The 57,097-nt window shown below is 66.0% G+C and carries 51 protein-coding genes and 3 pseudogenes (2 of these 54 cut by a window edge); 19 read left to right on the top strand and 35 right to left on the bottom strand.

Annotation, left to right across the window (positions count from 1 at the left end; all coding sequences use genetic code 11):
- The 5 genes in view from E2F46_RS07005 to E2F46_RS06985 are tightly spaced (at most 18 nt apart) and all read left to right on the top strand, a layout consistent with a single transcriptional unit that may run on beyond the window.
- Positions 1–866: the end of a TonB-dependent receptor gene (locus E2F46_RS07005; RefSeq protein ID WP_165967377.1), read on the top strand. Its footprint begins 1,558 nt before the window's first position; 866 of the gene's 2,424 nt are visible here — the last part of the coding sequence; the start codon falls outside the window, past its left edge; the stop codon is at positions 864–866.
- 18 nt (positions 867–884) lie between these two features.
- On the top strand, positions 885–3,158 hold the full coding sequence (locus E2F46_RS07000; RefSeq protein WP_133321344.1) for a TonB-dependent receptor: 2,274 nt from the start codon (positions 885–887) through the stop codon (positions 3,156–3,158).
- Between the two features lies 1 nt (position 3,159).
- Positions 3,160–3,771 carry a DUF1214 domain-containing protein gene (locus E2F46_RS06995; RefSeq protein ID WP_165967376.1) on the top strand — a complete coding sequence of 204 codons (612 nt, stop codon included), beginning with the start codon at positions 3,160–3,162 and terminating at the stop codon, positions 3,769–3,771.
- Positions 3,768–4,280, top strand: a complete 513-nt coding sequence (locus E2F46_RS06990; RefSeq protein ID WP_133321342.1) for a DUF1254 domain-containing protein — start codon at positions 3,768–3,770, stop codon at positions 4,278–4,280. The genes E2F46_RS06995 and E2F46_RS06990 overlap by 4 nt, the downstream gene beginning before the upstream one ends.
- Complete coding sequence (locus tag E2F46_RS06985) at positions 4,277–5,785, top strand: carboxylesterase/lipase family protein (RefSeq protein ID WP_165967375.1); 1,509 nt, start codon at positions 4,277–4,279, stop codon at positions 5,783–5,785. Before E2F46_RS06990 ends, E2F46_RS06985 begins: the two co-directional genes overlap by 4 nt.
- A 22-nt stretch (positions 5,786–5,807) precedes the next feature.
- Here E2F46_RS06985 and E2F46_RS06980 read toward each other — a convergent pair whose 3' ends face one another.
- The 3 genes from E2F46_RS06980 to E2F46_RS06970 all read right to left on the bottom strand — a co-directional run bounded on the left by E2F46_RS06980 (position 5,808) and on the right by E2F46_RS06970 (position 9,167).
- A complete protein-coding gene (locus tag E2F46_RS06980; protein ID WP_133321340.1) occupies positions 5,808–6,989 on the bottom strand; it encodes an acetyl-CoA C-acyltransferase in 1,182 nt (393 codons plus the stop codon).
- A complete protein-coding gene (locus E2F46_RS06975) occupies positions 6,986–8,266 on the bottom strand; it encodes a CaiB/BaiF CoA transferase family protein (RefSeq protein ID WP_133321339.1) in 1,281 nt (426 codons plus the stop codon). The genes E2F46_RS06980 and E2F46_RS06975 overlap by 4 nt, the downstream gene beginning before the upstream one ends.
- A gap of 91 nt (positions 8,267–8,357) precedes the next feature.
- Positions 8,358–9,167 carry a GntR family transcriptional regulator gene (locus tag E2F46_RS06970; protein ID WP_165967374.1) on the bottom strand — a complete coding sequence of 270 codons (810 nt, stop codon included), beginning with the start codon at positions 9,165–9,167 and terminating at the stop codon, positions 8,358–8,360.
- 323 nt (positions 9,168–9,490) lie between these two features.
- Here E2F46_RS06970 and E2F46_RS06965 point away from each other — a divergent pair, with 323 nt between their 5' ends.
- From E2F46_RS06965 to E2F46_RS06930, 8 genes and pseudogenes are all read left to right on the top strand, one after another.
- Positions 9,491–11,287: an acyl-CoA dehydrogenase family protein gene (locus E2F46_RS06965; protein ID WP_133321337.1), complete on the top strand. Its 1,797-nt coding sequence runs from the start codon at positions 9,491–9,493 to the stop codon at positions 11,285–11,287.
- A complete protein-coding gene (locus E2F46_RS06960; RefSeq protein WP_133321336.1) occupies positions 11,284–13,356 on the top strand; it encodes a 3-hydroxyacyl-CoA dehydrogenase NAD-binding domain-containing protein in 2,073 nt (690 codons plus the stop codon). The genes E2F46_RS06965 and E2F46_RS06960 overlap by 4 nt, the downstream gene beginning before the upstream one ends.
- A gap of 240 nt (positions 13,357–13,596) precedes the next feature.
- Complete coding sequence (locus E2F46_RS06955) at positions 13,597–14,394, top strand: alpha/beta hydrolase (RefSeq protein WP_165967373.1); 798 nt, start codon at positions 13,597–13,599, stop codon at positions 14,392–14,394.
- Positions 14,391–14,756, top strand: a pseudogene (locus E2F46_RS06950) (electron transfer flavoprotein subunit beta/FixA family protein); the annotation flags it as partial. The gene E2F46_RS06955 and the pseudogene E2F46_RS06950, both read left to right, overlap by 4 nt.
- Before the next feature lie 64 nt (positions 14,757–14,820).
- The gene (locus tag E2F46_RS06945) at positions 14,821–15,108 is read left to right on the top strand and encodes a LapA family protein (RefSeq protein ID WP_133321334.1); all 288 of its coding nucleotides are present in this window, start codon (positions 14,821–14,823) and stop codon (positions 15,106–15,108) included.
- Between the two features lie 448 nt (positions 15,109–15,556).
- Entirely contained in the window at positions 15,557–15,868 is a 312-nt protein-coding gene (locus E2F46_RS06940) for a hypothetical protein (protein WP_133321333.1), read from the top strand.
- Positions 15,869–16,024: 156 nt separating this feature from the next.
- Positions 16,025–16,969 (top strand): tyrosine-type recombinase/integrase, encoded by a 945-nt coding sequence (locus E2F46_RS06935; protein WP_165967372.1) that lies wholly within the window; start codon positions 16,025–16,027, stop codon positions 16,967–16,969.
- Positions 16,970–17,888: 919 nt separating this feature from the next.
- On the top strand, positions 17,889–18,806 hold the full coding sequence (locus E2F46_RS06930; protein WP_133321331.1) for an integrase domain-containing protein: 918 nt from the start codon (positions 17,889–17,891) through the stop codon (positions 18,804–18,806).
- Positions 18,807–19,206: 400 nt separating this feature from the next.
- On the opposite strand, the gene E2F46_RS06925 is transcribed toward E2F46_RS06930, so the two are convergent.
- On the bottom strand, positions 19,207–19,509 hold the full coding sequence (locus E2F46_RS06925; RefSeq protein WP_133321330.1) for a helix-turn-helix domain-containing protein: 303 nt from the start codon (positions 19,507–19,509) through the stop codon (positions 19,207–19,209).
- A gap of 123 nt (positions 19,510–19,632) precedes the next feature.
- Here E2F46_RS06925 and E2F46_RS06920 point away from each other — a divergent pair, with 123 nt between their 5' ends.
- Positions 19,633–20,979 carry a hypothetical protein gene (locus E2F46_RS06920; protein WP_133321329.1) on the top strand — a complete coding sequence of 449 codons (1,347 nt, stop codon included), beginning with the start codon at positions 19,633–19,635 and terminating at the stop codon, positions 20,977–20,979.
- A gap of 520 nt (positions 20,980–21,499) precedes the next feature.
- On the opposite strand, the gene E2F46_RS06915 is transcribed toward E2F46_RS06920, so the two are convergent.
- Positions 21,500–21,922, bottom strand: a complete 423-nt coding sequence (locus E2F46_RS06915) for a MerR family transcriptional regulator (RefSeq protein ID WP_129135912.1) — start codon at positions 21,920–21,922, stop codon at positions 21,500–21,502.
- 41 nt (positions 21,923–21,963) lie between these two features.
- Here E2F46_RS06915 and E2F46_RS06910 point away from each other — a divergent pair, with 41 nt between their 5' ends.
- The 4 genes from E2F46_RS06910 to E2F46_RS06895 are packed head-to-tail and all read left to right on the top strand — an operon-like array spanning position 21,964 to position 24,112.
- On the top strand, positions 21,964–22,320 hold the full coding sequence (locus E2F46_RS06910; RefSeq protein WP_092410659.1) for a mercuric transporter MerT family protein: 357 nt from the start codon (positions 21,964–21,966) through the stop codon (positions 22,318–22,320).
- An 8-nt stretch (positions 22,321–22,328) separates the two neighbouring features.
- Complete coding sequence (locus E2F46_RS06905) at positions 22,329–22,616, top strand: heavy-metal-associated domain-containing protein (protein ID WP_092410657.1); 288 nt, start codon at positions 22,329–22,331, stop codon at positions 22,614–22,616.
- Positions 22,594–22,821 (top strand): GDCCVxC domain-containing (seleno)protein, encoded by a 228-nt coding sequence (locus E2F46_RS17670; RefSeq protein ID WP_425429642.1) that lies wholly within the window; start codon positions 22,594–22,596, stop codon positions 22,819–22,821. The genes E2F46_RS06905 and E2F46_RS17670 overlap by 23 nt, the downstream gene beginning before the upstream one ends.
- A 13-nt stretch (positions 22,822–22,834) precedes the next feature.
- Complete coding sequence (locus tag E2F46_RS06895; protein ID WP_243720337.1) at positions 22,835–24,112, top strand: hypothetical protein; 1,278 nt, start codon at positions 22,835–22,837, stop codon at positions 24,110–24,112.
- A gap of 36 nt (positions 24,113–24,148) precedes the next feature.
- Here E2F46_RS06895 and E2F46_RS06890 read toward each other — a convergent pair whose 3' ends face one another.
- The 29 genes and pseudogenes from E2F46_RS06890 to E2F46_RS06750 all read right to left on the bottom strand — a co-directional run bounded on the left by E2F46_RS06890 (position 24,149) and on the right by E2F46_RS06750 (position 56,125).
- A complete protein-coding gene (locus E2F46_RS06890) occupies positions 24,149–25,252 on the bottom strand; it encodes an acetate kinase (RefSeq protein ID WP_165967371.1) in 1,104 nt (367 codons plus the stop codon).
- Positions 25,253–25,271: 19 nt separating this feature from the next.
- On the bottom strand, positions 25,272–27,347 hold the full coding sequence (locus tag E2F46_RS06885) for a heavy metal translocating P-type ATPase (RefSeq protein WP_082316348.1): 2,076 nt from the start codon (positions 27,345–27,347) through the stop codon (positions 25,272–25,274).
- A gap of 63 nt (positions 27,348–27,410) precedes the next feature.
- The gene (locus E2F46_RS06880) at positions 27,411–29,003 is read right to left on the bottom strand and encodes an ABC1 kinase family protein (protein ID WP_133321327.1); all 1,593 of its coding nucleotides are present in this window, start codon (positions 29,001–29,003) and stop codon (positions 27,411–27,413) included.
- A gap of 25 nt (positions 29,004–29,028) precedes the next feature.
- On the bottom strand, positions 29,029–31,491 hold the full coding sequence (locus E2F46_RS06875) for a phosphoketolase family protein (RefSeq protein WP_243720336.1): 2,463 nt from the start codon (positions 31,489–31,491) through the stop codon (positions 29,029–29,031).
- Positions 31,488–32,366, bottom strand: a complete 879-nt coding sequence (locus E2F46_RS06870) for a ribose-phosphate diphosphokinase (RefSeq protein ID WP_243720342.1) — start codon at positions 32,364–32,366, stop codon at positions 31,488–31,490. The genes E2F46_RS06875 and E2F46_RS06870 overlap by 4 nt, the downstream gene beginning before the upstream one ends.
- Before the next feature lie 32 nt (positions 32,367–32,398).
- Positions 32,399–33,916: a thymidine phosphorylase family protein gene (locus tag E2F46_RS06865; RefSeq protein ID WP_133321325.1), complete on the bottom strand. Its 1,518-nt coding sequence runs from the start codon at positions 33,914–33,916 to the stop codon at positions 32,399–32,401.
- Positions 33,913–35,298: an MBL fold metallo-hydrolase RNA specificity domain-containing protein gene (locus tag E2F46_RS06860; protein ID WP_133321324.1), complete on the bottom strand. Its 1,386-nt coding sequence runs from the start codon at positions 35,296–35,298 to the stop codon at positions 33,913–33,915. Before E2F46_RS06860 ends, E2F46_RS06865 begins: the two co-directional genes overlap by 4 nt.
- Positions 35,299–35,380: 82 nt before the next feature.
- Positions 35,381–35,800 (bottom strand): hypothetical protein, encoded by a 420-nt coding sequence (locus tag E2F46_RS06855; RefSeq protein ID WP_092410649.1) that lies wholly within the window; start codon positions 35,798–35,800, stop codon positions 35,381–35,383.
- 127 nt (positions 35,801–35,927) lie between these two features.
- On the bottom strand, positions 35,928–36,590 hold the full coding sequence (locus tag E2F46_RS06850; protein WP_133321323.1) for a methyltransferase family protein: 663 nt from the start codon (positions 36,588–36,590) through the stop codon (positions 35,928–35,930).
- A 1-nt stretch (position 36,591) separates the two neighbouring features.
- Positions 36,592–36,897, bottom strand: coding sequence for a DUF2933 domain-containing protein (locus tag E2F46_RS06845; RefSeq protein WP_133321322.1), 306 nt, complete (start codon positions 36,895–36,897; stop codon positions 36,592–36,594).
- Positions 36,894–37,400, bottom strand: a complete 507-nt coding sequence (locus E2F46_RS06840; RefSeq protein ID WP_066922005.1) for a MerR family DNA-binding protein — start codon at positions 37,398–37,400, stop codon at positions 36,894–36,896. The genes E2F46_RS06845 and E2F46_RS06840 overlap by 4 nt, the downstream gene beginning before the upstream one ends.
- Positions 37,401–37,572: 172 nt before the next feature.
- Positions 37,573–40,725: an efflux RND transporter permease subunit gene (locus tag E2F46_RS06835; protein WP_133321321.1), complete on the bottom strand. Its 3,153-nt coding sequence runs from the start codon at positions 40,723–40,725 to the stop codon at positions 37,573–37,575.
- Between the two features lies 1 nt (position 40,726).
- Positions 40,727–42,220 carry an efflux RND transporter periplasmic adaptor subunit gene (locus E2F46_RS06830; protein WP_055765270.1) on the bottom strand — a complete coding sequence of 498 codons (1,494 nt, stop codon included), beginning with the start codon at positions 42,218–42,220 and terminating at the stop codon, positions 40,727–40,729.
- Positions 42,217–43,539, bottom strand: coding sequence for a TolC family protein (locus E2F46_RS06825; RefSeq protein WP_243720335.1), 1,323 nt, complete (start codon positions 43,537–43,539; stop codon positions 42,217–42,219). The genes E2F46_RS06830 and E2F46_RS06825 overlap by 4 nt, the downstream gene beginning before the upstream one ends.
- A 129-nt stretch (positions 43,540–43,668) precedes the next feature.
- Positions 43,669–44,091 carry a hypothetical protein gene (locus tag E2F46_RS06820; RefSeq protein ID WP_133321320.1) on the bottom strand — a complete coding sequence of 141 codons (423 nt, stop codon included), beginning with the start codon at positions 44,089–44,091 and terminating at the stop codon, positions 43,669–43,671.
- Between the two features lie 242 nt (positions 44,092–44,333).
- Complete coding sequence (locus E2F46_RS06815) at positions 44,334–44,534, bottom strand: heavy-metal-associated domain-containing protein (RefSeq protein WP_100322961.1); 201 nt, start codon at positions 44,532–44,534, stop codon at positions 44,334–44,336.
- 154 nt (positions 44,535–44,688) lie between these two features.
- Positions 44,689–45,168, bottom strand: a complete 480-nt coding sequence (cueR, locus tag E2F46_RS06810; RefSeq protein ID WP_133321319.1) for a Cu(I)-responsive transcriptional regulator — start codon at positions 45,166–45,168, stop codon at positions 44,689–44,691.
- Positions 45,169–45,276: 108 nt separating this feature from the next.
- Positions 45,277–47,856, bottom strand: coding sequence for a heavy metal translocating P-type ATPase (locus E2F46_RS06805; protein WP_243720334.1), 2,580 nt, complete (start codon positions 47,854–47,856; stop codon positions 45,277–45,279).
- Between the two features lie 122 nt (positions 47,857–47,978).
- Positions 47,979–48,182 (bottom strand): annotated as a pseudogene (gene tatB / locus E2F46_RS06800) (Sec-independent protein translocase protein TatB); the annotation flags it as partial.
- A 33-nt stretch (positions 48,183–48,215) separates the two neighbouring features.
- On the bottom strand, positions 48,216–48,449 hold the full coding sequence (gene tatA, locus E2F46_RS06795) for a Sec-independent protein translocase subunit TatA (RefSeq protein ID WP_096209561.1): 234 nt from the start codon (positions 48,447–48,449) through the stop codon (positions 48,216–48,218).
- A 104-nt stretch (positions 48,450–48,553) separates the two neighbouring features.
- Complete coding sequence (gene copD, locus E2F46_RS06790; protein WP_129135899.1) at positions 48,554–49,483, bottom strand: copper homeostasis membrane protein CopD; 930 nt, start codon at positions 49,481–49,483, stop codon at positions 48,554–48,556.
- A gap of 10 nt (positions 49,484–49,493) precedes the next feature.
- Complete coding sequence (gene copC / locus E2F46_RS06785; protein WP_100322964.1) at positions 49,494–49,877, bottom strand: copper homeostasis periplasmic binding protein CopC; 384 nt, start codon at positions 49,875–49,877, stop codon at positions 49,494–49,496.
- A gap of 102 nt (positions 49,878–49,979) precedes the next feature.
- Positions 49,980–50,348, bottom strand: a complete 369-nt coding sequence (locus E2F46_RS06780) for a four-helix bundle copper-binding protein (RefSeq protein ID WP_243720333.1) — start codon at positions 50,346–50,348, stop codon at positions 49,980–49,982.
- A gap of 52 nt (positions 50,349–50,400) precedes the next feature.
- Positions 50,401–50,925 carry a DUF411 domain-containing protein gene (locus tag E2F46_RS06775; RefSeq protein WP_223675297.1) on the bottom strand — a complete coding sequence of 175 codons (525 nt, stop codon included), beginning with the start codon at positions 50,923–50,925 and terminating at the stop codon, positions 50,401–50,403.
- A gap of 13 nt (positions 50,926–50,938) precedes the next feature.
- Positions 50,939–51,448 carry a YybH family protein gene (locus E2F46_RS06770; RefSeq protein ID WP_133321318.1) on the bottom strand — a complete coding sequence of 170 codons (510 nt, stop codon included), beginning with the start codon at positions 51,446–51,448 and terminating at the stop codon, positions 50,939–50,941.
- 84 nt (positions 51,449–51,532) lie between these two features.
- Positions 51,533–52,711 (bottom strand): copper resistance protein B, encoded by a 1,179-nt coding sequence (locus E2F46_RS06765; RefSeq protein WP_133321317.1) that lies wholly within the window; start codon positions 52,709–52,711, stop codon positions 51,533–51,535.
- Positions 52,712–52,716: 5 nt separating this feature from the next.
- Positions 52,717–54,570 carry a copper resistance system multicopper oxidase gene (locus E2F46_RS06760; RefSeq protein WP_133321316.1) on the bottom strand — a complete coding sequence of 618 codons (1,854 nt, stop codon included), beginning with the start codon at positions 54,568–54,570 and terminating at the stop codon, positions 52,717–52,719.
- A 103-nt stretch (positions 54,571–54,673) separates the two neighbouring features.
- Positions 54,674–55,090 carry a CopL family metal-binding regulatory protein gene (locus E2F46_RS06755; RefSeq protein WP_133321315.1) on the bottom strand — a complete coding sequence of 139 codons (417 nt, stop codon included), beginning with the start codon at positions 55,088–55,090 and terminating at the stop codon, positions 54,674–54,676.
- A gap of 115 nt (positions 55,091–55,205) precedes the next feature.
- Positions 55,206–56,125, bottom strand: a pseudogene (locus tag E2F46_RS06750) (cation diffusion facilitator family transporter).
- 597 nt (positions 56,126–56,722) lie between these two features.
- Between E2F46_RS06750 and E2F46_RS06745 the strand changes: the two are divergent.
- Positions 56,723–56,869, top strand: a complete 147-nt coding sequence (locus E2F46_RS06745) for an IS3 family transposase (RefSeq protein WP_425599806.1) — start codon at positions 56,723–56,725, stop codon at positions 56,867–56,869.
- A 71-nt stretch (positions 56,870–56,940) separates the two neighbouring features.
- Here E2F46_RS06745 and E2F46_RS06740 read toward each other — a convergent pair whose 3' ends face one another.
- Positions 56,941–57,097, bottom strand: the 3' end of a protein-coding gene (locus E2F46_RS06740; RefSeq protein WP_133321314.1) for a zinc-dependent alcohol dehydrogenase family protein. 833 nt of this gene lie beyond the right edge of the window; 157 of the gene's 990 nt are visible here — the last part of the coding sequence; its start codon lies beyond the right edge, outside the window; it ends in the stop codon at positions 56,941–56,943.

The raw sequence follows: 57,097 nt of genomic DNA, 5'->3' as shown, positions 1-57,097 counted from the left end.
CGGCATTCGACACCCGCACCATTTCTGGCTATCCGCAGTCCAACGACGAGGGAGACCTGTCGGGCACCGTGAGCGGGACGTGGAAGATCAGCGATGACGTCACTGGCTATGCGTCGTACTCCCGCGGCTACAAGTCCGGCGGCATCAACTTCGGCGCCAACGTCCCGGCGTCGAGTGAAACCATCGAGCCGGAGAACGCGAACAGCTACGAGCTGGGCCTCAAGAGCCGCCTGCTCGGCAACCGGATAATGCTCAACCTGTCGGCGTTCCGCACCGACGTGGAGAACTACCAGAGCTCGCGCGTGTTCACCAGCCCGGTCGGCGCGACCACGATCTACGTGGCCAACGTTCCCGAAATCCGCTCGCAGGGCGCCGAGATCGACGCCCTCTACCTCGCTGGCCGCGGGCTCACCCTCGGCGCTTCGGTGGCGTACACCGATGCCTACTACGTGTCCGCGCCGGTCAGCCAGTGCGCGGGCGTCAATCCGACCGGCCTCTGCGACCTGAGCGGGCGTGCGCTGACCAACGTCTCGCGCTGGGCGGGGCATGCCCGTGCCCACTACGAGTTCCAGCGCGGCTTCGGCAGCGGTGGGGTGCGTCCCTACGTCGGTGGCGACGTCTCGTACCGGTCCGGTTTCTACTCCGGCCCGTCCGAGCAAACCTGGGTGCCGTCGTTCTCGCTGTTCAACTTCCGCGCCGGTGTGCGCTTCGGCGAGCGGGGTACCGACGTGTCGCTATGGGTGAACAATGCGTTCGACAAGGAGTACTACCTCTATCGCAGCCCCTTGATCTTCGGCACAGGCGCGATTGTCGGGCGCCTGGGCAACCCACGGATGTACGGCATCACCTTCCGCCAGCAGTTCTGAGACAGGACCACGACCGGCATGAGCACAGCACACGAGGCCCTCCGCGTGCGCAGGTGCGGCGTGCTCGCGTTCGCGGTTTCGCTCGCGCTGGCCGCGTCGCCGGCCCTGTCGCAGGACGCGGCCGACGAGGGCGTGGCGGAAGAACGCGCGACCTCGCTCGACACCGTCACCGTGACCGCGACGCGGCGCGCGCTGGACATCGACCGCGTGCCAGTCGCGGTAACCGCCATTGGCGGCGACGACCTGGTCGCGGCCAACGTGCAGGACACCCAATCGCTGTCGATGCTGGCGCCATCGCTGGTGGTGACCACCTCGGGCAGTGAGGCGGGCGGCGCGGTGATCCGCATGCGCGGCATCGGTACCGCGGCCAGCAACCCGGGGCTGGAGGGCTCGGTTGGTGTGCTGGTGGATGGCATCTACCGGTCGCGTTCGGGCCTGGCGCTGACCGATCTGGTCGACATCGACCAGATCGAGGTGCTGCGCGGCCCGCAGAGCACCCTGTTCGGCAAGAACACCTCGTCCGGCGTGATCAACATCCAGACCAAGAAGCCGACCTTCGTGAACGAAGGATTCGTCGCGGCGTCGCTCGGCAACTTCGACAGCACCGTGTTCTCCGGCGCCTGGAGCGGGCCTGTGGTCGACGACACGCTCGCGCTGCGTTTCAGCGCGCAGTACAACCAGCGCGATGGCTACGTGCACAACACCTTCGACGGCCGCGACTACAACAACCGCGACCGCTGGCTGGCGCGCGCGCAGGCGCTGTGGACGCCAACGGAGGACTTTTCGCTGCGCCTGATCGCCGATGCCGTGCAGAAGCGTGAGAACTGTTGCGCGGCGCCGTATACGCAATACGGCGCCACGGCAGCGTTCCTGCGGCTGCTGGGTGGCACGCTGCCGGCCTACGACGGCAGCTACCAGGTCGCGTTCGACGCGGAGGTGCGCTCGGATGTCGACGAGGCGGGATTGAGCGCGCTGATGGAGTGGGACCTCGGCTGGGCCACGCTGAACGGCACGCTGAGCTACCGCGACGGCAAGTCCCTGGTGATGTCGGACGGCGACTTCAGCGATGTCGACATCGCTGTATTGACCGGTGATGAGGGCAGCGCGATCACCAGGATTTCCGAGTTCACCCTGCGCGGGCAGGGCGAGCGCATCGACTGGATGGTGGGTGCGTATCTTGGCTGGGAGGAGGTCGGGTTCGATGGTCAGACGCTGTTCGGCGCGCTGGCCGGAAATTATTTCCTCGGTGTGGTGCCGCCGGCTCCCGTGCTGCCGCTCTACACCGTGGGCACCGGCCTGCAGCAGCGCCGTGCGCGCCAGTCGGGGCGGACGCAGGCGCTCTACACGCACAACATCGTGCACTTCGACCACGGAATCGACCTGACCCTTGGCCTGCGCCACGTGCGCGAGGACAAGGATGGCTACGGCTTCAGTGTTTCCAATTCGCCCTCGTGCACGATACCGGGGCTTCCGGCTGCAGCGCGCATCCTCTGTGGCGTGCCGCTGTACAGCGCGTCCTATGGGGACGAGCGCACCGTGGGCGTCGCCAGTCTCGCGAAGAACTTCGACGGCGGCGGTAGCGTCTATTTCACGTACTCGACCGGATTCAAGGCCGGAGGCATCAACCTCGACCCGGCGAATGCGGTCGGAGGCACGGCCGCGTTCGAACCGGAAACGGTGACTTCCTATGAACTCGGTCTGAAGAAGCCATTGTTCGACCGGCGGTTGTTCCTTCGTGCCGCGCTGTTCCGGATGGATTACGACGACGTCCAGCTCAACACCTTCGACGGGCTGGGCTTCCGCATCTCCAACGAGGCCAGTGCTCGCTCCCAGGGCGTGGAGCTGGAGGCGGACTGGTACCTCGCGCCGGGTTACAAGCTGCGTGGCGGTTATACCTACAACAAAGCCGAGTACGGCGAAGACACGTTCAACGCAGCGCTGCACGGCAGGCAGATCACCAACGCACCGAAGCACACCGGACTGCTGGGGTTCGACTTCGACCGGCAGGTCGGCGACAAGATGCTGTTCGGTTCCATCGCTGCCCGTTACCAGGGCGAGGTGAACACCGGTGCGAACCTCGATCCGGCCAAGCGGCAGGACGCCTACACGCTGGTCAATGCACGCGTCGGCCTGCGTTTTCGCAACGACTTCGAGGTGTCGTTGTGGGGCAACAATCTCACCGACGAGTACTACAACATGGTGATTTTCGATTCCGTCGCGCAGGCAGGTAGCTACAACGGGTATCCCGGCCTGCCGCGCACCTGGGGAATCGATCTCCGCAAGCGCTTCTGACGTGGCCGGCGCACCGCGATGGCTGCACGCGTGGCCCTGGGCGCTCGCCGTGGCCATCGGCATCGCGGGCGGCCTTGCCAGTGCGCGCTGGGCCACCGGCGAGTCGGCGATCGAGCGCGTGCCCACAAACCCATCATGGGCCATCGACCGGCTCGCGGGCGCGGAAGCGGCCGACCTGCACACCCGCGCGCGGATCGCGCGTGTCGGCCTGCTGGCCTTGAGCCGCGACGAGGCGACGTACTACATCGCCGACCGCGATGCCGCCGGCCATCGCCTGCGCGAGGATTGCGCCTACCTGCTGGCCGGCGGTGACCTGCCGGGGCGCTGGTGGTCGCTTACCGTATACGCGGACGACCGTTTCCTCGCGCGCAACGATGACGATGCGCATTCGCTCGGCGCGGCGGGGTTGCCGCGCGGTGGTGATGGTACGTGGCGAATCCGCCTCGCGCCTTCGCGTGAAGGCAACGGGCCCTGGCTCTCCACCATGGGCAGCCGCGCGCCGACGCTGGCGCTGCGCGTCTATCGCCCCGACGCCGCGTTGCTCGCGGATCCTCTGCGCATCGCATTGCCACGCATCGAACGCGAATCGTGCGCCGGGGAGGGGAAGCGATGAAGCGCATGCTGGCTTGCGCAATGCTGGCGCTGGCGACCGGCGTCGCCACGCACTTCGCGTGGGTGTCCGCGATGCCGCACCGGTTGATGGGCGGGGCGATGGATACGCTCGGACGCGATGGCGAGCGGCTGCACCAGTGGATCCACGCTCGCAGGGCGTCGCCGGCGTCGCGCGCCATCGTGCGGCCGTCGCCGGACCTGGCCTACTCGGTCTGCGTGTTCGACCTCTCGCGGGGCGATGTCCGCGTTCGCGTGCATCCGTCGGCCGGCTACTGGTCACTGTCGTTGTATACAGCCAACAGCGACAATGTGCGCACGTGGAACGACACGGGCGCGCCAGGAGGTGTCGAGGTGGTGCTGACGCATGGTGATGCGATGGCGGGCGACGGACGGGTCGCGTTACGCTCGCAGCGTGGCATCGCAGCGGTGCGCAGGCTGGCGCCAACACCCGCGGAATGGGAGGCAGCCGAGGCGATCCGCGAACGAGACCTCTGCGAGGTGCAACCATGATCCGGATCGGCGTGCTCTGCCTGTTGTGCCTGTTGTCGCTACCCGCATTTGGCGATGGCGAGCGCCCCCGGGTGCAGGTCGAAGCGGGCCCGCTTGCAGGCGAACGTCGCGAAGGGGTGGATCGCTTCCTCGGCATTCCCTATGCGGCAGCGCCGACCGGCGAGCGGCGTTGGCGACCGCCGGCTCCCGCCACCGGCTGGGACGGGCTGCGCGATGTCACGGTCGCCGGTGCCGCCTGTCCGCAGGCATCGCAGCAGGCGATCGGTGTCGCGCCTGCGCGGCAGGACGAGGACTGCCTGTTCCTCAATGTCTGGGCGCCCGCCGATGCCGAGCGGCTGCCGGTGATGGTGTGGATCCATGGTGGCGCGCATCGCTTCGGCGCCGGTTCGCTGCCGTACTACGAGGGCGCATCGCTCGCCGGGCGCGGCGTGGTGGTGGTGACGCTCAACTATCGCCTCGGTTACCTCGGCTACTTCTCGCATCCGGCGCTCGATGGCGAGGACGCCGGCGGCAACTTCGGCTTCATGGACCAACTGGCCGCGTTGCACTGGGTGCAGCGGAACATCGCCGCATTCGGCGGCGATCCGGCGCGGGTGACCGTGTTCGGCGAGAGTGCCGGTGGCGTCGCCGTGCTGATGCTGATGGCCAGTCCCGAGGCCGAAGGCCTGTTCGCCGGTGCCATCGTGCAATCGGGCGGCGGCTGGGCGATGCTGCCCGATGCGGTCGCGATGCGGCGCCGCGTACAGGCGGGACTCGACAGGATCGACATGCCGGCGGATGCCGATGCATCCGTGCTGCGCGCGGTGCCCGCAGAGCGTCTGGTGGATGCGATCGCGGCCGATCGCTCGCTCGGCTTCGGCCCGTTCGTGGATGGCGTGTCGGTGGTGCGGCAGCCTGTCGACGTGTTCCGCAACGGTCGGCAGGCATCCGTGCCATTGCTGATCGGCAGCAATACCTGGGAAGGCAGCCTGATGCAGGCGCTCGATCCCGGCGAGCAGGGGCGCCGCCTCGCGGACAGCAAGGCCGTGCGCGAGCTCTACCGAAACGAGACGCAGGACGATGCCGTGCGCCAGCAATTGCTGTTCGGCGACCTGGTGTTCGGCGCGCCTGCACGCTGGATCGCCGCGATGCAGGCACGCAAATCGTCGGCCTGGCTCTACCGGTTCGGCTACGTGCGCAGCGGCCGGCGTGGACAGGTACCCGGCGTGGGGCACGGAAGCGAAATCCCGTACGTGTTCGACGTGCTCGGACGCAGCGGCGGTGGCGCATCGATGTCGGAGATGAGCGAAGCCGACCTGCGGATGTCCCGCGACGTCGCCGACTGCTGGGTCGCGTTCGCGACACATGGACGTCCCGACTGCGTGTTCGCGCCCTGGGATGCGTATAGCCGCCGCCGCGACAACACCATGGACATCGCCGACGACGAAGCGCGCCAGGTCCAGCGCTTGCGCGCGCCGATCCTCGACGCGATCGACCGCTTCTTCTCGCCGGACGCGCGGCGCTAGCAGGCTGTCGAAAAACAGCCTGCTAGGCGACCTCGAACAGCGCCGCCGCGCCCATGCCGCCACCGATGCACATCGTGACCACCACGTGCTTCACGCCGCGGCGTCGTCCTTCGAGCAAGGCGTGCCCGACCATGCGCGCGCCGCTCATGCCGTAGGGATGCCCGATCGAGATCGCGCCGCCGTCGACGTTGAGTCGTTCGTCGGGAATGCCAAGTTTGTCGCGGCAGTAGAGCACCTGCACCGCGAACGCTTCGTTGAGTTCCCACAGACCGATGTCGTCCACCGCGAGCCCGTGCCTGGCGAGCAGCTTTGGCACCGCGAACACCGGGCCGATGCCCATCTCGTCCGGTTCGCAACCCTCGGCGACGAATCCGCGGAAGATGCCGAGCGGTTCCAGCCCGCGTCGCGCGGCCCAGTCGGCCGAGGCGACCACGCAGGACGATGCGCCGTCGGACAACTGGCTGGCGTTGCCGGCGGTGACCACGCCATTCCCGAGCACCGGCTTCAGTCCGGCCAGACCTTCCGCGGTGGTGTCCGGGCGGTTGCCTTCGTCCTTCGACAGCGTCACCTCGCGGCGGCTGGTGTCGCCCGTGGCCTTGTCGGTCGCGACCATCGTCGCCGTGACCGGCACGATTTCGTCGTCGAAGCGCCCGGCCGCCTGCGCCGCCGCGGTGCGTCGTTGGCTGGACAATGCGTACGCGTCCTGTGCCTCGCGCGACGCGCCGTAGCGCTTCGCCACCACTTCGGCGGTCTGCAGCATCGGCATGTACGCGGCCGGCGCGATCGCCAGCAATTCGTCCGACGCGAGCCGGTGCTGGTTGTAGTGGTTGTTCTGCACGAGGCTGATCGATTCGACGCCGCCGGATACGATCACGTCGGCGTCGCCGGAGCGGATCGCGTTCGCGGCGTTGACGATCGCCTGCAGGCCCGAGCAGCACTGCCTGTCGACGGTGGTGCCGGGCGTGCGCACCGACAGCCCCGCGACCAGCGCCGCCTGCCGCGCGATGTTGCCGCCGGTCGCACCCTGTTGCAGCGCGCAGCCCAGCACCACGTCGTCGACTTCGTCTGGCGCGAGCCCGGCGCGCGCGACCGCGGCGCGAATCGCGTGTCCGGCGAGTTCGGCGCCATGCAGGTCGTTGAATGCGCCGCGGTAGGCGCGGCCGATGGGCGTGCGTGCGGTGGAAACGATCACGGCTTCGTTCATCGCCGGGGGTCCTCTTCGGTGGGGGTAGGTGTGGGGCCGTCCGAAGGCCGTCCATCGGCAATGGCGGTGGCGATGACGCCTGAACGCTCCAGCGCATCGAGCGCGCCCTCATCGAGTGCGAGCAGCTCGGCCAGGACCGCGCGCGTGTCGCTGCCTGCCTCGGTGCCCGCCCATCGCACCTCGCCGGGCGTGGCCGAGAGCTTGGGCACGATGCCGGGCAGCACGACATCGCCCAGCACCGGGTGCGGCACGTCGAGCAGCATGTCGCGTTCGCGGTAGTGCGCGTCCTCGAAGATGTCCGGCAGCGTATAGACGCGCGAGACGGGCACGCCTGCGGCCTCGAGTGCGGACTCGACGTCTTTCGCGTCTTGTGCGCCGACCCAGTCGCCGATGATTGCGTCGAGTGCGTCGACGTTGTCCCAGCGTGCGCGGATGGTCGCGAAGCGCGGGTCCTGGATGATGTCCGTGCGCTCGATCGCGCATGCGAGCCGCTCATAGACCGCCTGGCTGTTGGCCGCGATCAGGACGTAGGTGCCATCGCTGGCGGGATAGAGGTTGTTCGGCGCCATCGCCGGCAGCCGAGTGCCGAGCCGCGATGGCACCAGCTTGAGTTTGTCGTAGGTGGGCACCGCGCTGTCCATCATGCTGAAGGCAGCCTCGTACAGCGCCGCGTCGACGACCTGTCCCCGCCCGCTACGCTCGCGTTCGAGCAAGGCCATCATCGCGCCGAACGCGGCGTAGACCGCAGTGACGTAGTCGGTGACGGGAACCGCGACACGCGCCGGTGGCCGGTCGGGATCCCCGATCAGGTGGCGGATGCCGCCGAAGGCCTCGCAAATCGCCCCATAGCCGCCTTTGTGCCGGTAGGGGCCGGTCTGTCCGTAGCCGGAGATGCGCACCATCACCAGGCCCGGGTTGTCGCGCGAGAGGTCCTCGTAGCCAAGCCCGAGGCGCTCCAGCGTGCCGGGACGGAAATTCTCGACCACGATGTCGCATGTCGCGGCGAGTTCGCGGACCAGCTTCGCGCCTTCCGGCGTCTTGATGTCGATGATCGTGCTGCGCTTGTTGCGCATCAGCGCGACGCCGGTCAGCGAGACGTCGCCGTCGCGGAACCCGAGCGCGCGCGCTGGATCGCCCTGTGGCGGTTCGACCTTGATGACCTCGGCACCGAAGTCGGCGAACAGCCGTGTGCAGGCGGGGCCGGCGATGGTGCTGCACAGCTCGAGCACGCGGTAGCCGGCCAACGGGCCGCGCGTGGTGGAGTGCGGATCGGTCATCGGGAAACCTCCGTCGGAGCGGATGCGCGGACGTCGCGATGCGATACGGCGTTCGCCGGTCGCGTCGCGCACGCGGAGGGAGCGACGACGCTCAGTCCTTGCGTGTGCGTCGGCGTGCGGGTTCCTTCGCGGCGATGCGGCCGACGTTCCATGCCGGAGCGCGATGCAGGATGCCCTGCGCGGCTTCGACTTCCCGTGCGCGCAACACCACGAGTCGCCGGGTGTGGCCGACCAATGCGCGCGCGGCGCGTTCGCTGCGGTCCTCGTCGCGCGCCAACAGCGCATCGCGCAGCGCGGCCTGTCGGGCCAGCGATTGCTGGATCCAGCGTTGCGGCGCCGGCATCAGGAAACGGTGCAGCCAGTACGCAGGCTTGCCGATGCGGCGCACCATGTTGGCTGCCATCGCGCTGCCGCAACTGGCTGCCAGCACTTCCGCCGCCTGGTAGGCGACGTGGATGACTTCGAAGAAATCCTTCTGTTTGTGCTCGCGTGCGACCTCTGCAGCCTCGAGCACCTTCTTTGCGTAGCGGGCGAGATCCTCGTCGCTGGCATGGCGGGTCGCCAGCCGCGCGACCACCCCTTCTACCGCCGCCAGCAGGTCGAACAGGTCCGCGATCTCGTCCGGTGATGGATTGATCACCCGCGCGCCGCGCCATGGCATCACTTCCACCATGCCCTCGTGTTCCAGGTTCCGCAGCGCTTCGCGCACCGGCGCCCGGCTGATGCCCAGTCGTTCGGAGACTTCCGGCTCCCTGATCCGGTCGCCGGGCCCGTAGATGCCCGCCATGATGTCGCGCGTCAGCTGGCGCACGACCTTCTCGACCAGGCGGTCGCGGTCCTCGACCGGCGCCATGTCCGGCGAACCGTCGGTCTCGCTGGGCTTGCCGGGAGTAGGCGTCATGACGGGCGTCCTCGCTGCACGGGGAAAGCGGCCGGTGGGGGCGGGGAAGTCGGCCAATCCAATCCTTCGCATTGTCCATGAATGTCGCGGCGCAATGCCTGCTGCTCGCGCACAAGGGGAGGGTGCGGGGGGCTGGTAACCCGATCATCGGCACAAATTGTCGACAGAATTGACGTCAACATAACCGCATCATACCATCCAGTCCAGTCCGTCCTATCCACAAACAAGCCGTTTTGCGGATAGTTCTGGCCAAAGGCGCCTCTATTTTTGTCGACAAAATAGAGACAGGATGATTGGGGTTGGTCCGGCTGTGGGAGGCCTCGGTGAAACCATTCGATACCGAAGAGATCAGGTTCCTGCTGTATGACGTTGCCGGGGCCGACAGGTTCTTCCAGGTGCCCCGCTACGCGCACCTGGACCGGGAGACGGTGGACGGCGTGCTGGATTCGGCAGCGGCCATCGCAGAGCGCTATTTCGTGCCGCACTATCGCGTTTCGGACGCTTGCGAGCCGGAGGTGGTGGAGGGGCGCGTGGCGTTGCCCCCGGAGGTGGCGCAGGCCTGTCGCGCCTACGTCGACGCCGGATTCATGAGCGTGCAGCAGGGTCTGGACGAGGGCGGCATGCAGTTGCCCTGGTCGGCAGCCATGGGGGTCGCTGCATTGTTCCAGGCGTCCAACATCAGCACTCAGGCATTCCTGACGCTGACGTCCGCGGCGGGCAACCTGCTCGCGGCGCATGGAAGCGACGAGCAGAAGCGGCGCTACCTGAAGCCGATGCGCGAAGGGCGCTTCTTCGGGACCATGGCATTGTCCGAACCGCAGGCGGGCAGTTCGCTCGCCGACATCCGCACCACCGCGACGCCCAACGACGACGGCAGTTACGCGCTGACCGGCACCAAGCAGTGGATCAGCGGCGGCGAACACGAACTGGCGGAGAACATCGTCCACCTGGTGTTGGCCAAGATCAAGGGCGCTCCTGCCGGCGTGCGCGGCATCTCGCTGTTCATCGTGCCGCGCTACCGGGTGAACGACGATGGCAGCCCTGGCGAAGACAACAACGTCCGTCTGGTCAGCCTGCTGCACAAGATGGGCTACCGCGGCATCACCAGCACCATCCTTGGTTTCGGTGAAAAGGGCGAGTGCCGTGGCTGGCTGGTGGGCGAGCCGCACCACGGCCTGAAGTACATGTTCCACATGATGAACGAGGCGCGGATCGGCGTGGGTCTCAGCGCGGCCGCGCTGGCCTACGCGGGTTACCGATATTCGCTCGACTACGCGAAGACGCGCCTGCAGGGCCGACCGGTCGACGGCAAGGACCCGGCGACGCCGATGGTTCCGATTGCCGATCACCCGGACGTGCGCCACCTGCTGCTGCGTCAGAAGTGCTACGCCGAGGGCGGACTGGCATTGGCGCTGGATTGCGCGGCGTTCTGCGACGATGCCGAGGTTGCGGACGACGACACGGTGCGCGCCGACGCTGCGCTGCTGCTCGACTTGCTGACGCCGATCGCGAAAGCGTGGCCGTCGGCGTACTGCCTTGAGTCGAACAGCCTCGCGATCCAGGTGCTCGGCGGTTACGGCTACACCCGTGACTATCCGGTCGAGCAGTACTACCGCGACAACCGGCTCAACCCGATCCACGAGGGCACCAATGGCATCCAGGGGCTGGACCTGCTGGGCCGCAAGGTGTCCGCAGGCAACGGCCGCGCGTTGCAACTGCTTTGCGACCGCATCGCCGCGACAGTTGCGGAGGCGAAGGGCGTGACCGGGTTCGAACTCATGGCCTCGCAACTCGAGCGTGCCTGCGCGCGCGTCGTCGACGTCACCGGGCAATTGCTGCAACGCGCCGGCGACCCGAAGGCCATGCTGTGCGATTCCAGCGAGTACCTGGCGATGTTCGGCCATGTCGTCGTCGCCTGGTTGTGGCTGCGGCAGGCATTGGCCGCCGAGCGCGCGCTGCAGGCCGGCGCCGGCGTTCGTGAGGGCTACCTGCGCGGCAAGCTAGATGCGTGCCGCTATTTCTATCGCTGGGAACTGCCCAGGGCGATGTCGACCGCCGACATCCTGGTCGTGCCCGATCGCACCGTACTCGAACTCGATATCGAAGGAATGCATCCATGACCGCCAGTGCAGCCGGCGTTTCCGTCCATCGCGATGGTGCGATCCTCGTCGTCCGCCTCGACAATCCGCCGGTCAATGCGCTGGGCGCGCGCGTCCGCGCGGCGCTGGCCGAAGCACTGGCGCAGGCGCAACGCGATCCCGGCGTCCGCGCGCTGGTGGTGACCGGTTCCGGACGGATGTTCTCCGGCGGCGCAGATATTTCCGAGTTCGACAAGCCGATGCAACCGCCGCAACTACCGGAACTGATCGACCGGTTCGAGGACAGCGACCTGCTCACGGTGGCTGCGATCAACGGCACCGCGATGGGCGGCGCGCTGGAGCTGTCGATGGGTTGCCACCATCGCATCGCGTCCGAGGCGGCCACGATGGCCCTGCCGGAAGTGAAGATCGGCATCCTCCCGGGTGCCGGCGGTACCCAGCGCATGCCGCGATTGATCGGCAACGCCGCTGCGCTTGACCTCATCGTGACCGGCAAGCCGGTGAATGCAGCGAAGGCGTTGTCGCTGGGGCTGGTCGACGAGCTCGCGCCCGCCGAGGATTTCGAGGATGCCGTGCTCGATTACGTACGGCGCCTGCTCGATGCCGGCGCCGGGCCCAGACGCACGCGCGAGCGCGACGTCGACCAGGACGACGCGCTGTTCGAGGCCGCGCTCGCGAAGCTGCCGGACACGGCTGCGAATTTCGCTGCGCGGCGCTGCGTGTTGTCGGTGCAGGCGGCGTCGCTGCCATTCCGCGAGGGGCAGGAGCGCGAATCCGAACTGTTCCTCGAGTGCGCACGCAGCCCGACGTCGGCTGCCCTGATCCACGCGTTCTTCGCCGAGCGCCAGGCCGGGAAGGTCGAGGGGCTGGATCCGGCCACCCCGTTGCTGCCGATCCGCGATTGCGCCGTGCTCGGCGCGGGCACGATGGGCATCGGCATCGCACTGACGCTGGCGGACGCCGGGTTGGAGGTCGGCCTCTTCGACAACTCGCCAGATACGCTGCAGCGCGCATTGGCGCACGTCGAGAAGCACTATCTCGGACTGGCCGCGCGCGGCCGTTTCGACGAACCGGAAGCGCGTGCCCGGATCGCACGGATCATGGCCGGCGACGACGAGCGACTTGCGCGGGTCGACCTGGTGATCGAAGCGGTGTTCGAGGACATGGCGCTGAAGAAGACGGTGTTCGCCGATCTCGATGCGCGCTGCCGGCCGGACGCGATCCTGGCCAGCAACACGTCGACCCTGGACGTCGACGAGATCGCATCCGCGACCGCGTCGCCGCAGCGCGTGCTGGGACTGCACTTCTTCAGTCCAGCCAACATCATGCGGCTGCTGGAGATCGTGCGTGGGCGCGACACGTCCGACAGCGTGCTCGCCACCGCGATCGCGCTGGCCAGGCGGCTGCGCAAGGTCGGGGTGGTCTGCGGCGTGTGCGACGGCTTCATCGGCAACCGCATGCTGGAAGGTTATGGTCGCGAATCCGGCGTGCTGTTGATGGAAGGCGCGTCGCCGGCGCAGATCGATGCGGCGATCACCGGCTTCGGTTTCGCGATGGGGCCGTTCGCGATGTCCGACCTCGCCGGTATCGATGTCGGCTATCGCGTGCGCCAGCAGCGCGGCGTGGATCCGGCGGACGCGATGATCTACGCCGTGGGCGATCGGCTATACGGGATGGGACGGTACGGTCAGAAGACCGGTGCGGGTTTCTACCGCTACGAGTCGGGGAGCCGCAAGCCGATCCCGGATCCGGAAGTGGACGCGATCGTCGAGGAGGAGGCCAGGCGCTTCGGCATCTCGCGCCGCGAGATCCCCGTTGAGGAGATCGTCGAGCGCTGCGTGCTGCCGCTGATCAACGAAGCGGCGAACATCCTCGACGAGGGCATCGCGATGCGCGCCAGCGACATCGACCTGGTCTGGCTGTACGGTTATGGTTTCCCGGCATGGCGAGGCGGTCCGATGCATTACGCGAACACCCTTGGAACCGGACGTGTACTGCAATCGATCCGGCGATATGCCCGTGATGAACGCTACTGGACGCCGGCGCCGCTGTTGGAGCGGTTGGCAGCGGAAGGCAAGTCGTTCGCGTGAGGCGCTAGGCTGCGCGAGATGGGCGACAGGCGCCAGTACGCTGGATTCCCGCAGGCATTTGGCTTCGCCGATACGTTGCGGGTGCCGGCCAGCGACGCGCTGCACGCCGCCATGCGACGGTTGCAGCAGCTTCCGGCGCGGCCTCCTCGGCGACTGGATGAGATTCCCGCATCGCGCATCGCGTTCAACGCCGCCGTGGCCTCGGCATTGCATGCGCAGGATTCAATTGGCGCGGAGGCGATGCCTGCTTCGGCCAGTCGTATTGAACACCACGATGGCGTGGCCGTGCTTCTCGTCCCGCCACAAGGGGAGGTCCGCGGCGCGGTCATCCACATCCACGGCGGTGGCTGGTGCCTCGGCGACCCGAGGTCTTTGCAACCCGCGTTGGTCGGCCTGGCTCGCGCCACCTCGACGCTGGTGGCCAGCATCGACTACCGGCTCGCACCGGAGCATCGGCATCCGGTCGCGCTGCAGGACTGCGTGCGTGCCGTGCGTAGCCTCACTGGGCAATGGCGCAACGAGTACGGTTTCGATGCCGGCCGCGTGGTCCTTGCCGGAGAGTCGGCGGGCGCCCATCTCGCATTGATGGCATTGCCGCTGTTGCGCGATGCGGGCTTGCGGTTCGCCGGTGCTTCCCTCAACTACGGCCTGTTCGACCTTTCCAATACCCTGCCAAGCCGCGCCGGCACCATCGCGTCGCCCTTGCTGGACGCTGGCGCGTGCCGCTTCTACGTGGAAGCTTACCTGGGTGAAGGAGCGTGCGTCGATGTGGCCTCGTCGCCCTGGGAATGGCCGCAAAAGGCGTTCGAATCGCTGCCGCCTGCAATGTTCTGCGTCGGCACGGCCGACCCGCTGTACGACGACAGCGTTGGCATGCATGCGCGCTGGCTGGCGGCGGGGAATGAAGCTTGGCGTGTCGACTACGATGCGGCGCCGCATGCGTTCGACCTGCTGCCGGTGCCTGAGGCCCGGCATCTGGCGGACATGCGCGTGGAGTTCGTCCGGTATTGCCTTGGCGATATCACTAAGCCCCATTGATGATTCTCGTCGCCTACAAGCGCGTGGCGGACTACAACGTCCGCGTCCAGGCCAAGCCGGATGGCTCCGGCGTGGTCGTCGACGGCGTGAAGCTGTCGCCCAACCCGTTCGACGAGATCGCGCTGGAAGAGGCCCTGCGGCTGCGCGACAAGGGCGTCGCCACCGAAGTGGTGGTGGCCACCATTGCGCCCGCCGATGCCCAAGCCCACCTGCGCAACGGCCTGGCGATGGGCGCCAACCGCGCCATCCACGTCGTCACGGACGGGGCCATCCAGCCGCTGACCGCCGCCCGCACGCTGCTCAAGCTGGTCGAGAAGCAATCGCCGGACCTCGTCATCCTCGGCAAGCAGGCCATCGACGACCGGTTCTGCCCCATGAAAAAGGACTTCTCGGAGCTTTCCCGGGCTAGTTCAATGCAGGGTCGCCATGATTGAAATCGTTGTCTCCGTAGTGACAGGAGCCTTGATCTCTTGGCTAGCATCTTGGCGCTACTACAAGCGAGCCGGAGACGCGCTAAAGAGCGAGGCCGATAAGCTTCGTACCCTCACCGAGAGGATCGTTCTTTCAATGGAAGATGATGCGGGCCTGGTGAAGCCTCATGGTCACGGTGTAGGAAGATGCCTTTCCGGCGAAAATGTGGCGGATGCTTCGGCTGCGCAAACGGGTAGAACCTGCAAAACAGATTTCATGATGGAGCCCGTCTCAGACAAATGAACCCGCATGTTCCACTTGCGGGAAATAGTCAATTGATGAACGCTGAAATCGAAAGGATGTACTCCCGGGCTTTTACGGGGAATACCCGCGGGATCAGAAAAGCTCTGCAGATCTGAGCAGCCTCATCTCCATGGTAGCGGGGTGCCAATGTCTAACGCAGTACCTCATCGGTCTGGTACAGCTAACCCGCACCTCGCGTTTCGGAATCTGTTGCAGTCGCTCGGTCTATCGCCAGACGGCTGGTCCTGATCGCATGCTGAACCCACGCCGCAGCCGATATGGCCGCCCACTCGCCGATTCGGGTAGCAGATGGCCCGGGAATGACCCGGGTTCTGCCAATACCCGGGTCGACGTCTGAAGACGACCTGGGGCTCGGGGAGACGTTGTCCAGTATCCACGGCGGAACTCCCGTCCTACGCTCGGTCCGTGACCGTCAACGGAGCGAACCATGAGCGACCAGGACCTGTTTTTTAATGTCAGAGAGGTGCAGCGGGAAGGCGATAATGAGACTAGGTTGGAGGTGACGGCCGGCACGCTGGAGCGCACCCGCGATGGAGGCCAGGCCGGGGTGGGCGACATTCTGATGTACTTGCCTGCGGGCACGGGCATGCAATCAGCGGTGAGCGGCTCGATGGCTTTTCCCGAGCGCGCGGACATGAAGTTCGCGGGCACCCTGGAGGAAATGCGGGTGCTTTGGATGGCGTCCGGAACAAAGGCACGCTTCTTGCGCGACCCGAGGTTCTTGTTCCGACGGCCGTAGGCGCGCGAGGACATCCGGGCCCCCGGTGCATCTTGAAGAGCAGGCTGTGCTGGTCGGGGGTCGAGGCGCTTGGCGCAGGGCTGCCGGGAAAACGCCTCCTTGTTTTGCGAACTGTGAGGTCGGGGCATGTTGATGCATGCATGCCTGGAGCTCGTGATGAATGCCGTTGTCCAGTTCCGCCAACCCCATTCGCCGGCCAGCGCGTCGCTTGCGGACTTCGCTTGCACCTGGTTCGACCAGGTCTCGATCGGCTGGCGCGTGAGCACGCAGCGCCGGGTCGGACACATCCTGCAGCGATACTTGCTGCCCGAGCTGAAGATGCATCGGATCGATGGCTTTGATCGCGCGGCGTTGATGGGGCTTCGCCTGCGGCTCGCGCGCGAGTCGGGTTGCTCTACCAAGCGCATCAATGCGGTATTGCAGGTGTTGGCGCAGTGCCTGGGTGAGCGAGAGTACCGGTATGGCATCGTCAACCCTGGGCGATCGTTACCGCCGCTGCCAGTAGCTCGCCCGCAGATCCAGCCCTTCACCTTGCCCGAGCTCCAGCGTCTCAGGGCTGCCGCACCTGCACACCTGTCCGAGTATGTCTGGATCCGAGGGCTGGTGGGGCTGCGCTCGGGTGAGGCCAATGGCCTGTGTTGGGACTGCGTGGATCGTGCGCGGCGCACGCTCGAGGTTCGTCGCGCGCGCGCGGATGGCCGGGAGAGCCTGCCCAAGACCGCGTCCTCCCAGCGCCTGATCCCGATGTGCGCGGCGGTTGCCGAGGCCTTCGACCGACAGTGGCAGCTGACGGGCAGCGTGGGTGGCTATGTCTTCCTGAGCCGGCGGGGGCGTGCGCTGGACATCCAGAATTTCGCGCGGCGGGATTGGCGGCGGATACTCGAAGCCGAAGGTTTGGCCTTTCGCGGCCCGGAGCAGCTGCGCCACACTGCGGCCACCCTGATGTTGGCTGCAGGAGAGGCACCCACCTTTGTCGCCCAGGTATTGGGGCATGCCGACTGCCGAATGCTGCTGACGATCTATGCCAGGCATGTCGCGGGTGCCACCGGTCGACGGGATGGTGTTGCGCTTGAGGCCATGCTTCGGGAGCGAACGAGGTAAGGGTCGTCGTCCGGGTCGGTGTCGAGATTCTTGCGGACGATACTGCGTCGTGAAATCGTTGCACCACAATGGTTTGGCGGAGTCGGAGGTGATCGCAAGAGTGCGAAAGTGCGAGATTCTGGGCGCCACGCTGGCATGGGGTCGGGCGACCGGAAGAATCTCGACACCGTGTGGTGAGATTCATGGATTAGTCGCGGTAGATCAGTAGGTTGCGAGCGAGTGAATCTCGAACCTTTTTCGCAACGCCATCGCGATCTTCGTTCGTGGCGAGCGAGAAGCGCGGTGGCCTCATGCGGTCCTCCGATGTCGACGTACGCCGGCATTGTCGCGTCTAGGGTCAGCGGGCGATCACGCAAGAGTGACGTGGAGTGATAACGGCGCAAAACGATTGAGTGCGCTGGGAGTTTCGAGCTTTTTCGAAAGTGACGGGACGAAAATTTTCCGCATGTCCTCTTGACACAGCGCGTGGGATCGGGAACGCTCGTAGCCAATCTGGCGTAAGCCAAATGGCGTGACGACCCTAAGCTCGTCAATCATCTAGATTCAGCTCCGATCAAATCGCATTCTGCGCAGCCTGCATCGCAGGCCGCTTCGAGAGTACGCGTCGCATTGCTCATGCATGCGGGCTGCCAATGCCTTGAATGCTCCGTGTCCTCCTGAGAGATGTGCCTTCTCAGGTGTTCACCGTCGGCTAGTTGCCATCATCCCAATCATCTTTTTTTGGAGATGTCCGGTTTCCCTCGGGAAATGGGCCTTGCTGGCACTACTTGCCAGGATCTGCGTCAGTCGTGCGACGCGCAGCATCGCCGCAGAAAACCTAACCAACCCAACCCTTCCGGCGCCGCCGCCGGGCTTCTCCAGCAAGCCATGTGCTTGAAAACGTTGTTCGGATGGCGCCGAACTTGGAGAGGTTGCAGCGATGACTGATACGCCCTACTACCTGCTGATGCAGCAGGCTCGCAAGGTTCTGGCTTTGCGCGATGGTGCTCGATTGACACGCAAAGCAAGACGCTATGCCATCAAACGAGCAGTTTCCTTTCTGGCGAAAAAATTCCATCTGACAAACCTCAAGCAAGTGCGCAGCGTCCATCTGCAGGCCTTGGCTGGCGACTTTCTTGACGATGGAAACTCGATCAGGTCTGTGCAGAACTACATGGCGCACATCCGGTTCCTGCTCAGGAAGTCTGGCCGGGGACAGCTGCTGAAGCACCCCACCGTGTCGAACTTCAGCCTCGGGATTTCTGGAGGCAACCGCGGTGGAGTGCGGGAGCCGCTGGAAGAGCCGGCCATGGCTGAGTTCGCGCGACAGGCGGGCGATCTGGAGTCGGGCGTCGCCTCCGTGATCGAACTTGGGTACTTCGTGGGCCTTCGAGTGCAGGAGGCGGTCATGTGTAGCCATGATCTGGCGAACTGGGAGTCGACGTTGCGGCAGTCGAAACTCGAGCTGCCGGAGTTGCGCGTCTCGCGTGGCGCAAAGGGCGGCCGCCTGCGGCAGGCAGTCATCATTGACGTGCCCAAGACACTCGACGCAATCGGGAGGGCACGCGAGGTCGCAGCATCGACTGGTGGATTCCTGATTCCTGGTGAACTTCCTCAGGCTATTGCCCGCGTCTACAGCATCTGTTCCCGCATTGGCATGACTGGCGCGCAGTCCCCGCATGCCGCGCGTTATGGGTACTGTTGCTGCCTGATTCGCCACCTGCATGGGAAAGGCTGGACTGAACGTGAGGCGCTTGCCAAGGCTGCGAATGCGTTGGGGCATGGTGCCCAGCGCACCGACTGGGTGCGTACGGTATATGGCCAGACGGTTCGGGATCTGTGGAGGCGAGGCGGGTAGCTGGACGCGGTCCACCGGGACTGAGGTCGCCGTCGACTGACGTGGGTACCGAGGATGTCGCTGTCGCTCCAAAGCGTGATTGCAGCAGGCGTCACTCGCGATCACCGGTGGCCTTCGTCGGGAGGCCATCCTCGCGAAACACATGGCGCTGGTACTTCCTGGGACGGTTCGCCATAGACAACGTTGCTTACGATGGAAGCGGAAGAGAGGGAGCTGTCTGATAACGGCAAACGCCGCCATCACCTTCACAGGGCAACTGGGCACCAAGCTGACCCTCGTCGCGTATCCACAAGAGCCAGGAAGATCCGGGTCGTGACAGGGTGAGGTTCGGCGACCCCCACCCCGTCAGTGAGCTGGAAGCGAACGAATGATCGACCATCGCGCGCATTGGCGGTTTCGCTCATCCCCTAGGGCGCGGGATACCAGTCCGGCGAACCTGCGAGGTCTTCCGGCGGGGGAGGGCATCCACCGTCTTCTGGAACTCTGAGACGAAGGTGGTGAGATCCACCCCCATCGCACGACAAATCTCCAGAAGCTCGACTGCGTCCAGCCTGCGAACCCCCCGTTCGACATGACTGACGAACACCTGAGTCCGACCGATCGCGCGCGCAAGATCGGCTTGCGTGAGTCCTGCGGTCTCCCGCGCGCGACGCAGTTGCTCCCTGAAGAGTTCGTTCTCGCGGCGGTAAAGGGTCTTTGACATGGCAATGCGCTGGATGGCGCGGCCACGCTAAAGTCAATTTTGGTATATATGATTTAGTTATGTAGAAGGCTTGAGCCGCCCGGCAACCCAATGCGCTGACGACGACCCCATGGGGGAACACTTATGAAAGGAAGATTTGGGCTGGCACTGCTGGTCGCAACGGCTGTCAACGTGGCGTTGCCATCTGCCGCATCAAGCAGAACGTCTTCTGCAGAAGCGGTTGAAACAACTGCCTATCCACGTATTGGCCGAGCAGACATGCATCTCATCCTTCTCGGTCATGCCGCCACGACCTGGAGTGACGAGCAACTCTCGGAACACGTCTTTGGAGCGCCGCCGTCCGATCTCGATCAATTCTCGAAGCGAGATCATCACGAAGCAATGCGTGCTAGAGCCGCGCAGATTCGAACACTCATTCAGGAAATGAGAGGAATGGGACAGTTCAGACTAGGGGTCCTGAGCGTATCCATGCCATATCCGTCGACGCAAAAGGTCCTCGGCATGACCGGCGATCCGCCGCGGAGATTCAGGAGCTTTGGTGGCTATACCGAGGACGACGCATCAGCCCACATGAGGTTGATGCCCTACAACTTCGATACGTCATCGTTCGTCCTGAGCGCGCCGTTCCTGCCTTGCGACGGAGGCTGGCAAGAGGAACTGTTTGGAAGCAATCGAAGCCTGGCGATCGGCTACAAGATTCGAAACTGGGCGTCGCCAGGAGCAGCAGATGGCAGGACACCACAACAACCGCCAACGGCGCGATGCGACATGCGGATTGAAGACGAACGAGCAGCCCGCAGGATTGAAGATGCAAGACATCGAGGGCGGCTTGCGATCGGGGCAACCGTTTACGCGCGCATCTCCGGCGAAATGGATGACAAGCAGTATGTCCTGATCGCAGACAGGGTCGATATCCACTTCTTCAGGAATGAGGGGGGTGTAGGAGTTTCACCTCGTCTCGCTACCGTGACGCTGCTGGCACCCACCGAACCCCCAGTGACTGACGCACCGGAGGCAAGCCATGGCCCATCGTCAGGCACAGGTTCGCGTGGACTGGATCTTTCGGATTCACGTCAGGTGGAAGCCTGTGCCGCTATGGGCGCCCTGACTCAGACCATCGCAGAGCAGGCTGCAACAGCGGGCATTCCAGCGAGGCAAACGGAAGCCTATGCGACCACCCGCCAACACGTAGGCGAGATGGCCGACGCAGTAGTGGTTGTTGTTGATCGACTTGGGGACCGGATGAAGCCCCACCTCATGCGTTCCTGGAGCATGTACGGCTACTGCCATGGAATGGAAGATGACCTGCTGTTCGGGGAGGCAGCCAGCAAGGTTGCCGCCACATGCAATCAATCTGCTGATGAACTATCTGGGCGTTGCATTCAAGAGCTGCTGAAGGGCAACTTCGAGGCGCTTGCTCCAGCCGAGCAGGAGCGCCTCAGGGAAGCCGCCCGCCAGCGCGGTTACTGACGACCCCTGATCTCGGGGCTGCAGCAGTACGCAGCGCGTTGCCGGCGGAGTTGATGCTGGAGGCGCTTGAAGAGCGGTAGGCGGCCAGCACAGACAAGTAGTCGACCGCAAAAGTGGAACGGCGGGGCGGCTGACTGCCGTCCTGGTATCCCCTTGTCTCGGCACCCATGCGACTGCCATGTGCTCATGGTCATATTCAGGGTAGCCGTCGTTCAATGACGTCCCTAACCTTTAGAAGGTCAACGATTAGGGGCCGTTATCAGGGCTAACGTACATCGCCTCAGAAAGCGGCCGTCGGGATACGGTGGCGGCGGCGCGGCCGTCTCGTCCGATTTATTCAGCGCAGGGAGCCCATATGAAACGTCGCAAACGTGTGCGGCGATGCCCGCTGCTGGTCTCTCTGGGCGGTTGACGGAACCCATCGGGCTGCCAAGGATCGTCAGGATGCGCGGCCTACACCCGCCAGGTAGAGCGTGGGTGGAGGGCCGGAGGAACTCGCATAGAAGAGCCAGAAAGTGAGCTAACTCCCTGCCGTGTAACAATTCTCCCTCTTCAGAAAATCAAGCGTTGGGCAGCACTCTCCCGCCGGAACTCGGGCGCACCGCGCTACCTTCTGTTCGAGGTCCCTCTCCAGATTCCTCAACTCGCGGATTCGTAGGCGGACATCGACGAGCTTTCGCTCGGTCAACTGGCGGGTCTGCTCGCAAGAATGCTTGCCTGTAATCTGTAGTAAGCCAGCGATCTCGTCGAGGCTGAATCCCATCTTCTGAGCGTGCCGTATGAACCGAAGCCGATTCACGTCGCTTTCGCCGTAGCGACGCACGCCTCCGCTCGGTCGCGCGGGCTGATGCAGCAGCTTGCGGCGCTGGTAGTAGCGCACGGTTTCGACGTGCACATCGGCAGCCGCTGCCAAGCGGCTGATCGTGAACGTGTTTGGACGCATAGCTTGACTCCGTACCCGGGTACGGAGATTAGTATGCCCGGATGCAAGCAACTCCCGCTAAATCTTCTGTTCCGGCCATCGTTGGCGCGAGCATCGCCGCCATTGGCGCGTCCGTCTGTTGCGTCGTGCCACTGGTACTGGTGTTCATGGGGATCAGCGGCGCTTGGATCAGCACCCTTACGGCCCTGGATCCCTTGAGGCCTTGGTTCAGTGCCGCCGCCGTAGTGTCCTTGGCGGTGGCGTTCTGGATGCTGTATCGGCCGGCGTCACATTGCGGTGTGGATGGCAGTTGCGTCGAGCCGGACACCCTGCGAAGGAGGCGGCGTTGGCTCTGGTTGGCGACAGTCCTCATCGTCCTGTTGCTGCTGTTTCCCTATTACATCGTCTGGATTCTGTAGGAGGCGCAATGCGCAAGTGGATACTGGCCCTCGTGGCTGCTCTCTCGGTCGGGGCCGCCCTGGCGGCGACGCCCGCGACCGTGGTGTTCGATGCCGAGAACATGACCTGTCCCGCCTGCGGCATCACCATCAGGAAGGCGCTGGAGAAGGTGCCTGGCGTCACCGAGACGAAGGTTGACACGCGGGCAGAAACAGTCACGGTGACGTTCGACACGAGCCGGACGGATACATCTAGAATCGCGCGCGCAGTCACAGAAGCAGGCTTCCCGGCCAATGCGCGGGCTGACGGTGAGTGACGTCGAGCTAGAAAGCATCTTGACCTGCCCGGAGTGCGGCCATCGGGCGACCGAGACAATGCCAGTCACAGCGTGCCAATTTTTCTACGAGTGCACGGGCTGTGGAGTGGTCTTGCGGCCGAATCAAGGCGACTGCTGTGTGTTCTGCTCGTTCGGAACAGTGCCATGCCCGCCGATCCAACAGCACAATTCATGTTGTGGTTGACCGGACTTCGATAATGACTGCACAGGCAGGCTGCGATCTCGACTGTGCCACCTCGGTAGGTGCGCAGCTCAACCAGCGATGTGCGTGCGAAGTGGTTGACGTTTTCAGTTTGCACGAGTCGATCCGGTCTGCCTTTCCGGAGTTCACGGCCGATCCATCCGTGCACGCCCACCTGTTTTCCCCGTATGCCCTGTTCGTTGATCGCGCGGCGCTGGACGCCATGGGGCGAGTCGCGGCGACGGTCTTCGACGTCGCAGCAAATCCGCGATATCGCCAGCACGTCCTGCAATGGGCCCCCGACATCGCGACCCATGAGCCAGGGTCGGCGGGTGGAGTCCTTGGGCTGGACTTTCACTTGACAGTCGACGGCCCGCGGCTGATTGAGGTCAACACCAATCCCGGCGGGCTGCTTCTCAATGCAATGCTGGTCGATGCCGTGCAGGCCTGCGCACCGGATGCGTGGACCACTTGGACAACGGGGGCCAACGCTAGCAACATGGCTATCATCGCCTGGCTGGAGGACGCCCGGCAGCAGTCCGGCCGTATGCCGTCGCGTCTGGCCATCGTGGACAGCGCCCCGCGGGAGCAGTTCCTCTACCCCGAGTTCGAGCTGTACGCGGGCGCATTCCGGGAGCATGGCGTGGACTGCGTGATACGCGCACCCGAGGAACTGAAGTTTGGTCCGGACGGGCTTGCAGATGCGCACGGCCGGATCGACATGGTCTACAACCGGTTGACCGATTTCGCGCTTGAGGAAGCGTCACATACAGACCTTCGTCAGGCTTACCTCGCAGGGGAAGTGGCGCTGACACCGCATCCGCGTGCGCACGCGCTGTTCGCCGACAAGCGCAACCTCGCGGTGCTGGGAGACCCTGTTCTGCTTGGCGGGTTCGGGGTCGATGCGGGTTCGACCGCCCTGTTGGCACAGGTGATCCCGCCCACGGTTGAAGTCGTGCCCGGAAACCGGGATGCGCTGTGGGCAGCGCGCAACGGCTATTTCTTCAAGCCTGCAGCAGGGTTCGGCAGCCGCGGGAGTTATCGGGGCGACAAGCTCACCCGGCGGACGTGGGAGTCGATGGTGTCGGCGACCTACATCGCACAGGCCTTCGCGGCACCGAGCTTGCGGATCGTGCATGGGGGGCAGTCCCTCAAGGCCGATGTGCGCTGCTTCGCATCCGAGGCGGGTGTGCTGCTGTTCGCGGTCAGGTTGTACCAGGGCCAGACCACGAATATGCGCACCCCGGGCGGGGGATTTGCAGCGGTGCTCACGTCGTCACGGATCGAGGAGTGATTCCCCACCGGAGCCGACCCTTGGGGCGTGTCGTGGCTACAGCGAGGCGAGTGCCGATTCAGCCAGTTCGCGCTCCTCATCGATCGCGACGTTCCATATGCTCGGCCCGCCCCCGCGGTCGATCCGCGTGGCTCCAGCATCGTTGACGTCAGGTGCCAGCGCCAGGCCGAGCCAGGCCAGTCGCGCGACGATGCGAGCCCGCAAAACCGGCGCGCGATGGCCGATGCCGCCGGAAAAGACGACATGGTCGAGACCGCCAATTGCCGTGGCCATGGCCGCGATGGACTGCGCAATCCGGACTGCAAAGAGCTCCACGGCAAGCTGGGCCTGCGGGCCGGGATCCGTCAGCAACACGCGCATGTCGCCATGGCCGGCGATTCCGGCAAGGCCTGCACTGCGGTACAGGCCGTTTTCAAGCGCCTGCGCATCCAGGCGTTCATGCCTCAGCAGATACAGCAACGCGCCGGGATCGAGATCTCCGGAGCGGGTAGGGCTCGGGATTCCACCCAGCGGAGTGAGCGCCATGGTGGTGTCGCGGCTGCGGCCGCCCTCGACGGCGCAGACGCTGCAGCCACCCCCCAGATGCGCGAAGACAGCGCGGCCCTTCAGGATTCCAGCGTCGTGGCTGGCCACTATGCGGAGCGCGGAGGCAAAGGCGAGTCCATGGAAACCGTAGCGGCGGATGCCCAGCGCATCCCATGCTTCAGGGACAGGCAAGCGCCGGCTCCAGGGCGCGAGCGACGCGTGGAAGTCGGTGTCGAAGGCCACGCCTTGGCGCGCGTGCGGCCAACGCATGCGCGCGGCACGCGCGAAAGCGAGGGCTACCGGCTGGTGCAAGGGTGCGAACGGCACCAATGCATCCAGTTTCGCGAGCACGGTTTCGTCGAGCTCGCGGGCGTCGTGCAAGTCACCGCCATGTACGATTCGGTGCACCACCACGTCGGGGCTGGGCCACGGCTCCGACAATGCCTCGAGCAGGGTGGCAAGGCGCTCCTGCGCATCCACGCCGACTGGAATTTCGGCCCGGGAGCGCTCGAGCAGACGAGACTGCGCGCCGTGTCCCTCAGTGTTGAACAGATAGGACGCGCCCTTGAGGGTGGACGAGCCAACGTTGAGTGCAAGAAGCCGGCGCGTGGTCACAGGTGTCCCCGAATCATGTTCATGGGGACCGCACCGCCCGGCGCAACAACTGCGCATTGATTGCCACAACGACGGTGCTCAGCGACATGAGCACTGCCCCAAGCGCAGGTTGCAGCAGGATCCCCCATGCGGCGAGAACGCCAGCGGCGAGAGGGATGGCGACGATGTTGTAGCCGGCGGCCCACCACAGGTTCTGGATCATCTTGCGATAGGTGGCCTTGCTCAATTCGATGATCGCTGGCACGTCGCGCGGGTCGCTGCGCACGAGTACGACGTCGCCGGCCTCGACCGCGACGTCCGTCCCTGTGCCGATGGCGATGCCGACGTCGGACGTGAGCAGCGCCGGAGCGTCATTGACACCGTCACCCACCATCGCGACGCGCTTGCCCTGGGCCTGCAGCTCCTCGATCTTTGCCACCTTGTCCTCGGGCAATACCTCGGCGAAGACGGTGTCGATGTTGAGTTCCTTCGCGACCGCGTTTGCGACCGCCGTGGAATCACCCGTCAGCAGGACAACCTCCAGTCCTTCGTCGTGCAGCCGCTTGACCGCGTCGAACGATTCGGGACGGATGGCATCCGCGATCGCAAATACGGCGAGCACCCGGTCGCCTTCCACCAGGTAGGTTGCAGATTGACCATCGGCTGCCGCTGATTCGGCAGCCCGCCGAAGCGTCTCCGGCGGTTCGACCGCGAGCATTCTCAACAGACCCGGCCCGCCAACGTGAAGCGAGCGCTCCTCGACGACTGCGCGCACGCCGCGTCCCGGCATGGACTCGAAGTCCTGCGACATCGGAACGTCGATGCCATGTTCCTTGGCGCTGGTCATCAGCGCCTGCGCGATCGGATGTTCAGCGTCGCGCTGGACCGACGCGGCCACGCGAAGCACCTCGTCGTCGGTGAGTCCATCGGCGGCAGTGGTCTTCACGACGCGGTGCGAACCGAGCGTGAGCGTGCCTGTCTTGTCGAACACGACCGTGTTCAGCAAACGGGCCTCTTCCAGGCCGCGTCGATCGCGCACGAGCAGGCCGTTCCGTGCGCCAATCGTGGTCGAGATGGCGGTCACCAGCGGGATGGCCAAACCCAGCGCATGGGGACAGGCGATCACGAGCACGGTCACTACGCGCTCGATCGTGAAGCTCCACGGTCGACCGAGGAGTGGCCAGACAATGGCGGTAACCGCGGCGGAGACGATGGCGATGATCGTGAGGTAGAACGCCGCCCGGTCCGCCAGGGCCTGGGCGCGCGAGCGCGACGTCTGGGCCTGCTCGACGAGCCGCATGATACCCGCGAGCGCGGTCTCGTCGCCGGTTCCCGTCACCTCGACACGCAACGAGCCCTGTCCGTTGACGGTGCCGGCGATCACCCGGTCGCCCGTCGACTTGTCCATCGGCTTGGACTCGCCGGTGATCATCGCTTCGTTGACGGCGCTGGTCCCTTCCTTCACGACGCCGTCGGCGGGAATGCTCGCGCCGGGCCTGATGAGCAGCAGGTCGCCGCGCTTCAGTTCCGCGACAGGGACTTCCTTCGCGGTACCGGCCTCATCCAACCGCACCGCCATATCAGGCAGCAGCTTCGCGAGTTCCTTGAGAGCGCCCTGTGCCTGGTTGATCGAACGCATCTCGATCCAGTGGCCGAGCAACATGATCGCCACCAGCGTCGCCAGCTCCCACCACAGGTCCAAGCCCTCGACAACGCCGAGCGTGACCAACGCGCTGTAAAGGAAGGCGACGGTGATCGCAAGCGAGATCAGCGTCATCATGCCCGGCAGGCGATTTCTCAGCTCGTGGTATCCGCCGCGGAGGAACGGCGAGCCGCCGTAGAAGTACACGATCGTGCCGAACACCGCCGGGATGTACGCCGACCCCGGGAACTGTGGTGCGGTGTAGTCGAACCAATGCTGGATCATCCCGCTCCAGATCAGAGTGGGGATGGTCAGCAGCAGCGTGAGCCAGAACTTGTCGCGGAAGCTCGCCACGCTGTGGCCGGCATGCTTGTCGTGCCCGGCATGGACGTCACCTTCAGCACCCGTGCGGGGATGCGGCGGTTGCTCGCCGTGCGCCTGATGATCTTGATGATGATGATTGTGTTGCGTCATGGGTCTGCCTTCCTGGATGCACTGATGCGCCGGGCACCAGCGGGGAGATAGATCAGTGTTCTGTTACAAGTGTCCCGATCTGGCGATGGCCATCACCAGCCGCAGTGAGAGCAATCCCGCAGCAGCGAAAGCCACCATAGCCAGGAAAGGCATGTGACCGAACACTTGCGGGCCGTCGGAATGCAGGCTCAACAGCGCACCGCTTACGTACAGGCCCAAGGTGACCAGGGCCAACGCCAGCCGGTTGCCCGTGCGCGCGATTGCCTCCTGCGTGGAACTCAGGCCATGGTGGTGTACGGAGAAGGCGGGTCGTCCGTCGCTCAGTTGCGCCTGCCGCAACAGGTCGGTGGCGATCTGTGGCAGTTGGCGCGCAGTGCGGGCCAGCCGCATGGCAAGCGGCCTGTTGCCGCTGGGGCGGCTGGCTTCGGCAATGTCGGCGATCGCGGCCGCCTGCGCGGACAGCGTCCCCAGCAGGTCCAGATCCGGATCCAGCGCCCGCAGCGTGTTCTCGACCAGGAACAGCATCCGGATCAGGGACAGCAGGTGGGCCGGAAGCCGGAAGCCAGCGCCCTGCCCAATGCGTGCCACGCGCCAGATTGCCTCGGCAATGGACCACTGCGCCAGCGGACGGCTGGCCATCTCGGCCAGGATCAGGTGGATCTCGCGCACATGCGAGCGGCGGTCGACCTGCGGCGGGAAGAAGCCCATGGCGATCGCTGCATCCAGCACGCCCTCGGCGTCGTCGGCCGCAATGGCCTCGACCATGCCGCCGAGCGCGAGCCGGGATGCAGGGTCGAGCACGCCGATCGAGCCAAAGTCATGCAGGCACAGGCGACCGTCGTCAAAGAAGAACAGATTCCCCGGGTGCGGGTCGGCATGGAAGACGCCGGCGCCGAAGAGCTGATGCACGTAGGCACCGAGCAGCGCCCTTGCCAGTGCGGGAGCCGCCGCCGTTCCATAAGCGGCTTCCAGGCGGGTGCCGTGGCTACGATCCTGGACCAGCACGTCGCGGGTGGCGTAGGGCTCAACGACATGTGGCTGTGTGATGCCGGGCAGGGCATCGAGCACCTTCGCCATGCGGCGCATGTTCTGCGCCTCGTGACGCATGTCGATTTCATCGCGCAGGAATGCGCCCAGCTCGTCCACCAGTTCGAGGGGGCGGTGTCGCTTCAGAGGCGGCCAGATCCACTGGGCTACGCGCAGCGTGCGTCGAAGCAGCCGCAGGTCAGCCTGCACTTGAGCGTGGATGCCGGGCCGGGTGACCTTGACGACCACGTCGCGACCGTCATGCATGCGTGCCGGATGGATCTGAGCCACCGACGCGGCGGCCAGCGGATGGTCATCGAAGCTGGCGAAAAGCTCTTCGACGGAGGCGCCGAACGCCTGCTCGACCATGTGTCTGGCCTGGTCCGCAGGAAATGCCGGCACGTCGCTGTGCAACCGCGACAATGCCTCGCGATAGGGCGCCGGCAGCAGGTCCCAGCGCAGGCTCAAACCCTGGCCCAGCTTGACGAAGGTGGTACCCAGCCCCACCAGGGTGGCGCTGACGTACGCGGGAAGCCGTTCGGGTCTGCGTCGGCGCAGGCGCAACACCGCGACCCCGAGAGTCAGTCCGGCCCAGGCGATCTGGCCTCCGCGGCGCACCGTGCCCGCCATCAGCGCGAGGTCCTGGCCGGCCGGCTCACGATGCCGGCCCCGCTTCCGCGCGCAGGATGGCGGTCGGATCGCCGCGACCATCCACGGCCGCCAGCTCCGCTTCGGACAGCAGGTTGTCGCGGGACTCGCCGAGGACGCCCGTAGCCGCGTCAACCACGTGCGCCCAGGTGCTGCGGTTGGCGAACAGCAGGCCCGGCACGTCCAGTGTGCCGCCCCGGTTGACGAAGCCCAGCGCCGCGGTGGTGGTGGGGCCGGTGTCGAGTCGGCGCAGCGCACCGAGGAAGGGCTCCGGACGGGTGTGGGTAACGAATACGCGCGGCCGGCCCACCGGAAACAGCGCTTGGACCGCACTGTCGGAGTGCACGTACCTTGCCTCCTCCGGATCGCGCGGGGCGCGAAATCGGCCGGGTTCGGCGAGATAGACGATCGCGGCCGACATTCCGCGTGCGGCCAGACGCGCCTGTGCGCGGCGCACTTCCTGCAGCTGGTACGCGCCGGTGGCCACCAGCAGGATCGCCGCCGTCTCCGGATCGCCGGCGAGGCATGTTGCGCCGGTCTCGGCCAGTGCCTGGGCCTGCTGCGGGGTCAGCTCATGAGGCACCGGACGCTTGGGAACGACCAGTGTGGTGACCGTGCCCCGTTGCGCGTAGGCGCGGGCGAGGGCGGCGGCAGCGCCATTGGCGTCCGGCGGGAACACCACGCGCGAAATGTCGGCCATTTCGCCCATGAGTGCCTCGGCCATGGTCGGATCCTGGTGGGACTGTTCGTTCTTCGCGTTCTCCCACGTGTGCGAGGTCAGCACCAGGGGCACGCCCAGCCAGCCGGGTGGGCGCCCGGCCTGGGCCTGGTGGCGGGCGAAGATCAGTTCCTGACGTACGGCGCCGAGCATCTTCGGTGCAAACGCCTCGTAGGTGACCACCAGGTTTAGCCCGCCCTTGTTGCCGAGCGCCGCGCAGACCACGGCTTCTTCGTTGAGCGCAGTGATGACCGCGCCGGTTGGCGATTCGGCGACGCCGGGCTCGGGCTCGTGCACCCGGTGCTTCATCGCGTCCAGGGTCCGGTCGAGCTTGTTGCTGCGCAGCTCATCGGGATTGCCCACGCGCACCCGCAGTCCCGGATTCGCCTCGGCGATGGCGACGAACTGCTCGTCGAGTGCGGTCATTGGCGAGCTCTCACCGCCGGCGCCGCGGTCGGCGATCGCCGGGACGCGGGGCGGTTCCACCTGGCGATCGGCCAGCGCATGGTCGCGCTCGCGCACCCGCTGCTGGAGATCGTGGCTGTTGAGTGCGGCAACGGCCTGCTCGAGCTCCGACGCGGCCACGAACAGCGCCGCTGCGCCTTCATTGAAGAGCGTGCGCGCCGCGGCATCCTTCGCCGGATTCCCCGGCAGCGGCAAGTTGTGCGAGGCGTTGGTCCCGGCGCCGGGGAAGCCGAAGCCCTTGACGGTTTCGGCGATGCCATAGGGCAGCCGCACGTCGGCGGGAACAGCGGCGCCCGCTTGCAGGCGCGACTCCATCACGTGGATGCCCCACGCGATGCTGGCCGGATCGCGCCCGTCCAGCGCGATCGGATCAAAGCCGTTCAATCGCAGGTGCCGGTCCAGCCACCGCTCGCCGCCCTGCTGGGTGATCTGGCTGCGCTGTTCGATGCGGCGCCCGTTGAGGATGATGATCGGGCTGACCAGTCCGCTGTCCTCGGCGCGCCACCAGCGTGGCGCCCAGTCGCTGCCACGCTGTTCCTCGAACGCACCGTCGCTGAGGAAGGCGACCAGGCGTTCATCCTTGAGCGGCGCATGCACGTACTGCAGCTCGGCAAAGCCGAGATAGCCGCCTTCCATCACGCCCCCGGCGGTGTGCGCATTGACGTGGGAGCCGAGGGGCGACGCCGGCGTTCCGTCCGGATTGAGGGTGTAGGCATAGAAGTCGCTTACGAACCGGCTCAGCCCTTCGCCGGTGCGGTCGTAACGTTCGGCGTGCCGGTCGGTCGTGTTGCCAACCAGCACGTTCAGCGCGTCGATGGCGGCCACGCAGTGCCCCTGGCCCATCATCCACGCGCGGGTGAGGCCATCCAGGGAATCCATCAGCAGGTAGCCGGCGTAGGCGGGCACCATGTTGAGGGACCCGCCGGTGTGGCCTTCAGGCGTGGTCTTGAAATCATCGACCTCCAGGGCCGCGCCGTCGGTACGAACGCGCTGGCTGTAGGTCATGTGCGCCACCAGCCACATGCCGGCGCTGGTGACGCGGTCGGCCGCGGCGAGCCGCTGCCATGCGGTGCCGGCATCCGGCGTGCGGCCCAGGGCGACCAGCTCGTGCACCATCTGGCGGACCCGGAGCTGGGTAAGCGGGTCATGTCGGATCACCCCGTAGCCGGCCGCCCAGTGGGCGAACGCGGGATCGGCCTGCCGGTGGGCGTCGGCGAGTTCAAGGATCCGCTGGCGCTCGGCGGCCGACAGCTGGTCGGCGGTGCAGCAGTTGAGATGCAGGTTCATGGGTCCTCCGGGGAATCGGTCGAAGCGGTCATCAGGGTCGATGCCGCGGCGGCGAGGTCCGCACCCAGCGCGATGGCGTTGGAGGGGTGGGAAATGGTGTCAGTGCTGACGATGCGGGCCAGGCCCGCCTCCTGCAGGCGGGCATAGGCGTCGCCTGCGAACACCGGATGGATGGCGACCAGCAACGGCGACGGCAACGACAACCGGCGCAGGTGTGCGAGGGTCTCCAGGATCGTGTGGCCGGACGACACGATGTCGTCGATCAGCACCGGAGTCCGACCAGCCACGGCTGCCGGGTCGGGCAGGCTGACGCGCACGTCGTAGTCGCCGTGCCGCTCCTTGGCCAGCACCTGGTAGGGCATGCTGGACAGGGCGGCGATGTCCGCTACCCACTGCTCGCTCTCGCTGTCAGGGCCGATCAGCACAGCGTCGGGGACGGTCTCAGCGATCCAGCGGGCCACGGCCGGCGTCGCCGATACGTGGATCGTCGGAATGCGGTAGAGCGACTGCAGGCGCTCGACGCGGTGCAGGTGCGGGTCCACGGTCACCAGCCAGTCGAAAGCCTCTTCGAGGAATTGCGCAAACAGCGGTGTACTGACCGCCTCGCCGCGATGGAAGCGGGTGTCCTGGCGCATATACCCCAGGTAGGGTGCGATGAGGCCGACCGAACGAGCCCCGAACTCGCGCGCGGTCCGGGCGGCGAAGCGCAACGGGAGGGCCGTGGCATCGGCGTTGCGCAGGCTGGCCAGGAGCGCCACATCGGCTCCGGCCAGTGCGTCGTCCAAGGTGACCAGCGACTCGCCATCTGGGAAGTGCCGCCAAGCCACGGGTGCAATGCGCGCCTGCAGGGGCTGGTTGATGTTGCCGGCCAACACTGCATCGGCCGGGAATGGCATCAGCACACGGGTCATGGAACCTCTCCAAGCACAAAAGGTTGCAGCGTCACGGCGTGCTCCAGGGCGTAGGCCAGTTCTCCCGGCGACTCCGCATGCAGGGTGAGCAGAGGTTGTCCCCGCTCGACCGTATCGCCGATCCGCAGACCGGTTTCGAGGCCGGCGGTGGGGGATGTCGGTGCGCCGGCCAGCTTGGCCAGTTTGGCCAGCCTGCGGTTGTCGATCACCGCGATCCGACCCGATGCGGTTGCCGGGACGTCGGCGGTGAATGCTGCCCGCCGCGGTTCGCGGAAGCCTCCCTGGGCCTCGCAGATCGCCAGGAACTTGGCCAGCGCCGCCCCGGAATCCAGCACGCCGCGCGCGCGCTCCAGTCCGGTGCCGGCGTTGCTGCCCGCTGCCATGTCCAGCAGCGCCGCGGACAGCGCAAGTGCGCGTTCGCGAAGGTCGGCGGGTGCATCGGCCGCGTTGTGCAGCACCTTGAGCACGTCGTGCGCCTCGAGCGCCGGGCCGATTCCCCAACCCACCGGCTGGGTGCCGTCAGTGCGATGGATCCCCAAGTGCAGTCCAAGCGCAGCGCCGGTGTGTCCAAGCCGCGTGCCCAAGCTGTGGGCCGCGGCCTCGCCACGCACCTTGGCGGTCGGACCCACTGGCATGTCGATCAGGACGTGGGTTGAACCCGCGGCGATCTTTTTTGACAGCACGCTGGCAACCAGTTGGCCGTCGCTGTCGAAGTCGAGTGGCCGTTGGACCCGGATCAGGATGTCGTCGGCCGGGCTCAGGCGCACGTTGCCACCCCAGACGGTGCATCCGCCCTCGCGCTCCACCACCCGGCGCATCGCCGCCAGATCGAGCGCCACCGGCGCCATGACCTCCATGGTGTCGGCGGTGCCCGCGGGCGACGTGATCGCGCGCGAGGACGTCTTCGGGATGCGGTAGCCCAGCGCAGCCACGATGGCCACCACGATCGGCGTGGTGCGATTGCCGGGCAGGCCGCCGACGCAATGCTTGTCCAGCACCGGCCCATCGCCCCAATCCAGGCGCTGGCCAACGGCGATCATGGCCCGTGTCAGCGAGGTCGTCTCGGCGTTGTCGAGGCCGTCGCCCGCGCTGGCCGTGACGAAAGCGGCAAGCTCCAGGTCCGACAGCCTGCTTTCCATCACGTCCTGCACCAGGGCGAGGTACTGCGCGTCGTCCAGCCGTGCCCCGAACACCTTGGCGCGGAGCGCGCCTGCCGACGACGCGGGTTCCGCATGCCGCACCCGGGCGAGGGCATCGCGCATGGGATCGAGGAGCGTCCACGCGGCCTCCGACAGCGCCACCTCGTCGAGGCCGAGCCGATCGTCGACGACCACGTTCAGCGTCGCCACCAGCGTGCGCGCGCCGACGTCCAGCCTCACGCGCGTCATCGCGGCAAAGCCTTCCGAGCGGCAGACTTCGCAGTCACGGTGCATATAGACCACCGGCTGCTGGTAGGTGTCGATGCCGGCACGGGTGACGCGCAGGCGGGTGTGGCCCGGGGCCTGCGTGGTCATCTCGCATCCTCCAATCCGACTTGCTCCAGGTGCTCCGGCACGCGCGCACGCCAGCCCAGTTCACGCTGCACGCGCGCGCGCAGTGTGTCGGCTGCATCGGGCTCGCCATGGGTGAGGTACACCACGCGCGGCGCGGACGGCGCGGTGCGCATCCAGTCCAGCAACTCCCCGGCGTCGGCGTGGCCGGAGAAGCCTTCCAGCTGCACCACTTCAGCGCGGATGGGGACCTCGCGGCCGAACATGCGCAACGTGCGCTTGCCTGCCGCCAGCGCGGCACCGCGTGTTCCTCCGGCCTGGTAGCCCGCGAGCAGGATCGCGTTGCGGTCATCGGGGCCGAACGCCTCGATGTGGTGCAACACGCGCCCGCCGGTGATCATGCCGCTGGCCGAGATGATGATCATCGGCCCGCGCTGGCGGTTGAGCGCCTTCGACTCTTCTACAGTGTTGACGAAGGTGGCCACGTCGAACATCCGCTGGCAGTCCTCTTCGGACACGTGGTGCTCGGAATGGTGGGCGTGGTAGTGCCGGGTCGCGTTGATTGCCATCGGGCTGTTGAGGTAGACCGGCACGCGAGGGATGTCCTTGCGCTCGCGCAACCGGGCGATATGCAGCATGAGCGCCTGGGCGCGACCGATGGCAAAGGCCGGAATGACGATTACGCCCCCACGGGCAGCGACGCGGCGGATGATGGGGGCCAGCTCCGCCTCCTGGTCGATCGGAACGTGTTCCCGATTGCCATATGTGGATTCGCAGACCAGTACGTCACAGGCGGGCAGGGGCGTTGGCGGGTTCATCAGAGACTCCTGCTGCCGGCCCAGGTCACCACTGAAGTGCAGGCGCTGGCCCTGGACGTCCAGGCTGACGTGGGCAGCGCCCAGGATGTGGCCGGCAGGATGGAAGCGGATCGTGACGCCTGATGCGACCTCGATGTCGCGACCATAGTCATGCCCCTTGAGCTGCTTCAGGCTGCGGCGGGCGTCATCCTCGGTATAAAGCGGTCGTGGTTCCTTGTGCTTGGAGTACCCTTTGCGCGCTGCATACTTAGCATCCTCTTCCTGCAGGTATCCACTGTCGGGAAGCAGCAGGCCGCACAGGGCCACGCTGCCATGGGTGCAGTGGATCCGGCCGCGGAACCCTTGTTTGACCAGTGCGGGCAAGTAGCCCGAATGGTCCAGGTGGGCGTGGGTCAGGACTACCGCGTCGATCGATGACGGCTCGACGGGAAACGGAGCCCAGTTGCGGTCGCGCAATTGCTTGTAGCCCTGGAACAGGCCGCAGTCCACGAGCACGCGCTGACCGTTGGCCTCAACCAGGTAGCGCGAGCCAGTCACAGTGCCCGCGGCACCGAGGAATTGCAGGGTGGGGCTGGAAGGCGATGTCATGTTGTGGCTGCTGTCCTGGAAGGGAAGTGATTGCTGATGGCATGGCGAGGGCCGAGGCGCATCTGCATCGCCTGCGCGCTTGTCAGGGGCGGATCAGCTCCACTGTGTCGTTGACCTTGGGGCTGCCGGAGATCACTTCAGCCTCCGCGTAGTGGCTGTCGAACAGTTCGGCGATCCGTACTTGACCGATGTTCTCGCGGCGATAGCGTGGACCGCCGGCCCGCGAATGCCGGATACGGCGCTTGTGCCGGATCACATCCAGCACCTGCCCGACCTGGGCGCCGTCGGCCTGCCCGACGCAGACCACGAGCGTCTCGTCCCCCTTCTCCAACACCTGGCCGCGCATCAAGACGTTGTGGCGGAACCCGCCCTCGCTCGCGGATGCGACGCCCGGCAGTGCGAAGGAGAATGCGAGTGCGCCCACCAGCGCCAGTGCGGCGAACCAGCGGTAGGAATTGGTACGTGGGGCTGCGGAACAGGCAACGGGTGTGACCGTATTCATTGAGTGGACTCCTTGGATGGGCCTGAACGGAGACGGAGATCTGCGGCGACAACACGAACGGAGAGACCATGCAGGTGGGCAACTTGAACGGCGGAGCGTTGCCCAGGCAGCTCCTCAACCTGCGTCATCATGCTTCTCCCGGCGATGGCGCGGGGCCGCGCCGGCGTCGCAGGAGGAAGGCCGGGACCTCCTGCATGTAGCGGGCATAGTCGTCGCCAAAGCGGCTCAGGCAATCTTTCTCCTCACGGCGAGCGAGGCGGGCATAGGCCCACACGAGCACCGGAAAGCTGATGAGTGTGAGCAGCGTCGGCCACTGCAGCAGGAAGCCGGTCAGCACCAGCACGAAGGCAACGTACTGCGGGTGGCGCATGCGCGCATATACGCCCTCACGGGCAAGCCGACCCTCTCGCTGTGCCCGATACAGCACGGGCCAGGCGGTCGACAACAACCAGAACCCTCCGCCGATAAACACGAAACTCGCGATGTGGAATGGACCGAAATGCGGATTGGCGCGCCAGCCGAACCACATCTCCAGCAAATGCCCCGCGTCATGGCTGAGCCAGTTCACCTGCGGATAGTTGGCGCTGAGCCAGCCGCCCAGGACGTACAGTGTCAGCGGGAAGCCATACATTTCCGCGAACAGCGCCACGACGAAGGCGGAGAACATCCCGAACCCCCGCCAGTCCCACCGCGTCAACGGCTTGTAGAAGCTCCAGGCGAAGAAGATGAAGAAGGCGGCGTTGATGGCGGCGAGGAGCCAAAGACCGTAGCCAGCGTCAGATGCGTGCATGTCATTGCCCTCCGTTCGAGGTGTCGGACGTTTCGTCGGTCAGCGCCCGCTTGCTGCCGCCATGGCCCCCATTGGATGAGTCGTCGGCATTGCCGCCTTGTCCATGTCCGCCATGTCCGCCATGTCCTTTGTGCATGAACACATGCATGAGGGGGCGCAGCAGCAGGATGGCCAATGGCAACCAGCGGAGTGCTCCAGCAAGGTGGGCGCGATGCTCGACGCCAAGATAGAAGACGGCCAGCGCAAGGAAAATCCAGAAGACCCAACGTCCGGACCCCGACGTGGTTGGAGAGCGGGGGGCAGTCATGGCAAATCCTGAGTGAGGCGTCCGAGAAGGCGTCGCGGGGTGGACCTGACGAACTTGCCGCCTTCTGTCGCGGCAACGGCTTCGATCAATGCGCAGACGTCATTGCCAGTCGGAATGGAGTCCGGAAGCTTCGCCCAGGCGTGGATGGCACGCTCCATCCGCTCGTGCATGGCGAGCAGCCTGTCCAGTTGTTGGCGGGTGTCGTCAAGCCTGCGCCGGATGATGTCCCGCACAAGCGGGCAGGGACTATGCCGCTGCAGGCTGTGGCGGATGATTTCCTCGATTTCGGCCAGCGTGAAACCAAGCTGCTGTGCCGTGCGAATGAAGTGCAGGCGCTGGAGCTCCGAAGCCGAGAAGAGCTGATACCCGCCCTCGGTGTGCGTGGCCGCCTGTAGGAGGCCGCGCCGCAGATAGTTGCGCACCACATGCACCGTGACGTCGCCCTGCTGTGCCAGCTGGCGTACCGTCATCAGCGGCGGCGCTGCTTCGTCTTTGCCCATCATTGGCGCGCTCCAGGAAAGATGGTGATCACGCTAGACCTGTGTCCCGCACACAGGTCAAGCTCGGCTGACACGCCTCCATCCACACCAAGGCATCGAGTGCTCCCGCAGCGATAATCTTGGGTCAACGCACACGCGGACCGCCTTTGCCCTGGCGCGTTGAAGGTCGGCCACATCACGACACGTCCGCCGGCAGCGCAGCAGGTGTTGGCCGCTTCCTGGCCAGCTGCCGCTGCTTGATCAACGAGTACAGCGCCGGGATCACCACCAGCGTCAGCACCGTGGACGAGACCATGCCGCCCACCATCGGCGCGGCGATGCGGCGCATAACCTCCGAGCCTGTGCCGCTGCTCCACATGATCGGCAGCAGGCCGGCCATGATCGCGACCACGGTCATCATCTTCGGGCGCACGCGGTCGACCGCGCCTTCGATGATCGCCTCGCGCAGGTCGCCGGCATCCAGCGAGCGGCCTTCGGCTTGGCGCTGCGCGGCGCGAGCCTCCAGCGCGTGGTCGAGATAGATCAGCATCACCACGCCGGTTTCCGCGGCGACGCCGGCCAGTGCGATGAAGCCGACGATCACCGCGACGCTGACGTTGTAGTCGAGCATCCACATCAGCCACACGCCGCCGACCAGTGCGAACGGCACCGACAGCATCACGATCAGCGACTCGGTGACGCGGCGGAAGTTGAGGTACAGCAGCAGGAAGATCAGCGCCAGCGTCACCGGGACGACGACGCGCATCTTTTCTGCGGCGCGCTGCATGTACTCGTACTGTCCGCTCCAGGTCACGTAGTAGCCCGGCGGGAACTGCACCTGCTCGGCGACCGCGTCCTGCGCTGCCTGCACGTAGCGGCCCAGGTCGCTTTCGCGCGTGTCGACGTAGATGTAGGCCGCCAGCATCGCGTTCTCGGTGCGGATGCTGGGCGCACCCATCGTGACTTCGATGCGTGCGAGCTCGCCCAAGGGCACCTGGGCGCCGCCGGGCACGGGCACCAAAACCTGGCTGCCGATACGGTGCGGGTCGTCTCGCAGCTCGCGCGGATAGCGCACGATCGCGCTGAATCGCTCGCGGCCCTGCAGGATGGTGGTGACGATCTCGCCGCCCAGCGCGGCCGCCACCACGTCCTGCACCTCGCCCAGGGTCACGCCGTACTGGGCCAGGCTGCCAAGGTCGGGGGTGATGTCGAGGTAGTAGGCGCCGGTCAGGCGCTCGGCGAACGCGCTGGTCGTCCCCGGCACTTCGCGCACAACGGCTTCGATCTCGGTGGCCAGCGCGTCGAGTTGCTCAAGATCCGTGCCGAACAACTTGATGCCCACGGGCGTGCGGATGCCGGTGGCCAGCATGTCGGTGCGGGCCTTGATCGGCATCGTCCAGGAGTTGGCCACGCCCGGGAACTTCAGCGCCTCGTCCATCTCCGCGATCAACTTGTCGGTGGTCATGCCGTCCCGCCACTCGTCCTCGGGCTTTAGGTTGATGACGGTTTCGAACATCTCCAAAGGTGCAGGATCGGTGGCGGTCAGGGCGCGGCCCGCCTTGCCGAACACCGACTCCACCTCCGGGAAGCCCTTGATGATCCGGTCCTGCTGCTGCAGCAGCTCCGACGCGTTGGTCACCGACATGCCCGGCAGCGACGCTGGCATGTACAGGAGGGTGCCCTCGTTGAGCGTGGGCATGAACTCGCTGCCCAGGCGTGACGCCGGCCACAGGCTGGCGAACAGGGCGACCAGCGCGATCGCGATCGTGGCCATGCGGTGCCGCAGCACGACGTCGATCACGGGCCGATAGGCCGCGACCAGGAACCGGTTCACCGGGTTCTTCTGCTCGGGCATGATCTTGCCGCGCACGAACAGGAGCATGAGCACCGGCACCAAGGTCACCGAAAGCAGCGCACCACCGGCCATGGCGAAGGTCTTGGTGAAGGCCAGCGGCTTGAACAGGCGGCCTTCCTGCGCCTCCAGGGCGAACACCGGAAGGAACGAGACGGTGATGATCATCAGGCTGAAGAACAACGCCGGCCCGACCTCGCGGCAGGCATCAATGATCAGCTGGGCTCGGCTGCGGGAGCCGTCGGAGCGCTCGATGTGCTTGTGTGCGTTCTCGATCATCACGATCGCCGCGTCCACCATTACGCCGATCGAGATCGCGATGCCGCCCAGGCTCATGATGTTGGAGTTCATGCCGAGCGCACGCATCGCGATCACCGCGACCAGCACGCCGACCGGCAGCATGACGATCGCGACCAGTGCGCTGCGCGCATGGAACAGGAACACCAGGCACACCAGCGCGACGATCAGGCTCTCCTCGAGCAGCGTCGTGCGCAGCGTCTTGATCGCACGCACGATGAGGTCGGAGCGGTCGTAGACCGCCTGGACGCTGACGCCTTCGGGCAGGCCTCGCGCAAGTTCCGCGATCTTGTCCTTCACCCCGCCGATCACGGCCAGGGCGTTTTCGCCGAAGCGCGCAATGACGATCCCGCCCACAACGTCGCCTTCGCCGTCCAGGTCGGCGATGCCACGGCGCTCATCGGGTACCAGTTCGACCCGTGCGACGTCGCCGATCAGCACCGGTGCGCCCCCTTCGGCGCGCAGAACCAGGCTCTCGATATCCTCGATACCGCGCAGGTAGCCGCGGCCCCGCACCATGTACTCGGTCTCGGCCATCTCGATCACGCGGCCGCCGACGTCGCGGTTGCTCTCGGCGATCACCTCGGACACGCGTGAAATCGGGATGTCGAACTCGCGCAGCCGGACCGGATCGACGGTGATCGAGTACTGGCGCACGAAGCCGCCGACGCTGGCGACCTCGGCCACGCCGGGCGCGGTGGTGAGCTGGTAACGCAGGTACCAGTCCTGCATCGCGCGCAGCTCGTCCAGCGAGTGGCGGTCGCTCTGCAGCACGTACTGGTAGACCCAGCCCACGCCGGACGCGTCGGGTCCCAGTGCCGGTGCCACGCCAGCCGGCAGGTTTTTCGACGCGACGTTGAGGTTCTCGAGTACGCGCGAGCGCGCCCAGTACAGGTCCGTGCCTTCTTCGAAGATGACGTAGATGAAGGAGGCGCCGAAGAACGAGAAGCCGCGGACGTCCTTCGACTTCGGCGTCGCGAGCAGGGCGCTGGTCAGCGGATAGGTGACCTGGTCCTCGACCACCTGGGGCGCCTGCCCCGGGTACTCCGTGAACACGATCACCTGCACGTCCGACAGATCCGGTTGTGCGTCCAGCGGCGTGTTCATCAGTGCGTAGATGCCACCGGCGACAATCGCCAGCGCCATCACCAGCACCAGGAAGACGTTGCGCACCGACCATTCAATGAGACGGCCAAGCATGTCAGTGCCCCTCGTGGCTGGTGGCGGGAGCAGGTGTGCCGTGGTCGTTCATCGTTCCATGGTCGCCATGGCTGTCATGGCCGTCGGACGCGCCAGGATCGCTGGCGGCAGCCGGTGGATCTCCCGATGTCGCCGGTATGGCATGGCCTGCGTGGGGATCAGCGACCTCGTCAACATGACCTGCGTGCGGATCGACGGCGTCCTCACCGTGCCCGGCGTGTGGATCCTCAGTGGTGCCCGAAGGCGCGCCGTGTCCTGCATGACCCTCAAGCCCCTGGAGTGCCGACTGCAGGTTGCTTTCGGCGTCGATCAGGAAGTTGGCGGAGACCACGACCTGTTCGCCTTCGGCGATCCCGTCGAGCACTTCGATGCGATCGCCGCCACGGCGACCCAGGGTGACGTCGCGCGGTGCGAACCGGCCGGGGCCGGTCTCGACCAGCACCACCTGGCGCGTGCCGCTGTCGAGCACGGCCGAGCGCGGAACGGTCAGAACCGGTCCAGCACCCGGCTCCTCCAGCACCACCGTCCCGTAGAGCCCCGGCCGGAGGTCGCCGTCGGGGTTGGGCAGGGCGATGCGCACATCCACGGTGCGCGTCATCGCATCGATGACGGGCTGCACGAAGGTGACCGCGCCCTCGGCCACCTGGCCCGGCAGGGCCACGGTTTCAAAGCGTGCGGGCTGGCCGGGCTGGATGCCCGCGGCCTGCGCCGCCGGGACCTTCGCGATCACCCACACCGTCGACAGGTCCGCCAGGCGCAGGATGGTTTCGCCGGGCTCGAAGCGTGCGCCCTGGACCACCGGCTTCTCGATCACGACCCCGTCCGCGGGCGCGGTGAGCACCAGCCCCGTCTTGCCGAGTTGCGCGTCGCTGATTTCCCAGTTGCGCAGGCGGGTGCGTGCGGCATCGCGCAGGCGGGTCATCGATGCCGCGCTCGCGGGATCGGACCCGGCCAACCTGCGGGCGGTCTCGTCGGCCAGCCGGTATTCCTGCTGCGCCGCCGCCAACTGTGGGCTGTAGACGGAGAGCAGCGGCTGCCCGGCGCGGACGCGCATGCCGGTCTGGTTCGCGTACAGCCGCTCCACCCAGCCTTCAAAGCGGGGCGCGATCGCGTACTGCCGGGTCTCGTCGACCTCGACCGTGCCGCTGGTGCGCACGGTGGCGGACATGGCTCCTCGCTTGACCGCCTCGGTGCGCACGCCCAGCGCCTGCACCTTGTCCGGGGGCAGCACCACCGTACCCGGCGCCGCCGGCGGGGCGTCGTCGGCATAGACCGGGACGTAGTCCATGCCCATCGAATCCTTCTTCGGCACCGGCGACGTGTCCGCCAGGCCCATCGGATTGCGGTAATAGAGCACCTTGCGTTCCGCGGCCGCTGCCTCGGCGGACGTGGCTGCGGTGGGCGAATCGTTCGTGGCGCGGCCCGCCATCCAGCCGACGGCGAGTGCGGCGAGTGCGACGCCGATGGCGAGCGACAGGGTCTGGACACGGGTCATCGGATATCTCCTTCGATGGCGCGCACGGCGGCGGCGCCCAACAGTTCGTCACGCAGTGCATCGACCCGTGCGAGGTCGGCGCCCTGCCATTCATTGAGTGCTTCCAGCAGCGTCCCGAAGTCGACTTCGCCGACCTGGTAGCTGGCCAGTGCGGACTGCCAGGTGGCGTCGGCCTGCGGCATCAGCGTGTTCTCGACCAGCGCGCGGCGCTCGCGTGCGCTGGTCCACTGCGACCAGGCGGAAGCGCCGCGTTCCTCGACGGCCCGCAGCGTGGCGTCTCGGCGGGCCAGCGCCGCGTCTTCGAGCAGGCGCGATTCGCGCTCGCGTTCGCGACGCGCGCGCTGCTGGAACGGGATCTCGACCTCGAGCATCAGCTCGGTGCTTTCGATGCCGTTGCCGTACTGCATCGCACCCACGCCCACGGTGATGTCGGGAAAGCGGTTGCGACGCTGCAGTACCACGTTCGTGCGCGCGGCCTCGGCGCGGGCCTGCTGCGAGCGCACCGCGGGGTGCGCATTTGCGTCATCCAGTGCCTCGGTGAGCGAGGCGCTGTGGACGACGAGGCGCGGCGCCTCATCGGGAGTCGCCAGCGGTGCATCGGAACGGCGTCCCAGCACCGCGTTCAACATGGCGGCTGCCTCCTGCTTGGTCGCGATGCGTTCGATCCGCTCGCGCTGCAGGCTGGTCTGCTCGACCTGGGCGCGGATGGCATCCTGCTGCGCGGCGCGGCCCAGCGCGTAGCGCACGCCGGCCATTTCTTCGACCTGGCGGAGCAGGGCGATGCGGCGATCGAGCACGGCCACGGCCTGGTCGGCGTGCCAGTAGCGTGCGTAGGCCGCCTCGGCATCGGACAGCAGGTCGCGCGCCGTGGCGATGCGGTCGAGTCCGGCCGCGATCGCATCCTGGCTGGCCGAGGTCCGCGCCAGGCCGCGCTTGCCCCAGAGCGGGAAGCGCTGGCGCAGCGCGTAGTTCACCTCGCGCTCGGCACCGGCGGTGCGCCAGGGCTTGTCCGGATCGAGGCCGCGGAATCCAACCGAGGCCATCGGATCGGGCAGGGCACCTGCGGGAAGGATCCTCGCTTCGGCGGCCTGGGTTTCGAAGTCCATGGCCCGCAGCTCGGGGTTGTGTTCCAGAACCCAGGTGCGGATCGACTCGAGGCTGTGCCCCGGGATGGGTTCGGTGGCGGTCGCGGGCAGCGCCAGCGTCCACAAGCCGCCGGCGAACACGCAGGCAAGCAGGTGCCGGAGCAGTGGCCGACGGCGGAACAGCGGGTAAGGGTGCAGGCGCCTGGCCTGCATCGGGTCGAACAGGGATGCCATATCAGTGTCCTTGGGCCGACGCGACGCAGGTCGCTCGGACGAGGGCAGGAACACATGCCGTGACGCAGCCACGGCGCGAACGCACAGGACCGCGCCGCACAGTTGTGCGGGCGGGTCAGCGTTCGGGCATCAGATCAGCAGGAGAGCCGCGGGATGGGCGGTGGGCCGGTGCCAGGCGGCCCTGGGGGGCGATTCCACCCAGCTGGGCGTGACCCCTGGGCCGGCATCGGCGACCTCGGCCACGACGAACCAGGAGACCCACGCTCCGACAAACAGCGGCGGGACCGGTGGGATGCGCCCACTGTCGGCCGAAATACCCCCCTCGCTGCAGTGCGCGGCACACACCGCCCTGTCCGCCGAGGGAAGCTCCGCGTCGCAGCCGTGGCCGTGGTCGTGGGGGGTATCCGCGCCGGCCGCGACTGCGGCGGCGGGTGTGCCCGGAAGATCCAGGCAGCCGCCATGGCTGGCCAGCGCGAGCTGAGACCAGAGCAATGCCGCCATCGCGAGGAGGGCGGTGCGCTGGAACCAGCTACGGTGACGACGGCGGATCATGGCTTGAGGTTACCTTTTGCTCGGTCAGATGCAACTGATCCAGATCAATCCCCCGGGCAGATCGGGTGACTGGACCGGCATGGCCGCTTTCGGTGTCGCCGAAACCGGAGCCGACCCGGCCAGGCGAAGCGCGCGGGCCACAACCGACACCTAGCTCAGTCTCATGGCGAGCGCCGCAACCATCGGGCTCAGCGGGATCCCCGAGCGCGAGTAGAGCGCGCCGGCGGCGGCCGGAACCAGCTTCAGGCTGATCGCTCGTCCGGGTACCCAGCCTCACTGAGCGCTGAGAGGAACGCGCCCCCGTCCATGTCGCTATCGACCCTCACCTGACGCGTCGGTGGGTCGGTTTCGATGCGGGCTTGGGGGTCCACACTGAGCAGTGCCTTCTTGACGGACTTGGCGCAGCCGCCGCATGTCATGTTTGGAATGTGGAAACGAAGCATCTTGATCTCCTGATCGACTGTGGTGTCGGATCAATATGGGGTTTGACAGCGTGGCAAGGTCAATCGGCTATCAGCAGAATGTTTGCAAGCTGCTCACGGCTGGCCGACAACGGCGCCGAGAACTCTTGCGAATGCACGTCCGACCACGAATGAGTCATCTGACGCCGCGGTTACGCGAGGAGGCGGGCGTGTCGGCCCCAAACCGAGGCGTCCTATGTGGACCCTGCGAACGCGACTCCGCCGCTGTTGGCTCGGCCAGATCCGCAAGGATCGGGCATTCCGGTCGGTCATCCCCGTGGCAGTGGTCGGCCAGATGCTCGAGCGTTTGCACCATCGCCTGCAGCTCGGCGATTCTCGTCTTCAGTCCGGCGGCATGGGAAAGCGCCATCGCCTTGACGTCGGCGCTTGCGCGGTCACGGTCGCGCCACAAGACCAGCAGTTCTGCGATCTGTTCGACAGAGAAGCCAAGGTCTCGTGCGCGACGGATAAAGCGAAGGCTATAAGCGTCAGGCGTGCTGTAGTGTCGGTAGCCGGCCTCAGAGCGCGCAGCTTTGGGGATCAAGCCGATCTGTTCGTAGTAGCGGATCATCTTCGCCGACACGCCTGAAAACTTGGCTGCTTCACCGATATTCATCATTCTCTTTTCCTGGTCACCCAAGGATGCTTGGTTCGACACGCTAGGCCGGCGTCCGCCACATCGATCCTGTCTTGGTGTTCAGTCAGGCGGCACCGTGTCTTAGGATCAATGTTCGATTGCCTGGCGCGGATTGGGCAATGCCGCCCCGCTCTGGGGCATCCCCGTACGGGTTTCGATCGTTATGGGAGCCTGGAAGCGCTTGAGCCGGAGCGCGTTGCCGAGCACGAAGACACTGGAGAGGGCCATCGCGGCCGCAGCGAAGATCGGCGAAAGCAACATGCCGTTCACCGGGTAAAGCGCACCCGCCGCGACCGGGATCAGCAGGGCGTTATAGGCAAAAGCCCAGAACAGGTTCTGCTTGATGTTGCGGATCGTCGCTCGGCTGAGCGCGATGGCATTCGTCACGCCGCGCAGGTCGCCCGACATCAGCACCACGTCGGCGGCCTCGATCGCCACATCGGTTCCCGTGCCGATGGCGAGCCCGACGTCCGCTTCGGCCAGCGCCGGCGCGTCGTTGATGCCGTCGCCCACGAAGGCGACCCGCGCGCCATTGGTCCGGAACTTCTTCAGCGCCGCGACCTTGCCGTCGGGCAAGACCTCGGCCGCGACTTCATCGATGCCGAGCTGCCTGGCGATCGCCGCGGCCGTCGCGGCATTGTCGCCGGTGATCATCGCGACCTTGAGTCCCAGCGCATGCAACGCCTTGATCGCCTCGGGCGTGGTCTCCCTGATCGGGTCGGCCACCGCGATCACCGCTGCCAGCCGGCCGTCGATCGCGGCATAGAGCGGACTCTTGCCTTGGTCGCCGAGACGCTGGGCGACAGGCAGGAAGTCCGACACATCGATACCGATCTGCGTCATGAATCGGTCCGCGCCGACGGCGACGGCGACGGTGCGACCGGCGACCTTGGCCGACACGCCGAAACCCGGCGTGGCCTCGAAGCCCCCGACGGGTGCGAGCGTGATGTCCCGCTGCTTGGAGGCGTCGACGATCGCTTCTGCGATCGGGTGCTCGGAGCGGGTCTCGACCGCGGCGACAAACGCCAGGACTTCGTTGAATTCGAAGCCTTCGGCAGGCACCAGGTCGGTCAGCTCCGGGCGCCCCTTGGTCAGCGTGCCGGTCTTGTCGAGCGCGATGACACTCACATCGCGCAGCGCCTGCAAGGCCTCGCCCTTGCGGAAGAGAACGCCGAGCTCGGCCGCGCGGCCCGTCCCGACCATGATCGAGGTCGGCGTGGCCAGCCCCATGGCACAGGGACAGGCGATGATGAGCACCGCGACCGCATTGACGAGCGCGAAGGACAGCGCGGGCTCCGGTCCGAAGGCCAGCCAAACAAGGAAGGTCAGCGCGGCCCCGGCCATCACTGCCGGGACGAACCACATGGTGACCTTGTCGACCAGCGCCTGGATCGGCAGCTTGGAACCCTGCGCTTCCTCGACCAGGCGGATGATCTGCGCGAGCACCGTGTTCGCGCCGATCCTCGTCACGCGGAAACTGAAAGCGCCGGTCTTGTTGATCGTGCCTCCGACGACATCGGCGCCCACCCCCTTCGATACGGGGACCGGCTCGCCGGTGATCATGCTCTCGTCGACATAGGAGGCGCCCTCGACGACCTCGCCGTCCACCGGAATCTTCTCGCCCGGACGAACCAGCACGACGTCACCGGTCGCCACCTGATCGAGCGGAATTTCGACCGTATCGCCGTTGCGCTCGACGCGCGCGGTCTTGGCCTGGAGTCCGACCAAGCGCTTGATCGCCTGTGAGGTTCGCCCCTTGGCGCGCGCCTCCAGCGAGCGCCCGAGCAGGATCAGGGTCACGATGACCACGGCGGCCTCGAAATAGACGTTGGCGGTGCCCGGGGGCAGCACGTCGGGGACGAAGGTCGCGACGACTGAATAGCCGTACGCGGCCGCCGTGCCAACCGCGACCAGTGAATTCATGTCGGGGGCAGCGCGCAGCAACGCTGGTACGCCCTTGCGGAAGAAGCGTAGCCCCGGACCAAACAGCACGAGGGTGGCGAGCGCGAACTGGATATACCAGTTCGTCTGCTGACCCAGGACCCCCATCACCCAATGATGCATGGCGGGAATCAGGTGGGACCCCATCTCGAGGATGAAGACTGGCAAGGTGAGGACGGCGGCAATGGTCAAAGCCCGCCGCAGCCCCCGTGCCTCGCTCTCACGACGCTCGGCGTCATGATCGCCTGCACTTGCCGTATCGACGGACAAGCGGCGGGACTTGTAACCCGCCTGTTCGACCGCCGCTTCAAGGTCCGCCGTGGAAACGACCCCGGCAAGGTGGCGCACCCGCGCGCGCTCGGTCGCCAGGTTGACGTTGGCTTCGAGCACGCCCGGGATCTGTGCGAGCGCCATTTCGACCCGGCCCACGCACGACGCGCAGGTCATGTCCTCGATCGCGAGCTCGGTGGTCTCTTCGCGCACCGTGTAGCCGGCACTCTCGATGGCGCGAACCGCAGCCCGCGGATCGGCCAGGCCAAAGAAGGTGAGGTCGGCACGTTCGGTGGCGAGATTGACCGCGGCTGTCTGGACGTGAGGGATGGCTTTCAACGCGCGCTCGACGCGGCCGACGCACGAGGCACAGGTCATGCCCTCGATCGGCAGGCTCAAACGGGTGGCGACGCGCTTCGGTGGATCGAGGACCGCGTGGATGGGAGCGGAGGTCATGGAACTAGCTCTTCAGCGAGGACGTGGTACCAAGCTTAAAGATTGCCACGATGGCAAGGTCAAGGACTGAGGCGGCCCGACAGCTCGGCACGTGCTACCCGCGCGGCCAGGCCGCTGCGTTCCTCGCGCGCCTGACTCAGGCTGCGCCGGAGCTCCTCTTCGCCCAGTTCGCGCTCCAGCTCGGACTTCACCGAATGCCATTGCGCGCGCGCGCGCCGGACCCACAGGCCGGCGAACCTTGCAGCGTTCGGCAGGCGCTTGGGGCCCAGCACCACCAGAGCGACCACCGCGATGACGAACAGCTCGGAAAAGCCAATGTCGAACATGCCTTGAGTCGGGCTCGGACCGGAGTCGCGTGCTCAGCGCGGGACACTTTCGTCGTGGTGGCTGCGCTCGGCGTCATGGCTGCCAGCGTTTCGTGCGTCGATGCTCAACTGGGCTGGCGGCGTCACTTGATCGTCGCTGACACCCTGCTTGAAGCCCTTGATCGCTTGGCCAATGTCGTGCCCGGCGTGCTTCAGCCGCTTGGTACCAAACACGAGCACCACGACTGCAAGCACGATCAGCCAGTGCCAGATACTGAAGCTTCCCATAAGAGCCCTCTCAATGGTTGATGAAAAGAACACCTGCTCCGAGACAATGAGTACTGGTAGCTGCGGAGCGCTTGGATAATCAGTGATGCACAACGGTTGCAGCGCTACATGGGACTGAGGGTCCCAAGCACGGAAACAACGCCCACGATCGACGTGGCCAATATGGCCTCCGCCGCCAGACTCTGCCGCAGGGCGCGCACTTCCTGCGCAGGGTTTCCGCTGGTCAACGCCCGTCCCAGGCGTGGCACCAGCGCCCAACGGTGCAGCGCTCCCAGTCCGAGCATTCCGCCGAATAGAGCGAGCTTGACCAGCAACAGGTTTCCGTAGGTGCTTTGCACCAGCGTCGGCAAGGACCAAGCGGTGAGATCACCGTAGTGCGCGATACCGGACACGATGAGCGCAGCTACGAAAATCGTGCCCAGCGTCGAAAAGCCATGTAGAAAATCATGCGTGGATCGCAGGCGGTCGTTGCGGGAGGCTTCCTTGCCTTGCAGGAGCATCCCCAAGAACATCAAGACCGCTGCGACCCAGCCGCCTGCTGCGAGAAGGTGGACGAGACCCGCGGCAAGCCGGACCGCACCTGCCATGCCCTCGCCAGCAGCGGCGTGGCCGTTCCATGCCAGCGAAGCGAGTGCGCCGCCCGCCAGCGTCGCCGCCAGCGGGAAGGCGGACTCCACCGTCCCGCGACGACGATGCCACCCGAGCAAGAACGCCATGGCGATCAGCAGCACGCTTCTCGCCATGGCTGCGCGGCCCGCGGACGTTTCGAGCAGATACCAGCCAAGCGATTCGCGATCAACGTCGGCAATCGGCATTCCCATGATGCCGGCGGTCTTGAATACGACATCGGCCCCGGTGAGCACGAGCCCGACGGCGGCACTCACCAACAGAATGCCCATGAAGGGCCATCCGGCCAGGGCGTCGGCGAGTGCCGGTCGCCGCAAACCATACCAGCCGAACAGCGGAACCCCGAAAAGAACCATGAGAACCATGTATTCCAGGAATCTCAGTGCGTAGGCCGACAGGTCGAACATCCTCGACTCCTCAACGCACCGTGAAGCTGAAGCTGCCCGGCATGGGGTGGTTGTCACCTCCAACAGCGCGGTATTCCACCGTGTAGAGACCTGGAGCCAACGGACGAGGCAACTTGGCACGCAGGGTCTTGCCGTTGTTGACGATCTCGGTCGTGACGTTCTCGATCGGCATAGTGGAACTGCCGTGCTTCATGAGCAGGTTGAGACGCGACGCGCGCGGAATCAGCGTCTCGTTGAACACGAGATCGATCTGGCTTGGGGAGGCCACGACCGCATTTGCTGCCGGTGTGGACTGCTGTAACGCCGCGTGGGCGCGCGCGACCTGCAGCGAAAACTGCCCTGCCGCGATTGCGAGTACGAGCGCGAAAGAGCGAAAAACGCTTGAAGACTTCATATGGACCTCTTTGTGAACTGATGCAAAGCCCCGTTGGTGGGCGCCGTGCCTTGTGAAATCGGAGGTGAGGATCCCGCCATCGCAGGCGGGACCCTCGATGCATCAAGCTGCCATGGCGCTGCAGCTTTCCGCGCATCGACGACACGCTTCAGCGCAACGCGTCATCTCGGGGTCGTTCATGGCATCGCATGCATCCGCGCACTGGCGGCAGATCTCCGCGCAGGCACCGCAAATGACGTTATGAACGCTCGTACCGCGCAGCATCGCGTCGGCGCTGGTGGCACAGATATCGGCACACGTCGCCAGCAGGGCGATGTGCTCCGGTGCTGCGTGTGCACCTCCCTTGGTCAGGCAATAGTTGATGGTCTCCAGGCAAATCACATGACATTGCGTGCAGTTGTCGATGCACGTGTTCATGGCCTGGGACCGGTGGTCTTCGGAATGGTGAGTCATGTGGATCTCCTGCTTCATCGCGGACGAGAATCGGCGCGCCCGCTACACCGCCCCCTGATTCGCCGATGGCTCAGTGCTGCGCGAATGGTTCGGTGGTTCCGTCGTGATGGACCAGTTCGACCGTGTAGGGCTGCTGGCGCCCATCCGGGACTTCCATGCCCGGCGACCCGAGCGGCATTCCGGGCAGGACCAGGCCCCGTGCGTCCGGCCTTTCCTCAAGGAGGCGCTTGATGTCGGCGGCTGGAACATGGCCTTCGATCACGTATCCGGCGATCTCGGTGGTGTGGCAGGACCCCTTTGCGTAGGGCACACCCAGTCGCTCCTTCACTGGGCCCAGGTCATCCATGTCGTGCACGTCCAGCGCGAAGCCCGCTTTCTTCATGTGCTCGATCCAGGCACCGCAACATCCGCAGGTCGGGGTTTTATGGACGGTCATGCGTGGCAGGGCTGCTGGAGTCACGGCGGGTGTTCCCGGGACGACCTGTGCTGTCTGCGCGGTGGTGGATTGCGCAGGCGTACTGGCCTGCGTGCAAGCACCCAGGCCGGCGACCGCGAAAACCACCCACGTCAGTCGGTTCAATCCGTAAGCATTCATGTCGGTTCTGCGCTCAGCGCTTGGTCCGCGAGGACCAGTGGATGTGGACGATCCGCCAGCCGTCGGCGGTCTGCTTCAGCACCATTGTCTCGGTGCTCAGAACGGTCAGGGGCTTGCCGTCCTTCTGGGCGTGCAGCTCGCTTTCGGTTCCCACCCATGCGAACTCACCAGCGGTTCGTGCGCGCTGGCGCAGGAGTTGGCGATGGGCGTCCTTGAGGAACGCCGCGTCGCTGATGGCGTGGTGGCCCAGATATTCCTCGCGGCTGTGCTCGGCACCACCGGACTCGAGGATGAGGACGTCAGGAGCGAGCAGGGATCCGACCGTTGCCAGGTCTTCGCTGGACAGTGCGGTGTTGAACCGCTCTACCACGGCGACGGCGGCCGTGGCGGCGGCAGGAACATCCACGTTCGCCGCTGCCGCAGTGGCGAGGTGATGTGCATGCGCCTGGGTTGTCTGCGCCATAGCGGGCGACACAACGGCAAATGCCAGTGCGAGGGCGAGGGTGACGGGTGTTACGTTCATGCGTGAACTCCGAAATCAGTGGTGTGTGTGTCGCTGAAGAAACTTCAGCCAGCCTTGCGTACGCTGGCTCAATGCCAGTTCCTGTCAGAACCAGATGCGGACGCCCGCCACAATCCGGGTGTCGTCAACATCGCCTGATGCTGCGCGACGGAGGTCTGCGGTTCCGCCGTAAGCACGCTCCCAGACCACGCCGACATAGGGCGCGAACTGTCGATGGAACTCGTAGCGCAAGCGGAAACCGGCTTCGACCTTGCTCAGCCCACTGCCGATTCCCACCGCCGGATCGTCCTTGCTCCAGGCCTCGCCTTCGACCAGCCACTGGCCGATCAGCCGGTTGGTGAACAGCATTTCGTATTCGGCTTCCGCACCTACCCCGAGCTGACCGGACTCGCCTAGGTAGGCCGTCGCGGAGACTTCGAATTTGTACGGCGCAAGACCGATCACACCGAGCGCGGCATAGGTGCGCGACGGCCCGCCGCCGAAGGCGAAGTCATGGCGGACACCGGCGACTGCGTCCCACCATCGGGCGATCGCTCGGCCGTACAGCACTTCCACATCCGCCGACTCGGTGGATCCACCTGCACGCTCGCCCTCGCTGCGCAGCCAGAGCCGGTTCAAGTCGGAACCCACCCAGCCTTGTGCTTCCCAGGCCATGCCGGTGCCGTCCTCGTCCGCGTCCCACGCCTCTAGCCGGTCAAGCGCCCAGTAGGAATTGATCGATTCACCATGCATCAGGTGCTCGTCGAGGTCCGGGAACGCCGCAGCCCGATCTGTCGGCGTGACAACCGGGATTGGCTCGCGCGGCTCGGCCGTCGGCGGCAGGTCCTCGCTGACACCAGGTTGATGGCCCATGGAAGCGTGATCCATGCCCGAGTGATCCATGCCGGAGTGATCCATTCCGGAGTGATCCATCCCGGAGTGATCCATCCCGGAGTGATCCATCGTGGAGTGGTCCATCGTGGAGTGGTCCATCGTGGAGTGGTCCATCCCGGTGTGTTCGCTGTCGGCAGGATTCGCAGCTCCGTGCCGCATGTTCCCGTGGTTCATCGTCCCGTGATCGTCGGAACTCTTGTCCGGTGAAGTCGGTAGATGGCCGGCGTGCGGATCCGCGGGCCTTGGCGACGATGGTGACGCAGCCGGCTTGGCTGCCGGATGGTGTGCGGCGTGGTCCGTCTCCTGCGCCCACGCCGGGGCGCAACCAGTTGCAAGAACGAGTACGGACGTCAGGCCGATGGCTAGGGAGTGACGATTGGAACGGCTCATGGCGTTCATTCCTCCACCCGCACTTCGCGGAACATGCCGGCTTCCATGTGGTAAAGCAGGTGGCAATGGAACGCCCAGCGACCCAGCGCGTCGGCGCGCACGCGAAAGGCCCGCTTCGTACCAGGCGGCATGTCGATGGTGTGCTTGCGCACCATGAAGTTGCCGGACTCGTCCTCGAGGTCGCTCCACATGCCGTGCAGATGGATCGGGTGCGACATCATCGTGTCGTTGACCAAGACGACTCGCATGCGCTCGCCGTACTTCAGACGCAGGGGTTCGGCGTCAGCGAACTTCACTCCATCGAACGACCATGCAAAGCGCTCCATGTGACCGGTCAGGTGCAGCTCGACCGTGCGGCCGGGCGCGCGCCCGTCGGGGTCGGGGAACGTGCTGCGCAGATCGCCGTAGGTCAGTACGCGTCGGCCGTTGTCGCGTAAGCCAATGCCCGGATCATCGAGTCTCGGCACAGGGGCCATCGTCTGCATGTCGACCAGCGGGTTGCCGGTTTCGGTGGCTGGATGCTCCTGCATCCCGCCGGCACCGTGGTCCATCCCGGCCATGCTCCCTCCGGCGGCCGTGCCTGCTGCCATCGACGACATGTCGTGACCGCTGTGGTCCATTCCGGCCATGGCACCGCCGGCCATCGCACCGTGCGACATCGAAGACATGTCGTGACCGCCGCCACCCATCCCGCCGTGGCCCATGTCGTCCATGGTGAGGAGTGGCTTGGGGTCGACGTCCGGCACCGGCGCCCGCAAGCCTTCCCTGACGGCGAGTGTTCCGCTGATGTATCCCGTGCGGCCGCTGTCCTGGGCAAAAATGGTGAACGCATCCTGCCCGGTCGGCTCGACAATGACGTCGAACGTTTCAGCGGTGGCGATGCGGAACTCATCGACCGTGACCGGGCGGACGTACTGTCCATCGGCCGCGACCACCGTCATCTTCAGGCCCGGGATGCGCACATCGAAGTACGTCATTGCCGACCCGTTGATGAAACGGAGGCGGACCTTCTCGCCCGACCGGAACAGCCCGGTCCAGTTGCCGAGCGAGGTCGTGCCGTTCATGAGGAAGGTATAGGTGTTGCCGTTGACGTCCGACAGGTCGGTCGGCGTCATCCGCATCTGGCCCCACATCTTGCGGTCCTCGACCGTAGCGGCCAGGCCGTGCTGCTTCACGTCGTCGAAGAAGTCGCCGACCGTCTGCTTGGAGAAGTTGTCGAAGTCAGACCGCTTCTTGAGCCTGGCGAACAGGCGCTTCGGATCGAGGTCGGTCCAGTCGCTGAGCATGACCACGTAATCGCGGTCATAGGCGAAGGGCTCGGGTTCCAGCGGCTCGATCACCAGTGGCCCGTAGAGACCGGCCTGCTCCTGGAAGCCGGAATGGCTGTGGTACCAGTAGGTGCCGCCCTGCACGACGTTGAAGCGGTACTGGTAGGTCTCGCCACGGTTGATGCCGTTGAAGCTCAGCCCGGGCACGCCGTCCATGTCGGCCGGCAGCAGGATGCCGTGCCAGTGGATCGACGCCTGCTCGCCATGGATCGAGCCGCGGGGCAGGGCATTGCGGACCCGCAGGTTGACGGTGGTGCCTTCCCGCCAGCGCAGCAAGGGTGCGGGAATCGATCCGTTGACTGTGATCGCGGGGCGCGTGGCGCCGGTGAAGTTCATCGGCGTCTCGCCGATGGTCAGGTCGAATTCGGTGCCCGAGAGCACGTTGGGCAGGCCCTCGGCCTTGACGGCCCAGCTGGAACGGGGCCACAGGCCCAAGGTTGCGACGGCCCCGCCAACAGCAAGGCCCTGGACGAAGCGGCGGCGCGACGGGGCAGACAGCCCCTCGGCACGGCCGAAAGAATCGGATGACATGGGAACTCCGGGAAAGGTCGAAGGCTCGCGGGACGAGCGTTACCCTGTCAGTGCGGAGCAGCGGACAGGATCCATCAGCGCCTCGGAAGGCGCGCAGGGACACTTAGCCGATCGGAGGTCGGAAGAGATTGGTCAGGGCCGCGGACGCGTGCACCGACAGGAACGGTTCGGCGGTGTGCCGGTACCGGATGGTGAAATCGGCGAGTGCCGACCCGGCGAGCGCCGCTGCGCAATGGTGCATGCAGGGGCAGCAATTACCCGCCTCAGAGCAGTCGTCCCACGGCGATACCGCTCCGGCCTCGTCAGTGGCCTGGGGGTGATGGTGTTCATTGGCCCCCGTAGCAGCCGCTGCTCCTCCATGGCAGGCCGCCATGGCCTCGGCTGCTGTCGGTGCCGAGGTGACGTCACCGGCGGAGTCGCGCACGTGCTCCATGTGCATGGACGCGCCAGCGATGCCCGGACCGTTGGCGAGCAAGGCAACGACCAGGAACAACCGCATCAGGAGCGCGCGGAAAGGCATGCGCCTTAGTATACGTGCGGATATAAACTCCGGATGAATACAGTGACAACGCACGGGGGATCGAGCCGCGGGTCTTCGTCGCCTGCCTGACCCAACGTCGCCTCCCGCTTTTCGGCTACAGGGCCATGTCTTCGTAGCTGCGGGGATCGGAGACCGGTTCCAGGTGCCCGGTCACGCGCATGGCGGGAAACTCCGCCACGATCTTCTCCACCAGGTCTTCCATGGCGTCATGCCCGCGCAGCACCGTCCAGTCGCCGGGCACCAGCATGTGCATCTCCATGAACTGGCGGGCCCCGGACTCGCGCGTGCGCACGGCGTGGAATTCGATCCGGCCCGGTTCGGCGTGCGCGTCCAGGATGGCCTGGATCCGGGCGTTGTCCTCGGGGGACAGGGTCGCGTCCATCAGGCCGGAGGCGGATTCGGACATCAGCCGGTAGCCGACAACCAGGATGTTCACGCCCACCAGGATCGCGATCACCGGATCCAGCCAGTTCCAGCCTGTCAGCCACGCCAACCCCAGGCCCACCACGACCCCGACCGAGGTGTACACGTCGGCCATCAGGTGCTTGCCGTCGGCGCGCAGGGTGATGGAGCGGTGGCGCGTGCCGACCTTGATCCGATCCGCCCGACGATGCCGTTGAGGACGGCGGCCATGATCGAAACGGCGAGGCCGATGCCGAGCGATCCCAGCGGCCGGGGGTTGAGCAGGCGATCGATGCCCAGGTAGATGATCGAGGCCGCGGCGACGAAGATCATGATCCCTTCCAGCGCGGCGGAGAAATACTCCGCCTTGCTGTGGCCGAAGTGGTGGTCGTCGTCGGCCGGCCGGGCGGCGATGGTCAGCGAGACCAGGGCGACGATGGCGGCCACCAGGTTGACCATCGATTCGGCGGCGTCCGACAGCAGGCCCACCGAGCCGGTGATCGCCCAGGCGCTGCCCTTGAGCAGCACCGTCAGCACCGCGGTCACGATGGCCAGCCAGGCGTATTTCCTCAGGTCCGGCGTGGCTTCGGCCGGTCTGTCGCGGGGTTTCATGGCGACCATTGTCTGCTGTGCGCGCGGGTCCGGCCAGCCGAAGCCTGTCGCCTCACGATCACCAGGGTCGCCCGGAATCTCCACGTGGCCCGTACGTACACGTTGTCATTGCGGCGCGCGCCGGGCGATTTCCTCGCGCGGCGGAGGATGCCCCCGTTGGTCATGGTCTACCACACCCACCGCATCCCGAGCAGTTCGTCGCTGACCTGAAATCGCTCAGCAACAGCTAGCCGTTGGGGCGCCGAGTAAACGATACCGGCGCCGTGATCGTAGGCCGCTTTGGCCGGAAGCGAACATCGATAGGGCAGGGGATTAGGGATGTTTATCGGGGATAGGGCGGCCGTCCACGGGGAGCGGGCCACTGAACCAGACTCCTGTGGCGGCGCACCAATGCTCAGAAGCTCCCCTTGTCGTAATCGCGGAGGAAGTCGGCCAAGGGCACGAGAGTGGAGGGTGGTTTGTGGCCAAGACGCATAGGCGATTGAGTTCCCCGAGCAGCGACCCATCGCGTCATGAAGGGCTTGGCCTGCTTCTGAGAGGCCGCTTGTCCTTGATGCGTGCGGTCCCGCCATGTGAGGCTGTACCGACCGTCGGAGTGTGCACGACCGCCAAACGGCTGCCTTGGACGTATCCGAGTACATCGAAGGCTTCTACAATCCGATCCGTCGGCACAGCTACCTCGGTGGCGTTAGTCCCATCGAGTTCGAAGCGGCACATCGGTCCCGCCGCTCAGGTGTCCACTAAATCCTGGTAACTCCAGTTGGACGGGTTGAACTGGGGCCGAAAGATTCTGCTCTCAGCCCCAGAAATGGCGATTAGACTGTCACCACGATCTTTCCAATCTGCTGATTGGTCTCAAGGAAACGATGGGCTTCCTGGATGTCACTTAGAGGGAAGGTCTTGGCGATTATCGGGCTCAGTGCTCCAGACTCCAGCCCCTGCAGAATAAACGCCTTGGCACTTTCAAGGACT

Origin of the sequence: Luteimonas aestuarii (genome assembly GCF_004357985.1) — a bacterium.
Taxonomy (GTDB): domain Bacteria; phylum Pseudomonadota; class Gammaproteobacteria; order Xanthomonadales; family Xanthomonadaceae; genus Luteimonas; species Luteimonas aestuarii.
This window is presented reverse-complemented; position numbering and strand designations above follow the sequence as displayed.

Bases quoted from the DNA above. Each gene is read 5' to 3' on its own strand.
- E2F46_RS06940 (WP_133321333.1), top strand. From the start codon at position 15,557: ATGAGCGACCAGGACCTGTTTTTTAATGTCAGAGAGGTGCAGCGGGAA.
- E2F46_RS06885 (WP_082316348.1), bottom strand. From the start codon at position 27,347: ATGACGCAACACAATCATCATCATCAAGATCATCAGGCGCACGGCGAG.
- E2F46_RS06915 (WP_129135912.1), bottom strand. From the start codon at position 21,922: ATGCGTCCAAACACGTTCACGATCAGCCGCTTGGCAGCGGCTGCCGAT.
- E2F46_RS06850 (WP_133321323.1), bottom strand. From the start codon at position 36,590: ATGCACGCATCTGACGCTGGCTACGGTCTTTGGCTCCTCGCCGCCATC.
- E2F46_RS06960 (WP_133321336.1), top strand. From the start codon at position 11,284: ATGACCGCCAGTGCAGCCGGCGTTTCCGTCCATCGCGATGGTGCGATC.
- E2F46_RS06925 (WP_133321330.1), bottom strand. From the start codon at position 19,509: ATGTCAAAGACCCTTTACCGCCGCGAGAACGAACTCTTCAGGGAGCAA.
- E2F46_RS06980 (WP_133321340.1), bottom strand. From the start codon at position 6,989: ATGAACGAAGCCGTGATCGTTTCCACCGCACGCACGCCCATCGGCCGC.
- E2F46_RS06935 (WP_165967372.1), top strand. From the start codon at position 16,025: ATGAATGCCGTTGTCCAGTTCCGCCAACCCCATTCGCCGGCCAGCGCG.
- E2F46_RS06905 (WP_092410657.1), top strand. From the start codon at position 22,329: ATGCGCAAGTGGATACTGGCCCTCGTGGCTGCTCTCTCGGTCGGGGCC.
- E2F46_RS06780 (WP_243720333.1), bottom strand. From the start codon at position 50,348: ATGAAGCAGGAGATCCACATGACTCACCATTCCGAAGACCACCGGTCC.
- copC (WP_100322964.1), bottom strand. From the start codon at position 49,877: ATGAAGTCTTCAAGCGTTTTTCGCTCTTTCGCGCTCGTACTCGCAATC.
- tatA (WP_096209561.1), bottom strand. From the start codon at position 48,449: ATGGGAAGCTTCAGTATCTGGCACTGGCTGATCGTGCTTGCAGTCGTG.
- E2F46_RS06845 (WP_133321322.1), bottom strand. From the start codon at position 36,897: ATGACTGCCCCCCGCTCTCCAACCACGTCGGGGTCCGGACGTTGGGTC.
- E2F46_RS06815 (WP_100322961.1), bottom strand. From the start codon at position 44,534: ATGCTTCGTTTCCACATTCCAAACATGACATGCGGCGGCTGCGCCAAG.
- E2F46_RS17670 (WP_425429642.1), top strand. From the start codon at position 22,594: ATGCGCGGGCTGACGGTGAGTGACGTCGAGCTAGAAAGCATCTTGACC.
- E2F46_RS07000 (WP_133321344.1), top strand. From the start codon at position 885: ATGAGCACAGCACACGAGGCCCTCCGCGTGCGCAGGTGCGGCGTGCTC.
- E2F46_RS06805 (WP_243720334.1), bottom strand. From the start codon at position 47,856: ATGACCTCCGCTCCCATCCACGCGGTCCTCGATCCACCGAAGCGCGTC.
- E2F46_RS06755 (WP_133321315.1), bottom strand. From the start codon at position 55,090: ATGCCTTTCCGCGCGCTCCTGATGCGGTTGTTCCTGGTCGTTGCCTTG.
- E2F46_RS06835 (WP_133321321.1), bottom strand. From the start codon at position 40,725: ATGCTTGGCCGTCTCATTGAATGGTCGGTGCGCAACGTCTTCCTGGTG.
- E2F46_RS06865 (WP_133321325.1), bottom strand. From the start codon at position 33,916: ATGACCACGCAGGCCCCGGGCCACACCCGCCTGCGCGTCACCCGTGCC.
- copD (WP_129135899.1), bottom strand. From the start codon at position 49,483: ATGTTCGACCTGTCGGCCTACGCACTGAGATTCCTGGAATACATGGTT.
- E2F46_RS06970 (WP_165967374.1), bottom strand. From the start codon at position 9,167: ATGACGCCTACTCCCGGCAAGCCCAGCGAGACCGACGGTTCGCCGGAC.
- E2F46_RS06920 (WP_133321329.1), top strand. From the start codon at position 19,633: ATGAAAGGAAGATTTGGGCTGGCACTGCTGGTCGCAACGGCTGTCAAC.
- E2F46_RS06760 (WP_133321316.1), bottom strand. From the start codon at position 54,570: ATGTCATCCGATTCTTTCGGCCGTGCCGAGGGGCTGTCTGCCCCGTCG.
- E2F46_RS06875 (WP_243720336.1), bottom strand. From the start codon at position 31,491: ATGAACCTGCATCTCAACTGCTGCACCGCCGACCAGCTGTCGGCCGCC.
- E2F46_RS06910 (WP_092410659.1), top strand. From the start codon at position 21,964: ATGCAAGCAACTCCCGCTAAATCTTCTGTTCCGGCCATCGTTGGCGCG.
- E2F46_RS06775 (WP_223675297.1), bottom strand. From the start codon at position 50,925: ATGAATGCTTACGGATTGAACCGACTGACGTGGGTGGTTTTCGCGGTC.
- E2F46_RS06930 (WP_133321331.1), top strand. From the start codon at position 17,889: ATGACTGATACGCCCTACTACCTGCTGATGCAGCAGGCTCGCAAGGTT.
- E2F46_RS06820 (WP_133321320.1), bottom strand. From the start codon at position 44,091: ATGATCCGCCGTCGTCACCGTAGCTGGTTCCAGCGCACCGCCCTCCTC.
- E2F46_RS06770 (WP_133321318.1), bottom strand. From the start codon at position 51,448: ATGAACGTAACACCCGTCACCCTCGCCCTCGCACTGGCATTTGCCGTT.
- E2F46_RS06955 (WP_165967373.1), top strand. From the start codon at position 13,597: ATGCCTGCTTCGGCCAGTCGTATTGAACACCACGATGGCGTGGCCGTG.
- E2F46_RS06975 (WP_133321339.1), bottom strand. From the start codon at position 8,266: ATGACCGATCCGCACTCCACCACGCGCGGCCCGTTGGCCGGCTACCGC.
- E2F46_RS06765 (WP_133321317.1), bottom strand. From the start codon at position 52,711: ATGAGCCGTTCCAATCGTCACTCCCTAGCCATCGGCCTGACGTCCGTA.
- E2F46_RS06825 (WP_243720335.1), bottom strand. From the start codon at position 43,539: ATGGCATCCCTGTTCGACCCGATGCAGGCCAGGCGCCTGCACCCTTAC.
- E2F46_RS06985 (WP_165967375.1), top strand. From the start codon at position 4,277: ATGATCCGGATCGGCGTGCTCTGCCTGTTGTGCCTGTTGTCGCTACCC.
- E2F46_RS06990 (WP_133321342.1), top strand. From the start codon at position 3,768: ATGAAGCGCATGCTGGCTTGCGCAATGCTGGCGCTGGCGACCGGCGTC.
- E2F46_RS06860 (WP_133321324.1), bottom strand. From the start codon at position 35,298: ATGACATCGCCTTCCAGCCCCACCCTGCAATTCCTCGGTGCCGCGGGC.
- E2F46_RS06880 (WP_133321327.1), bottom strand. From the start codon at position 29,003: ATGGCGGGCACGGTGCGCCGCGGAGGCCAGATCGCCTGGGCCGGACTG.
- cueR (WP_133321319.1), bottom strand. From the start codon at position 45,168: ATGAATATCGGTGAAGCAGCCAAGTTTTCAGGCGTGTCGGCGAAGATG.
- E2F46_RS06945 (WP_133321334.1), top strand. From the start codon at position 14,821: ATGATTGAAATCGTTGTCTCCGTAGTGACAGGAGCCTTGATCTCTTGG.
- E2F46_RS06840 (WP_066922005.1), bottom strand. From the start codon at position 37,400: ATGATGGGCAAAGACGAAGCAGCGCCGCCGCTGATGACGGTACGCCAG.
- E2F46_RS06830 (WP_055765270.1), bottom strand. From the start codon at position 42,220: ATGACCCGTGTCCAGACCCTGTCGCTCGCCATCGGCGTCGCACTCGCC.
- E2F46_RS06855 (WP_092410649.1), bottom strand. From the start codon at position 35,800: ATGAATACGGTCACACCCGTTGCCTGTTCCGCAGCCCCACGTACCAAT.
- E2F46_RS06895 (WP_243720337.1), top strand. From the start codon at position 22,835: ATGACTGCACAGGCAGGCTGCGATCTCGACTGTGCCACCTCGGTAGGT.